Here is a 55519-nt window from a genome sequence, read left to right on the forward strand (position 1 = left end):
CGCGACGCCGTTCTCCTTGGCGTAGCGGATCAACTCGAACGCGCAGCCGCGGACCTGGCTGACCGTGCCGGGAGCGCCTTCGATGGTGTCGGAGTGCATGGTCTGGATCGAATCGATCACCAGCAGCGCGGGCGGCGCGCCCTGCCCCAGCGTGGTGAGAATATCGCGCACGCCGGTGGCAGCGGCGAGCTTGATTGGCGCGTCGGCCAGTCCCAGCCGCCCCGCGCGCATGCGGACCTGACCCGCTGCCTCTTCGCCGCTGACATAGACGACACTCGCGCCGCGCTTGGCTACCGCACCGGCCGACTGCAGCAGTAAGGTCGATTTGCCGATGCCGGGGTCGCCCCCCATCAGGATCGCCGAGCCGGGCACCAGCCCACCGCCGAGCGCGCGGTCGAACTCGGCCAACCCGCTCGGCAGGCGCACCAGCGGCTCCGACGGAGCATCGAGCCGCTCGAACGCGATCGCCCGCCCCCCAGCAGACAGGTCGTGCTTGAGCGAGAACACGCTCGCAGGCGCATCCTCGACCAGCGTATTCCATTCGGCGCAGTCGGCGCATTGCCCCTGCCAGCGGTGGCTTAACGAGCCACAGGCCTGGCACACGTAACGGCGTTTGGTCTTGACCATCGCCGGGGAACTAACTGGAACATTGAGAGAACGCAATTGCCAAGCGCTGCGGGGCGCGGCAAGCGTGCGGCATGCGCCAGAAGGAACTCCGCATCGCGCTCGTGTGCTACGGCGGGGTCAGCCTGGCGGTGTACATGCACGGGGTGACCAAGGAGCTATGGCACCTCGCCCGTGCGAGCCGCGATTTCCACGGCCATAGCGCGTCGAACAGCGGCGTCAGCGGTATCTATCGCGAATTGCTGGAGATGATCCAGGCACGCCACGATCTGCGGCTGCGCGTCTTGCCCGATATCGTCACCGGCGCCAGCGCGGGCGGGATCAACGCGGTGTTCCTCGCACAGGCGATCCACTCGGGCCACAGCCTCGAGCCGCTGACCGAGATGTGGCTCGACAACGCCGACGTCGACCGCCTGCTCGATCCCGAAGCACGGCCGTGGTCGCGCATGGCCAAGCTGTGGGCGATGCCGCTGGTCTGGTGGCTGCTGCGCCGTCCCGGCAACGCAGTGAGCGAAAGCGTCGCGCCCGAGACGCGCGCGGAGGTGCGGCGGAAGGTCTCGCACCTCGTGCGCGGACGGTGGTTCGAGCCGCCGTTCTCGGGCTACGGCTTCGCCTCGCTGATCTACGAGGCGATGGCGGCGATGGGGAGGACCGAGCCGCAGGCGCCACTGCTGCCGGCGGGACATCCGCTCGACCTGATGGTCACCGCGACCGACTTTCGCGGGTTTCTCTCCTTGCTGCGGCTGCACAGCCCGCCGAGCGTCGAGGAGAGCGAGCATCGCATGCCGATCGCGTTCCGCAGCAAGACCCCGCCTCAAGGCGGTGCCAGCCTTGCCGAACCACTCGAGCTGACCATGGCCGCGCGGGCGACCGCGAGCTTTCCGGGCGCCTTTCCGCCACTGCGATTGGCGGAGATCGATCGGCTCGCCGACCAGCACGGCCGGCCGTGGCACGGGCGCGACGCCTTCGTCGGGCGGATCATGCCGGTCCACGTGCGGCAGGGAAACGAAGCGCACGTTTCGCTGATCGATGGATCGGTGCTGATCAACGCGCCCTTCGGCGCGGCGCGTGCGGCGTTGGCATCCCGGCCTGCCCAGCGCGAGGTCGATCGACGGTTCGTCTACATCGATCCGCGGCCTGACCGGTTCGGCGCGATCGAGCAATCGGTCGACCAGCCGGTCGGCTTCTTCGGGGCGATCTTCGGTTCGCTGTCGACCATTCCGCGCGAGCAGCCGATCCGCGACAATCTGGAGGCACTGGAGAAGCAATCGCGCGAGGCAGTACGGCTCGCGCGGATCGTCACCGCGCTGCGGCCCGAGGTCGAGGGCGCGGTGGAAAAGCTGTTCGGCCTGACGCTGTTCCTCGACAAGCCGACCCCCAAGCGGCTCTCGGCGTGGCGCAACAAGGCGCAGCAGGCAGCCGCCGAACGCGCGGGATACGCTTTCCAGGCTTATGCGCAGGCCAAGGTCGCCGGGATTGTCGAGACTTTGGCGGAGATCATCCTCGCTGCTGCGCCGGAGCTGCTGCTGCCGGACACCGAGGCGATTGTCGCCCGGCTGCGGCGCGAGCTCGACGAGCGCGGCCTGTTCTCGCTGTCCGATCCCGGCGGCGGCATGAGCGAGGGCGCAATCGGCTTCCTGCGCGCGCACGACCTCGCCTTCCGCATTCGCCGGCTGCGCCTCATCGCGCGGCGGCTGTCGATCGACTGGGAAGCCGACGACAGCACCCCGGCGGAAGCGCTCGATGCGGCACGCGAGGCGATCTACGGCATCCTCGCGCTCTATTTCGCGCAGGAAGGCGGCGCGAATCTGGGCGACGGCTTTGCGGTGGTCGCGGGCAAGGTGATGGAGGACCCGGGTGCGGTGCTGAACGCGCTGGCGGCGGAGCGACTGTTGCCCGCGGTCGATGCCGAGGCGGAAAGCAGACTGGCGACCGCACTGGAAGCGATGCCCAAGGAACTGCGGCGGCGGGTGTTGCTGACCTATCTCGGCTTCCCGTTCTACGATGCGGCGACGCTGCCGCTGCTCCAGAACGAAGGACTGACCGAGTTCGACGCGGTCAAGGTCGACCGCATCAGTCCGGAGGACGCGCGCTCGATCCGTTCGGGTGGAACCCGCGCGACCTTGCGCGGGACCGAGTTCTACAACTTCGGCGCCTTCTTCAGCCGGGCCTACCGTGAGAACGATTACCTGTGGGGCCGCCTCCACGGCGCGGAGCGGATGATCGACCTCGTCGCCTCAACCGTCGAAGGATTCGCCGAGGGCGAGATGGCGGCCTTCAAGCGACGGGCATTCCTGGCGATTTTGGACGAAGAGAAAAACCGCTGCACCGCCGATCCCGGCCTGGTCGAGGGAATCCGGCGCGAGGTCGAGCGACCCGCTTAACCCCCGAACGCGCTCTTCAATTTCTCAAAGAACCCGCGGCTTTCCGGGCATTCGTCGCCGGTCTCGGTTTCGCGGAACTGCTGGAGAATCTCGCGCTGCGCCTTGGTGAGCTTGGTCGGCGTCTCGACCACGATCTCGACCACCATGTCGCCCCGCCCGCGCCCTTGCAGCACCGGCATGCCGCCGCCGCGCACGCGGAGTTGCTTGCCCGACTGAATGCCCGCCGGGATGCTGACCTGGTGGCTCTCGCCGCCGAGATCGGGGATTTCGATCGTGTCGCCGAGCGCGGCGGTGGTGAAGCTGATCGGCACGCGGGTGATCAGCGTCGTGCCCTCGCGCTGGAACACCGGGTGCGGGCGCACGTGGACGAAGATGTAGAGATCGCCCGGAGGCGCGCCGCGCGGGCCGGCCTCGCCCTTGCCGGACAGCCGGATGCGGGTGCCGGTATCGACGCCCGGCGGAATCTCAACCTCGAGTTTCTGGGGACGATCGACCCGCCCTTCCCCGCCACACGAGCGGCACGGGTTCTCGATCACCTGGCCGGCGCCGTGGCAGTTGGGGCACGGCCGCTCGACCACGAAGAAGCCCTGCTTGGCGCGGACCTTGCCGTGGCCCGAGCACAGGTTGCAGCGCCGCGCTTCAGTCCCGGGCGTCGCGCCGGAGCCGTGGCAAGTGTCGCACGCCTGGCTGACCTCGATCTCGATCTCACGCGTCTGCCCGTCGTAGGCCTCGTCGAGCGACACCTCCATGTCGTAGCGCAAGTCCGCCCCGCGCCGCGCCTGCTGCCGGCCGCCGCCGCCGAACGCGCTGCCGAAGATCGTTTCGAAGATATCGCCGATGTCGCCGAAGTCGGCGCCGGGATGACCGCCCCCGCCACCGCCGTTCTGGAACGCAGCGTGGCCGTAGCGGTCGTACGCGGCGCGCTTCTGCGGATCCTTGAGGCAGTCATAGGCGACCGAGATCGCCTTGAACTTGGCCTCGTTGTCCTTGCACCCGCCGTTGCGGTCGGGGTGATACTCCATCGCGAGCTTGCGGTAGGCGCTCTTGATCGTCCGGTCGTCCGCCGTCCGCTCGACCCCGAGCACCTCGTAGAAATCCATTTCGGTCGACATCATATGGCCCCGCCCGGATACCTAACCGCCACCGGCGCGCGGTGCACCGGTGGCGGCCTCAGTATCCATCACATGATCAACCTTTGGCGTCTTCGTCGACTTCGGAGAATTCGGCGTCGACCACCTCTTCCTCCGATCCGCCTTCGGAGCCGCCGGCAGCGGCGTCGCGCTCGGGCTGAGCGGACGCCTGTTCCTGGCTGTAGATCGCCTGGCCCATCTTCATCGCAACTTCGGTCAGCGCCTGCGCCTTGGCGGTGATCGCTTCGACATCGTCGCCTTCCAGCGCGGTCTTGGTCTCGGCGATCGCTGCCTCGACTTCGCCCTTGAGGCCCGCGTCGATCTTCTCGCCGTGCTCCTTGAGCTGCTGCTCGGTTGCGTGCACCAGGCTATCGGCCTGGTTGCGCGCTTCGGCCGAGGCGCGGCGCTTCTTGTCCTCTTCGGCGAACTTCTCGGCGTCCTGCACCATCTGGTCGATGTCGGCGTCCGACAGACCACCCGAGGCCTGGATGCGGATCTGCTGCTCCTTGCCGGTGCCCTTGTCCTTGGCCGACACGTTGACGATGCCGTTGGCGTCGATGTCGAAGGTGACCTCGATCTGCGGCACGCCGCGCGGCGCCGGGGGGATGCCGACGAGGTCGAACTGGCCGAGCAGCTTGTTGTCCTGCGCCATCTCGCGCTCGCCCTGGAAGACGCGGATGGTCACCGCGTTCTGATTGTCCTCGGCGGTCGAGTAGGTCTGGCTCTTCTTGGTCGGGATCGTGGTGTTGCGGTCGATCATGCGGGTCATGATGCCGCCCAGCGTCTCGATGCCGAGCGACAGCGGAGTCACGTCGAGCAGCAGCACGTCCTTGACGTCGCCCTGCAGCACGCCCGCCTGGATCGCCGCGCCCATGGCGACGACCTCGTCCGGGTTCACGCCGGTGTGCGGTTCCTTGCCGAAGAACTCCTTCACGAACTCGCGCACGCGCGGCATGCGGGTCATGCCGCCGACCAGCACGACATCGTCGATGTCGCTGGCCTTGAGGCCGGCGTCGGCGAGCGCCTTCTTCATCGGCTCCTTGGTCCGCTCGATCAGCGGCGCGACCAGCTTCTCGAGGTCGGCGCGGGTGATCGTCTCCACGAGGTGCAGCGGGGTGGTGCTGCCGCCTTCCATGCGCGCGGTGATGAAGGGGAGGTTGATCTCGGTGGTCTGCGCGCTCGACAGCTCGATCTTGGCCTTCTCGGCGGCTTCCTTCAGCCGCTGGAGGGCGAGCTTGTCGGTGCGGAGATCCATGTTCTCCTTCTTCTTGAACTGGTCCGCGAGGTACTCGACGATCGCGGTGTCGAAGTCTTCACCGCCCAGGAACGTGTCGCCGTTGGTGCTCTTCACCTCGAACACGCCGTCGCCGATCTCGAGGATCGAAACGTCGAAGGTGCCGCCGCCAAGGTCGTAGACCGCGATGGTCTTGCCGTCGTTCTTCTCAAGGCCATAGGCGAGCGCGGCCGCGGTTGGCTCGTTGATGATGCGCAGCACTTCGAGGCCCGCGATCTGGCCGGCGTCCTTGGTCGCCTGGCGCTGCGCGTCGTTGAAGTACGCGGGGACGGTGATCACCGCCTGCGTGACCTTCTCGCCGAGATAGCTCTCGGCGGTTTCCTTCATCTTTTGGAGCGTGAAGGCGGAAATCTGGCTGGGCGAATAGTCCTGACCACCGGCCTGGACCCAGGCATCGCCGTTCTTGCCCTTGACGATGTGATAGGGGACGAGCTCGGTGTCCTTCTTAGTCACCGGATCGTCGAAGCGGCGGCCGATCAGGCGCTTCACCGCGAAGATCGTGTTGTCGCCGTTGGTTACCGCCTGGCGCTTCGCCGGCTGGCCGATCAGCCGCTCACCGTCCTTGGTGAAGGCGACGATCGACGGCGTGGTGCGCGCGCCTTCCGAATTCTCGATCACCTTGGGCTTGCCGCCGTCCATCACGGCGACGCAGGAGTTGGTGGTGCCGAGGTCGATACCGATAACTTTGGCCATGGTTTCCCTATTCATTCTCTAGCGTTGGACACCGCCTTTTCGGCCTCCCGCATTCGCGGCAAGGCCATTCGGCAGCTCGAATAATGCGGGCGATATAGGAGCGCTTTCGCTTGGCACAAGATATCGGCCGCGCTACCCACATTGCCGTTATCCGGGGGAGGAAATACCGATGAAAGCCAAGCTGTTCGCCGCTGCAATCCTGGGCGCCACGCTCGCCCTTTCCGCCTGCGGTGAAAGCCCCGAACAACCGGCAGCGCAGCAGACCACCGGCATTCCGGGAATGAAGATCTCCAACGCGCGGATGGTGCTGGCGCCGGTGCCCGGCAATCCGGCCGCGATCTACTTCGACCTAGCCTATGACGGCGACCAGGCACTCGCCCTCAACCGGGCCGAGGTGAAGGGCGCGAAGAGCGCGATGTTCCACGACTACGGCGAATACGACTTCAAGGTGCAGATGATGGAGATGCTGCCCGTCCCGCTCAAGAAGGGCGACAAGCTGGAGTTCAAGCCGGGCGGCAAGCACCTGATGGCAATGGACGTGTCACCCGATCTCAAGCCCGGCGGCACGACCGAGGCGACGGTCATCGTTTCGGGCGGCGCCCGGCAGACCTTCCCGGTGGAAATCCGTGCTGCCGGGGACGAGCGCTGAGTCAAAAGACCGACGAACTCGGCCTGGAAACCCACTCGGCGCTGGCCTGCCCGGCCGGCGGCGAGCGGCGCCTGACCGAAGGCGAGATCGCGCTGGCTAAGGCCGTGTTCGGCACCGCGATCGACTACGCCAAGGTCACTATCCGGCGGCGCAAGTTCTTCCCCTTCCAGCCGCGCCAGACCACGATGGCGCCGCGCGGGCACCTGCACTTCCACCCCGGCGGCACCAGCTATTGCGACGATTTCGCCGCCGCGAGCCGCATCGCGCAGGGCCTTTTCATCCACGAAATGACCCACGTGTGGCAGACCCAGACCCTCGGCGACTGGTACCTGCTGCTGCACCGCCACCCGTTCTGCCGCTACGATTACAGCCTCAAGCCCGGCTGGAGCCTCGAACGCTACGGCATCGAGCAGCAGGCGCAGATCGTGAAGCACGCCTTCTGGCTCCGGAACGGCGTCGCGGTGGCGGGCGTATCGGACGTCGGCGCCTACGACCTGCTCGTCAGGTTTCCGGGGACGACGTAGCGTCAGGCGCTTGAGCCAACCGGTTTCGCTTGATACTTGTTGGCCATCGATCCGGGCGGCCCAACCCGCGCCCGGCATACGGTGCAACCCATGGAGCTTAAAGACTACGGCATGTCGCGCGAGCGCGGCTTCCTTTCGCATTACGAAATTGACGAGATCGCCCTTCCCTCGCTGTTCGACGAGGTGAAGGAGGCCGCCGGCAACCTCTCCGGCCTGCTTTCGACCGGCCGCGTCCGCCACTGGCTGGACCAGCTTGCCGATCCGGGACTCGAGGACTGGGCGCGCGAGGCCGCGGAGGAAGAAGTCCGCACCGCGATGGTCCACTACAGCTTCCTGGTGCAGGCCTACGTCTGGGGCGAGCCGCTGCCGCCTGCTCACCTGCCCGCCAACCTTGCCCGGCCGATGGTGGCGGTTGCCGACCGGCTCGGCCAGGCGCCTCTCCTGCCCTACTCCGCCTACGTGCTCGACAACTGGGCGCGGCTCGACAAGTCGGGGCCCATCACTCTCGAGAACATGTACATGGTCCAGAACTTCCTCGGCGGCGCCGACGAGAACTGGTTCGTGATGATCCATGTCGCGATCGAAGCGGAAGCCGGCGTGCTGCTCGATAACGCGGCGAAACTGGTCACCGTCGCGCAGCAGGGCGACGCGGCCGAGGCCGAGCGCCTACTGGTCGAGATGGATGCCGCGTGGGAGCGGATCTACGGCCACTTCGGCCGCATGACCGAACAGTGCGATCCCTACATCTACTTCCACCGCGTGCGTCCCTACATCCACGGCTGGGCCAACAACCCGGCGCTCGGCGACGGGCTGATCTACGACGGGGTCGACCGCTTCGAGCGCAAGCCGCAGGCCTATCGTGGGCAGACCGGTTCGCAGTCGAGCATCGTCCCGTCGATGGACGCACTGTTCCAGGTCGGCCACTCGGACGATCCGCTGCGCCAGTTCCTCGACGAGCTGCACCACTACCGCCCCGTACCGCACCGCCGCTTCATCGAGGATCTCGCCGCCCAATCGACCCTGCGCGGGTTCGTGTCCGGCTCCGGCTCGCAGTCGCTGAAGGACGCGTTCAACGCCTGCCTCGAGCAGACCGCCCGCTTCCGCACCCGCCACCTCGAATACGCGGCGAGCTACATCAACAAGCAGGCCGGCAGCATCGCGGGCAACGACCCCGACGTCGGCACCGGCGGCACGCCGTTCATGAAGTACTTGAAAAAGCACCGCGACGAGAACCGCGCGCAGTTGGTGACCTGACGCGGCCGGGACCCCCGATGCGCGTTCGCGCATTGGGGGCCCATGGCATCGGGCAGCAAGCTGGTCCTCTACGCGGCGCTCGCCGGCAACCTGGCGATCGCGGCGACCAAGTTCGCGGCGGCGGCGATCGCGGGCAGCTCGGCGATGCTGACCGAGGGCATCCACTCGCTGGTCGACACCTGCAATCAGGGTCTGCTGCTCTACGGACGCCATCGCGCCGACCTGCCGCCGGACGAGCGGCATCCACTCGGGCATGGCCGCGAGCTGTATTTCTGGGCCTTTGTGGTCGCGCTGCTGATCTTCACCACCGGCGCGGGGGCGTCGGTGTACGAGGGCATCGTCCACATCCGGCATCCCGAGACGATCGAGAAGCCGTGGATCAACTTCCTCGTGCTCGGCCTCGCGTTCGTGTTCGAGGGCGCCTCGCTCATGGTCGCCATCCGCGAGTTTCGCCACACCAAGGACCCCGCTGTCGGCTGGTGGCGAGCGCTACGCGACAGCAAGGACCCGGCCGTGTTCGTGGTGCTGATGGAAGACAGCGCGGCGCTAGCCGGGCTCGTCATCGCGGCGATCTTCATCGGCCTCGCGGTCGCGACCGGCAATCCGCTGTGGGATGGCCTCGGTTCGATCGTGATCGGAGCACTGCTGATCGGCGTCGCGATCCTACTCGCGGTCGAATCCAAGAAGCTGCTGATCGGCGAACGCGCCCGGCCCGAACTGCAGCGCTATCTGTCAGAGGTCGCCAAATCGACGCCGGGCGTCTGCCTCGTCAACGAGGTCATCACGGTGCACATGGCGCCCGAGGACGTGATCGCTACGCTAAGCCTCGACTTCGAGGACGACCTGCCGCTGAGCGAAGTCGAGAAGGCAGCCGACGCGATCGAGAGCGCCGTCAAGGCGCGCTATCCCGAGGTCCGCCGACTATTCATTCGACCGCAGTCGCGCGTCGCGGCGAGTGCGGAGCGCGATGCGCTCCACCTCGTCGGCGCGACCGCGGATTATTAGGGCTTCTTTGAGACCGCCACCATCGCCGGGCGCAACAGTCGGTCCTTGATCATCCACCCGCTCTGCATTTCCTGCACGACCGTGCCAGCCTCATGTTCGTCGCTAGGCACCTCGAGCATCGCCTGGTGCTGGTTCGGATCGAGCGGCAGGCCGGTCGAGGCGACGCGGGTGATGCCGTGCTGGGCGAAGACCTTCTCGACCTCGCGTTGGGTCGCCTCGACCCCGGTGACGAGCGCCTTCATCCGCGGATCGTCGTGGAGGTCGGCCGGGATCGCGTCGATCGCGCGGACGAGGTTGTCATAAACCGACAGGATGTCGCGCGCGAAGCCGGTCGCGGCATAGGCGCGTGCGTCGGCAACGTCCTTTTCCATCCGCCGGCGGACGTTCTGCGTCTCGGCCTTGGCGTAGAGCGTTTCCTGCTTCGCCTGTTCCAGGTCGCTCCGCAGCGAATCGAGCGCTTCATTGACTTCCGTTTGCTGTTCGCGGGCGTCCTCGGCCTCGTCGATCATGTCGGCGGGCACGCCATCCAATTCCTTGGCAACGGCTTCGTCTTGGGTGCGCGAATCTTGGTCGTCGATCATTGTTTTTGCGTCGCTATCCGATGAGTTTGCCCAACGAGCGGGCCGTGAAATCAACCATGGGGACAACCCGCGCGTAATTCAACCGCGTGGGCCCGATCACCCCGACCACGCCGACCACCCTGCCCTCCCGATCGCGATAGGGCGAAGCGATCACCGACGAGCCGGAGAGCGCGAACAGCCGGTTCTCGCTGCCGATGAAGATGCGTGTGGCCTCGGCCTCGCGCGCGGCGTCGAGCAGGCCGGCGACCTCCTGCTTGTTCTCCAGATCGTCGAGCAGCTGGCGCACCCGTTCGATATCGCCGAGCGCGGTCTCGTCGAGCAGGTTCGCCGCACCGCGCACGATCAACACCGGGCGGCGTGCGGCATCTTCGCTCCACACGGCGAGCCCGCGCTCGACAAGGTCGCGGCTGGCGGCGTCGAGCTGGCTGCGACCGGTCGCGAGTTCGGCCCGCATTGCCGTGGCGGCTTCGCCTAAGGTCCGTCCCGCGAGGCGCGCGGTGATAAAATTCCCCGCCTGTTCGAGCGCCGAAGCGCTGGCGGGCGCGCCGAGTTCGATCACCCGGTTCTCGATCCCGCCGTCCTCTCCAACCAGCACCGCGAGCGCGCGAGTTACACTGAGTGGAACGAGAGTGAGTTGCGCGAGGCGCGGTTCCTTCCGCGGCACCATGACCATGCCGGCCGCGCCTGAGATGTCGGACAACAAGGCGCTGGTCGCCTCCAGCGCTGCCTCGATCGGACCCGGCGCGGCGAGACGTTTTTCGATCGCCTGCCGCTCCTGGGCGGTCGGTTCGGCGACTTGCATCATGCCGTCGACGAACAGCCGCAGGCCGCTCTCGGTCGGCAGGCGGCCGGCGCTGGTGTGCGGCGCGGCGAGGAGGCCGAGCCCCTCCAACTCAGCGAGTACCGAGCGGATCGAGGCGGGCGACAAATTGAGCGCTCGGTCGCCCGCCAACGTCTTCGACCCCACCGGCTGTCCGCTCGCGATGTATCCCTCCACTACCAGGCGGAAGATATCGCGCGCGCGGGTGCTGAGTTCGGTGACGGGCGGCGTCGGCATGCCGGCCTATCTAGAGCCTGTCCTTGCAGCCTCAAGGGCGAAGCGCCTAACGCGCCTGCGACGACTCACCCAAAGGACAGATCATGCGACCATCCGGCCGCGCGCCCGACGAGATGCGCGCCATCACCATCGACACCGGGTTCACCGTGCACGCCGAGGGTAGCTGCCTGGTCAGCTTCGGCGACACTAAAGTCATTTGCACCGCCAGCGTGGAGGAGCGCGTGCCGCCGTTCCTGCGCGGCAAGGGTCAGGGATGGGTCACCGCCGAATACTCGATGCTCCCACGCGCCACGCATACCCGCGGCCAGCGCGAAGCGGCCAAGGGTAAGCAGAGCGGTCGCACGCAGGAAATCCAGCGCCTGATCGGACGCTCGCTGCGCTCGGTGGTCAACATGAACAAGCTGGGCGAGCGGCAGATCGTGCTCGATTGCGACGTGATCCAGGCCGACGGCGGCACCCGCACAGCGTCGATCAGCGGCGCGTGGGTCGCGCTGCGCTTAGCGGTCGATGGCCTGATCAAGAAGGGCCTGCTGACCGAGGACCCGATCGAGGCTAAGGTCGCCGCGATCAGCTGCGGCATTCACCAGGGCACCCCGGTGCTCGACCTCGACTACCTCGAGGATAGCGCGGCCGATGCCGACGCCAACTTCGTGCTGATCGAAGGCGGCAAGATCGCCGAAGTCCAGGCGACCGCCGAGGGTGCGACCTACGATGAGGAAGGCCTGCTGCGCCTGCTCCGCCTCGCCCAGATCGGCTGCGCGCAGATCTTCCGCGCGCAGGAGAGCGCCACGCGATGACCCGCCGGATCGGCTCCGGCACACTGGTCATCGCGACGCACAACGCGGGCAAGCTGAAAGAGATCGGCGCGCTGCTCGAGCCTTACGGGGTCAAGTGCATCTCGGCCGGGTCGCTCGGGCTGCCCGAGCCGGCCGAGACCGGCACGACCTTCGTCCAGAACGCGCTGATCAAGGCGCGCGCGGCGGCCGAGGCATCGGGCCTCGCGGCGCTCGCCGACGACAGCGGGCTGTCAGTTGCTGCGCTCGACGGGCGGCCGGGCGTTTACACCGCCGACTGGGCGGAACGGCAGTGGTTCGAGGGCGATCCGGGCCGCGATTGGTACATGGCAATGGGCAAGGTCGAAGGTCTGCTGCAGGCCAAGGGCCCCGAGACGCCGCGCGATGCGTGGTTCAGCTGCGTCCTCGCCCTTGCCTGGCCGGACGGCGACACCGAGGTTTACGAAGGCCGCGCCGACGGTACCCTCACCTGGCCGCCGCGCGGGACGATGGGTTTCGGCTACGATCCGGTGTTCGTGCCCCAGGGCCTCGAAATGACCTTCGCCGAGCTCGATCCGGAGGAAAAGCACCGCATCAGCCACCGCGCCGATGCGTTCGCCAAGCTCGTCGCCGAGCAGTTCGGCCGCTAGCCGATCTTCTCGCCGTAGATATTGCCCGCCGGGGCGTAGCGGCACACGAGCACGTCGTTGCCCTGCCCCTTTGCCACCGCGCAGCCGACCTCCTGGGTCGTCGGCCAGATAAGCTGGGTGTAGTGGCCGACATCGGCCCATTTCCCGGTGCGGCTCACTTGCGGGAACGTACCCGCGCGAAACTTGTCGCGCTCCGACACAAAGCCCCCGATCATGTCCTCGGCGCTGAAGTATCCAGCCGAGCCCATCCACAGGTTCTCGCCCATCCCGCGGCGCACATCGGCGCTGGCATGTTCGAGACGACCCTTCCGGGCGAGCGCTTCGGCCCAGGTATCGGCGTCCTTGGCGAGCGCGCTCGACCACCGCAGCGGCGCGGCGCCCGTGCGCTCTCGCTCCGCATTGTGCGCAGCGAGCAGGCGCGCGGCAAAGCTGTTGCCGCGGTCCTGCCCCTCGGCTGACTGCGACAATCCTGCGACACCCACAATGGCAAGACCCGCGACGAGCGCGGGAACGATCCGGTCCAACCCCATGGCCAGTGTGCTATCCTGCAGCGAGTTAACCGATTCTGAAGGACGACATGGCGCGCGCGCTTTACATCCACTGGCCGTTCTGCGCGCGCAAATGCCCGTATTGCGACTTCAACAGCCATGTTCGCGCGAGCGTCGATCACGCGGCGTGGCAGCAGGCGCTGACCGCCGACATGCGGCACGAAGCCGAACGCGCCGGGGGCGAGACGCTGGAGTCTGTGTTCTTCGGCGGCGGCACCCCGAGCCTGATGCCGCCTGCGCTGGTCGAGGCCCTGCTGACTGAAGCGGAACGCCTGTGGGGCTTTGCAGCGGACATCGAGATCACGCTCGAGGCCAATCCCTCCTCGGTCGAGGCTGAGCGCTTCGCCGGCATCGCCGCGGCTGGGGTCAACCGCGTCTCGCTCGGCTTGCAGGCGCTCGACGACCAGGCGCTGAAATTTCTTGGCCGGCTGCACAACGCCGCCGAAGGCCTGGCCGCGCTCAAGACGGCGCAAGGCGTGTTCGAGCGCGTCAACGCCGACTTGATCTACGCGCGCCCGAGCCAGACTGAGGAGGACTGGCGGGCGGAGTTGTCGCGCGCGCTGGACCTCGGCACGGGCCATCTTTCGCTTTACCAGCTGACGATCGAACCCGGCACCCGCTTCGCGACCGACGTCCGGATCGGCGCCTTCGCGCCGCTGGCGGACGATCCCGCGGCGGACCTATTCGTCCTGACGCGTGAACTGACCGCCGCGGCCGGGCTGCCGGCGTACGAAATCTCCAACCACGCGCGGCCGGGCGAAGAGAGCCGGCACAATCTCGCCTATTGGCGGTACCAGGACTACGTCGGGATCGGCCCCGGAGCCCACGGCCGCCGCGGCGGCCGCGCGACCGTGCGGCACAAGAAGCCCGAAAATTGGCTCAGCGCCGTGGCTGAGCACGGTCATGGGGTAGCCGAGGAACGCGTGCTGGCGCGACCGGAGCAGGCCTCCGAAGCGCTCCTGATGGGTCTGCGTCTCGCGGAAGGAGTCGACCTTGCCGAGCTCAGGACGCGTTTCGGTATCGCGGCGAACGGGCTGATCGACCGTGAACGTCTTTGCTTTCACGCCTCGCTGAGACTCGTGCGCGAAGAAGGTTCGCGGATCGCGATCACCGATGCCGGAATGCCATTGCTCGATGCCTTGCTCGGCGAACTGGTTGCCGGCGACCTCGTGACCGCATGAGCAAGGCCGACCTGCTAGAAAAGTGGGGCGATCATCTGCGTAATGCGCGCCGCCGCTCGCCGCACACGGTGCGGGCGTATCTCGCGACAGCCGGCCGACTGATCGACGCCAATCAACTCGAAACCTGGGCTGAGGTCGCCGCGCTCGATGCGGCCGCGCTGCGGCGACAGCTCGCATTGCGGCGCGCAGACGGCCTTGCCAATACCTCGGCAGCGCGCGAACTGTCGGCGCTGAAGACCTTTATCGCCTTCGCGCGGGGGCAGACGGGCGGCGACACCACCGCGCCTCGGCTGCGCGGCCCACGCATCAAGAAGGGCCTGCCCCGCCCTGTCACACCCGACGAAGCCGTCAACCTAGCCGAACTGGTGGGTGGCAACGCCGCGGAAGACTGGATCGGCGAGCGTGATCGGGCGGTGCTGCTGCTGATGTACGGCGCGGGCTTGCGCATTGCCGAAGCGTTGTCGCTGACCGGCGGCGATCTCCCTCTCGGCGAGACGCTGACCGTGACCGGCAAAGGCGGAAAACAGCGCGTGGTTCCGCTGATCCCGCTCGTCCGTGACGGGGTCGCGGCCTATGCGCGTCGCTGTCCTTGGCCGCTCACCAAAGATGCGCCGTTGTTCCGTGGCGCGAAGGGCGGGCCCCTGGGGCAGGGGATGGTGCAAAAGGCGATGGCCAGCGCCCGGGTCGCGCTCGGCCTGCCTGCCACCGCCACGCCGCATGCCCTGCGCCACAGCTTCGCAACGCACTTGCTAAGCGCCGGGGCCGATCTTCGCTCGCTGCAGGAGTTGCTTGGCCACGCGAGCCTTGGCTCGACCCAAATCTACACGCGTGTGGACGCGGCGACGATGCTCGACACCTATCGCAAGGCGCATCCGCGCGGACGCTAGTCCGGCGAGACCCTCGGCTTCCAAGTCAGCACGCGCCACACGTATCCTGCGAGTGCGAGTACGACCAGGCCGAGGATTACCCAGCCCATGACGTGCTCGTATTCCTTGAGATAGCGCGCAAGGACGGTTCCGCCGAGGATAAGCAGAGCGTTCCACACTGCCGAGCCTGCAAAAGTGAAGGCGAGAAACTTCCACACGTTCATGTGGGCAAGCCCCGCGGGGAGCGAGATCAGCGTGCGCATGAATGGGCTGAAGCGGAGGGCGAATACGACCCACTGGCCGTGGCTGCGGAAGAACCGCGAGGCGGCTTCCATGTGCTCGAAGTCGATCGTCAGCCAGCGCCCCCAGCGGTCGATGAAAGGCCTCGTCCGCTCGTAGCCCCAGCGGTCGCCGATCCAGTACCAGGCGTAGTTGCCCGCGACGGTGCCCAGCGTGCCGGCAACCATCAGCGGCCAGAACGTCATGTCGCCGCGCGCGACGAGCACGCCACCTATGCCCATGATCACCTCGGACGGGATCGGGGGGAACACGTTCTCCAGCACCATCAGCACGAAGATGCCGAAGTACCCTCCCCGCGCGATCGCCTCGATGATGAGCCCGTGCATTGGCGATCAACGGGCCGGAGCCCGATTGGTTCAGCGGCCGACCCGCTCCTCTATCGCATCCCAGATGCGGGCCGCCGTGTCGGTGCCGTTGAAGCGGTCGATGGCGACGATGCCGGTGGGACTGGTGACGTTGATCTCGGTCAGCCACTTGCCGCCGATCACGTCGATGCCGACGAAGATCAGGCCAAGCTCCTTGAGGCGCGGGCCCATCGCGGCGCAGATTTCCTCCTCGCGCGGCGTGAGCGTGGTCGCCTCGGCGCTGCCGCCGACCGCGAGGTTGGAGCGGAATTCGCCCTCGCCCGGCTTGCGGTTGATCGCACCGGCCACCTCGCCGTCGACCAGCACGATGCGCTTGTCGCCATCCGCCACCTCGGGGAGGAAGGGCTGGACCATGTGCGGTTCGGGCCAGGTCTGGTTGAATACCTCGAAAAGGGCGGAAAGGTTGTCGCCGCCCTCCGGCACGCGGAAGATCGCCTTGCCGCCGTTGCCGTGGATCGGCTTGACCACGACCGACCCCTGCTGGCGCTGGAAGGCGCGAACCTCGTCGACCGAGCGCGTGACCAACGTCGGCGGCATGAACTGCCGGTAATCGAGCACCATCACCTTTTCGGGCGCATTGCGGACGCTGACCGGGTTGTTCACCACCAGCGTCTCGTCGGCGATCCGCTCGAGCAGGTGGGTCGCGGTGATGTAGCCCATGTGGAACGGCGGGTCCTGCCGCATGAGCACCACGTCGATGTCGCGGCCCAGATCGAGACGGCGAGGTTCGCCGACGCTGAAGTGATCGCCGGAGACTGGCTGTACTCGCACTGGCCGCGCGTGGGCGATCAGGCGATCGTCCGCATCAAGGGTCAGATCGCCCACGTCGTAGTGGAACAGCTCATGGCCGCGCGCCTGCGCGCTCAGCATCAGGGCGAAGCTGGAATCGCCCACGATGTTGATGCTTTCGAGCGGGTCCATCTGGACCGCGACGCGCAGGCTCATGCTTGTTCCTTCTAGGGCTGCCAGGCGTTGACGATGTGCTGCGGCAGGCGGCCGGGCGCAAGCAGGATCACGTCGATCCGCATGTCCTCACCGTCGGTCGCGTATTCATGAGCGACCGCCTCCACCGCCGCCGCAACCCGTCGCAGTCGGTATTCGTCGACCGCGAGGCCGAGTTCCTCGGCCCGCTTGCGCCACTTCACCTCGACGAACGCAATCGTGCCGCTGCGCCGGGCAATCAGATCAATCTCGCCGAGCGGAGTCTTGCGGCGGCGCGCGAGGATGAACCACCCCTTGGCGCGCAGGAACAATTCGGCGGCCAGTTCGCCCTTGCGGCCCGCCTGTTCAGCCCGCTGGCGCTTCATGCGCGCATTTCGAGCGCGCGGGCGTAGAGGTCTTTGCGGTCGAGCCCGGTCACCTTGGCGACCTGCGCCGCGGCCTGCGACGCTTTCATAGTCTGCAGCGCTTCTGCCAGCAGTTGGTCGGCGTCGGCGGCGTCGGCGACGCGCTCGGCCGGTGGCGCTACCAGCAGGACGATCTCGCCTTTGGGCGGATGCGCCTCGTAGTGCGCGATCAGTTCCGCAGGCGAGCCGGTGCGGCATTCCTCGTAGAGCTTGGTCAACTCGCGCGCGACTGCCACTTCGCGGTCCGGCAGCGCCTCTCCGATCGCCGCGAGCGCCTTGGTGAGGCGGGGCGCGGTTTCGTAGAACACGAGCGTGGCGGGCACCGGGGCGAGTTCGGTCAGAGCCTCGAGCCGCGCCTTGTCTTTCACCGGCAAGAACCCCGCGAACAGAAAGCGGTCATTGGGCAGCCCTGAGAGAGTCAGTCCCGCCACCGCCGCACACGGCCCCGGAATCGTAGTGACCGTGACGCCAGCCTCGCGCGCTTCGCGAACCAGCCGATATCCCGGATCGGATACGAGCGGCGTCCCGGCATCGCTAACCAGGGCCACCGCGCGATCATGCATCGACGCTACAAGGCGCGCGCGGTCCTTGTCACTCGCGTGGTCATCGTAGCGCCACAGCGGCTTGGACGCGCCGAGGTGCTTCATCAGCTTGCCGGTGACGCGGGTGTCCTCGCACGCGACCGCATCGCAGGCCCGCAAGACCTCAGCAGCTCTCAGCGTGATGTCGCCGAGATTGCCAATCGGCGTCGCCACGATGTAGAGGCCGGGCTTTAGAGTTGCAGGCGTTTGGTGGGACACGGCCGGCCTCATGAACCAGCGACGCGGGGAGCGGCAAGCATGAACCTTGGAAACTTCGACCGCCGCAAGCTGATCGCGGTCGGCGGCGCGATGCTGCTGGCGGGCTGTAAGCTGATCCCGGGCGGCGGCGCGGCCTCGACCGGGCCGGAGCCTACACCCACTCCTACCCCTAGCGCGGTCGAGACAGGGCTGCCGACCGACACTGCGCGCCACCGCGTCGCGTTGCTGGTGCCGATGTCGGGCGCGAACGGTGCGGTCGGCCAGTCGATCGCCAATGCGACCACCATGGCGCTGCTCGATACCAATGCCGACAACCTGCGCATCACCACCTACGACACCACCGGCGGTGCCCGCGCGGCCGCGCAGCGAGCGGTGGCGGAAGGCAACAAGCTCATCCTCGGCCCGCTGATGTCGGAAGAAGTCGGCCAGGTGCTTGCCGAGGCGCGTCCCGCCAACGTACCGCTGATTACCTTTTCCAACGACAGCGCTGTCGCCGGTCCCGACGTGTTCGTGATGGGCCAGGCACCCGAACAATCGATCCAGCGCACTGTCGATTATGCCCGTGCGCATGGCTCGACGCGGTTCGCCGCGATCGTGCCCGAAGGCGAATACGGCCAGCGCGCGGCGGCCGCTTTCCGCGCATCGGTGGTCACCGCGGGGGGCACGGTGGGCGACGTCGAGACGTATGCGCGCGGCAACACCTCGATCGTGAGCGCGGCGACGCGGCTCGCGGCCAAGGGCGGATATGACACCGTGCTTATCGCAGAGGGCTCGCGACTTGCCGCGCAGGCGGCAGCCGCGCTCAAGCCGCGCGGTGCCGGCGCGGTGCAGTTGCTGGGCACCGAGCTGTGGAGCGGCGAGAGCGACGTGACCCGCTCCGCGGGCCTGCGCGGAGCATGGTTCTCGGCGATGTCGGACGGTCGCTTCAAGCGCTTCTCCGACAGCTACAAGACGCGCTTCGGAGCGCAGCCTTACCGAGTTTCGACGCTCGGCTACGACGGGGTCCTGCTGGCCTTGCGGATCGCCCGCGACTGGAAACCCGGCAAGAGCTTCCCGGCCAGCAAGCTGCGCGACGAAGGCGGCTTCCTGGGCCTCGACGGCGCGTTTCGGTTCGGGCGCAACGGCGTGGTTCAGCGGACGATGGAAGTGCGCGAGGTGCGCAACGGGCAGGTGGTGATCGTCGACGCCGCGCCGGCCACCTTCGCCAACTGACGATAACCCGCCGCGCTGCTTGAAGCGCGGCGTGCGCTGCCTATAGCCGAGCCATGTCCGACGACGATCTGTTCGCCAATACCCCCGCCTCGAGCGGCGATTACGATGCCTCCTCGATCGAGGTGCTCGAAGGCCTTGAGCCCGTGCGCCGCCGGCCCGGCATGTACATCGGCGGCACCGACGACCGCGCGCTGCATCACCTTGCCGCCGAAGTGCTCGACAACGCGATGGACGAGGCGGTCGCCGGCCATGCGACCCGGATCGAGGTCGCGCTCGATGAAGGCAACCGGCTGACCATCGCCGACAACGGCCGCGGCATGCCGGTGGCCGAGCACCCCAAGTTCCCCGGCAAGTCGACCCTCGAGGTGATCCTCTCGATGCTGCACTCGGGCGGCAAGTTCTCAGGGAAAGCCTACGCCACCAGCGGCGGCCTCCACGGCGTGGGCGTGAGCGTGGTCAACGCCCTCTCCAGCCATACGCGGGTGGAAGTCGCGCGAGACCGCCAGCTCTATGCGCAAGAGTTTGCGCGCGGGGTGACCCTCGGCCCGCTGCAGGAGCTCGGCCCGACGCCCAACCGGCGCGGCACTACTGTCAGCTTCACGCCCGATGTCGAGATCTTCGGCGACCGCGAGTTCAGCGCCAAGCGGCTGTTCAAGCTCGCCCGATCGAAGGCCTACCTCTACGCCGGGGTCGAAATCCGCTGGAAGTGCGCGGCTTCGCTCGCGACCGACGACGTTCCGGCAGAGGCGGTGTTCAAGTTCCCCGGCGGCCTGTCCGATCACCTCGCCGAACAGATCGGCGGACGCGAATGCGTCACCGCCCAGCCCTTTGCCGGCACGCAGGACTTTTCCGACGATCAGGGCCGCGTGGAGTGGGCGATCGCCTGGCCGCTGTGGTCCGACGGATCGTACTCGTGGTATTGCAACACCGTGCCCACCCCCGACGGCGGCACGCACGAACAGGGCCTGCGCGCGGCGCTGACCAAGGGCCTGCGCGCGTTCGCCGAGCTGATTGGGCAGAAGAAGGCCAAAGACCTTTCCGCCGACGATGTGATCACCGGATCGGAGATCATGCTCAGCGTGTTCATCCGCGACCCGCAGTTCCAGAGCCAGACCAAGGACCGCCTCACTTCGCCCGAGGCTGCGCGTCTGGTCGAGAACGCGGTCCGCGACCACTTCGACCATTTCCTGACCGACAACATGGAGCGCGGCCGCGCGCTGCTCGGCTCGGTCATGGAGCGGATGGACGAGCGCCTGAAGCGCAAGGCCGAGCGCGAGATCAAGCGCAAGACCGCGACCAACGCCAAGAAGGTCCGCCTGCCGGGCAAGCTCACCGACTGCACCGGCGAGGGCGGCGGCGAGACCGAGCTGTTCATCGTCGAAGGCGACAGCGCCGGCGGCAGCGCCAAGCAGGCGCGCGACCGCAAGACGCAGGCGATCCTCCCAATCCGCGGCAAGATCCTCAATGTCGCCAGCGCCACCGCCGACAAAATCCGCGCTAACACCGAGATCGCCGACCTGACGCTGGCGATGGGCTGCGGCACCCGCAAGGACTGCAACGCCGATCAACTGCGGTACGACCGGATCGTCATCATGACCGACGCCGATGTCGACGGCGCGCACATCGCCACGCTGCTGATGACGTTTTTCTTCCAGGAAATGCCCGACGTGGTGAAGCGCGGGCACCTGTTCCTCGCCCAGCCCCCGCTCTACCGCCTGACCGCGGGCAAGGAGAGCGCTTATGCCCGCGACGACGCGCACCGCGCTGAGCTCGAAGCGACGCAGTTCAAGGGCAAGAAGGTCGAAGTCGCCCGATTCAAGGGCCTCGGCGAGATGAACCCGCAGCAGCTGCGCGAAACGACGATGAACCCGGCGAGCCGCAGCCTGATCCGCATCACCCTGCCGCCCGAGCACGAGCAGCGCTTCGCGATCCAGGAACTTGTGGACCAGCTGATGGGCCGCAACCCGGAGCACCGTTTCAACTTCATCCAGAACAACGCCGCCGAGTTCGACCGCGAGCTGATCGATGCCTGAGCGGAGGCTGGGCGCACGCGGATTGCTGCGGTTCGAGGGCAACCGCCCGGTCGTCTGGCTGCTCGCGCTCAGCGGCGGCCTGCTGGTGATCGCGATCACTGCCGCGGTGCTGGCGCTTAACTCGTTGACGCATACCAGCGAGCGGGTGGAGCACAGCCTGCGGGTGATCTCCTCGCTCAATCGCCTGATCACCTACAACGAACGGATCGAAACGGCGCGACGGGGCTATCTGATCGCGCCGCAAGCTGCATTCGTGAAGACGGTCCAGGAAGCGCAAAAGGACTTCGAGGGCGCGCTTACGGACGTGGAAAATCTGATCGATGACAATCCCGGTCAGATTTCGCGCATGGGCCAGATCAAGACCCTGGCTGCGCAACGCGACCCGGTGATCTCGGACACAATCCTGACCCCAGCGACCGTGACCGCGAGCGTGCAGGAAAACGGGTTCAGTTCAGAGCGCGGCGTGCTGATCACGCGGGCCATCCGCAGGGTCAGCAACCAGATGGTCGAGGTCGAGAACGACCTGCTGTTCCAGCGCAATCGCGCACAAACTGCCTCGCAAAGCCGGTTCTACGCGATCGGCGGCGCGGCGACGATGATGCTGTTGCTCACGCTGCTCACGGTCATCGTCCTCGTCCTGCGCTTCAATCGTGAACTCACGATCGCCCAGGCGCGGCTGAAGCGGGCGAACGAGGGGCTGGAAGACGCAGTCGAGGCGCGCACTTCCGAACTGACGCGCGCCAACCAGGAGATTCAGCGGTTCGCCTATATCGTCAGCCACGATCTGCGATCGCCGCTGGTCAATGTCCTCGGCTTCACCTCCGAACTCGATGAATCGCGCAAGACTATTCGCGCATTCCTCGAAACCCTGTTCGAGAAACATCCGGCGCTGAAGAACGAGGCGGCGTGGCTGGCAGCGGACGAAGACCTGCCCGAGGCGCTCGACTTCATCCGCAAGTCGACCGAAAAGATGGACCGGCTGATCAACTCGATCCTCGAACTGTCGCGACAGGGGCGCCGTGCCCTCAGCCCCGAGAAGCTCGACATGAACGCGCTGGCCGATGGGGTTGTCGCCTCGCTCCATCAGCGCGCAATCGATGCCGGCGCCGAGGTCATCGTGGAACCGATCCCGTCGCTCGAAAGCGACCGCATTGCGGTTGAGCAGATCCTGTCGAACCTGGTTGAGAATGCGCTGAAATATTTGAGTCCCAAACGCTCCGGGAAAGTGACCGTCAGCGGCCAGCGCGCCGGGCAAATGATCGAGATCGCCGTGCGCGACAACGGCCGCGGGATCGATCCGGCCGATCACCAACGGGTGTTCGACCTCTTCCGGCGCGCAGGGACGCAGGATCAACCCGGCGAAGGGATCGGCCTCGCCAACGTCCGCGCGCTGGCCTATCGGCTCGGCGGGACGATCTCGCTCGACTCCAAACTTGACGAAGGCGCAACATTCACGCTTTCGTTGCCCGAACGATCAATCGCAGTGGAAACAAACACATGAACGCCTCCCAGACCGTCGGCATCGTCATGATCGAGGACGACGAGGGCCACGCGCGCCTGATCGAGAAGAACATTCGCCGCGCCGGCATCCACAACGAGATCCGGCATTTCGCGGATGGCACGACTGCGCTCGATTACCTGATGAACGACCCCGCCGGCCCGACTCATGGCGGCCCGGTGCTGGTGCTGCTCGACCTCAACCTGCCGGACATGAGCGGCACCTCGATCCTCGAGAAGATCAAGGGTAACGCTCACCTTCACCGCACCCCGGTCGTGGTGCTCACCACCACCGACGACAAGGTCGAGATCCAGCGCTGCTACGACCTCGGCTGCAACGTCTACATCACCAAGCCGGTGAACTACGAAAGCTTCGCCGATGCGATCCGCCAGCTGGGCCTGTTCCTGGCGGTCATCCAGGTGCCTGAGGTCGACGCCCAATAACCGCGCCGCGGATCCTCTATGTCGACGATGACGACGCACTGCGCCGTCTGACTCAGCGCGCCCTCGGCCGGCGCGGCTTCGAGGTCGAGGTCGCTGAGAGCGCCGACACGGGCTTGGCGCGACTGCGCGACGAGCAGTTCGATCTGGTCGCCATCGATCACTACATGCCGGGCAAGAGCGGACTCGACCTGCTCGCCGAAATCGTTGCGCTCGAAGAGCATCCCCCGGTCGTGTTCGTGACCGGCAACGACGACACTGCCGTGGCGGTCAAGGCGCTCCATGCTGGTGCGCTCGATTTCGTGGTCAAAACGGTCGGCGACACCTTCTTCGATGTGCTCGACGGGCGTTTCCGGCAGGCCTTGTCACGCGACAAGCTGGAGCGCGACAAGCGCGCGGCCGAGGCGGAACTGCGGCTCGCTAACGAGCGCCTCGAGCTACTGGTGCGCGAGGTGCACCACCGGGTTTCGAACAGCTTGCAGATGGTGCTCAGCTTCGTCGCCATGCAGGCCAAGCAATCCGATGCGCCCGAAGTGCGCGCCGCGCTCGACGACATCCAGAACCGCATCAAGGCGATCAGCAAGGTTCACCAGCGGCTCTATACACGCGATGACCTGACGACGATCGACCTCGACGCCTATCTCGGCAACCTGGTCGAGGACTTGCGCGAGAGTCTGCCCGAGGCGGTGACGATCGAACTGGCATCCGAGGCGGTTATGGTTTCGCCCGATACCGCGGTGTCGGTCGGGGTGATCGTCAACGAGTTGGTCAGCAACGCCGCGAAGTATGCCTTCGGCCCGGGCCAGCGCGGCCAGATCACGGTGCGCCTCGAGTCCGAGCCGGCCGGCGGATTTGCGGTGACCGTCGAGGACAATGGCAGCGGCTTCGACACCGAAGATGCACCCGTCGGCACGGGTCTCGGCACACGCATCGTCGATGCCATTGCGCGCAGCCTGGGGACGAAAGTTCAGGTGATGGACAAAGCCGGCGGCACCGCGTTGCGCCTCAGTGTAAAGAGCGGGCGCTAGGCGCCCTCGGCTAGGTAACGCTCCGCCCACGCGGCGATCACCGACGCGGCGAAATCAGCGTCGGCCTGCTGCAACAGCAGGTGATCGGCGCCGGCCAGGCTGATGAAGCTCTTGGGATGCTTGGCCGCCTCGAACAGGCGGGCGGCGTTTTCGATTCCCACCAACTCGTCGGTCGGCGAGTGCAGGATCATCAGCGGGCGACCCAAGTCTCCGACTTCAGCGGCCAGGTCGACATCGCGCAGGTGCGCCACGAATTCCCGCGTGATCTCGAATGAGCGCCCGCCAACAGTGACCGGGCCGCGCCCGCCGCGCTCAATCGCGGCGAGGTCGCCGTGCACCTGGCGCAACACATGCTCCACGCTGGCGGGCGCGCCGATGGTCGCCACCGCGGCCACCTCGGCGATCTCGCCCGCTGCGGCGAGCACCGCCGCGCCGCCCAGGCTGTGCCCGACGAGCAGCACGCCGGGACCGAAGCGACCGATCAACCAGTGGGCCGCGGCGGTGACGTCGGCGACGTCGGCCGGAAAGCTGTCGGCGCCGAAATCACCCTCGCTCTCGCCCAAGCCGCGAAAGTCGAACCGCAGGCACGCGACGCCCCGATCCGCCAGTTCGCGACTGACCGCGACTGCCGCTTTGCTCTGGCGGGTGCAGGTGAAGCAATGCGCGAACAAAGCCGCGCCACGCCGCTCTCCAACAGGCGATTCGAGCGTGGCGGCGAGCGCGGGACCGTCAGCGCGCGTAATGCGGATCGACTCGCTGGACATCGTCCGGTGCCGTGCCACAAATCGTGCGGCCACGTGAGTGCCCGCGAGGAGACCGACCTGAATGCTGTACCGTTTCGCTATGCCGCTGGCCCTGCTCGCGGCTCCTCTGGCAGCGGAGCCCGTTGCTCCAGCCCCGACCGAGGCGCCCGCGCCGTCCCCCGCGCTTGAGAAAGCGGGCGAAGGCGTGGCAGCGGTGCTGAAGGGCACGACGCCGGCGGAGGAGGTGTTTGCGCCGCAGTTTCTCGCCGCGGTATCGCCCACACAGCTCAAGGCGCTGGTTGATCAGATCGCGGCACAGTTCGGCCCCTTCGAGGGGCTGGAGAAGGTTACGGCCGCCGCCCCGGACCGCGGGACGATTGCGCTGCGCTTTGAGAAGGCGATCTATAGCGGTCCATTCGCCGTCCAACCAGACGGAAAGGTCGGCGGGCTTCTACTCAATGATTACAAACCGCTGGGCGACGACAGCACGGCAATCGAGCGCGATCTCGCCGCGCTGCCGGGCAAGGTCAGTGTCCTTTATGCGCCGCTCGACGGCGGCACGCCGCGCATCGCGGTCAACGCAGATCAGCAGTTCGCGATCGGCTCGACGTTCAAGCTCTACGTGCTGGCCATGCTCGCCCGACAGGTCGAAGCGGGCATGCGCCGTTGGGAGGACGTCGTGCGCATCGATGACGTGCGTTCGCTCCCCAGCGGACAGATGCAGGACTGGCCGAAGAACGCGCCAGTCACGCTGCAGACGCTCGCGACGATGATGATCTCGATCAGCGACAACACCGCGACCGACCAGCTCATCCACCTGCTCGGCCGCGAGACCCTTGCCGAGGAAGTGCGTGACAGCGGCCACTCCGCACCCGACCGGATGCTGCCGCTGCTGACCACCCGCGAGATGTTCGCGCTCAAGGCCGATGCCGGGCGAGGGTCTGCCTATGCTGCCGCGCCGGAAGCGCAGCAGCACGTTGCGCTCGAAGCGCTGGCGCAGGAGATCACCGCGGACCCGTCAGCGATCACCGCACCGGCGTTTACCAGCCCGACCCTGATCGACGGCGTTGAGTGGTTCGCGAGCGCCGAGGATCTGCGCAAAGTCCTGCGCCAGATCGCTCAGCTGAAGGACCCGACCGCGCGCAACATCCTCGCGGTCAGCCCGTCGATCCCCGCGGCGCGGCGCAAGGACTGGGCGTACGCAGGCTACAAGGGCGGATCGGAGCCGGGCGTGCTCAACCTCACCTGGCTGCTGCAGAAGCCCGACGGCGCCTGGTGGGTTCTGGCGATCAGCTGGAACGATCCAGCTAAGCTGGTCGACAGCGCACCGCTCGAAATCCTCGCCCAACGAATCCTGGCCTTGCCCTGACCCGGCAACCCGCTTACGCTTACGTAAAGCGCTAAAGGAAAACCGGGTATGGTCGATCGTTTCGAGGGCACCAGCAACTACATCGCGACCGAGGATTTGAAGGTCGCCGTGAACGCGGCGGTTACTTTGCGGCGGCCGTTGTTGGTTAAGGGGGAGCCGGGGACCGGCAAGACCGTGCTCGCCTACGAAATCGCCAAGGCGATCGATGCGCCGTTGATCGAGTGGAACGTGAAGTCGACCACCAAGGCGCACCAGGGCCTTTACGAATACGATGCGGTCGCGCGGCTGCGCGACGGCCAGCTGGGCGACGAGCGGGTCCACGACATTCGCAACTATATCAAGCGTGGCAAGCTGTGGGATGCATTCACCTCGGAACGGCTGCCCGTCCTGCTGATCGACGAGATCGACAAGGCGGACATCGAGTTTCCCAACGACCTGCTGCAGGAACTCGATCGCATGCGGTTCGACGTGTACGAGACGCAGGAGACGATCGCCGCGCAGGAACGCCCGATCGTGGTGATCACCTCGAACAACGAGAAGGAGCTGCCCGACGCCTTCCTGCGCCGCTGCTTCTTCCACTACATCAAGTTCCCCGACCGCGACACGATGCGCGACATCATCGAGGTGCACTACCCCGGCATCCAGAAGGTGCTCGTCACCAAGGCGATGGACGTGTTCTACGAGATCCGCGAAGTGCCGGGCCTCAAGAAAAAACCCTCGACCAGCGAGCTGCTCGACTGGCTCAAGCTGCTGCTCAACGAGGACATGCCGCTCGATGTGCTGCAGGACCGCGACCCGACCAAGGCGATCCCGCCGCTCCACGGCGCACTGCTCAAGAACGAGCAGGACGTGATGCTGTTTGAACGCCTCGCCTTCATGGCGCGGCGCCCCGGGGCCTGACGCCCGGTGCTGCGCGCTGGCTGGGGAAGCTGGCGCGCATGCCTGCTGTGGGGCATCGCGACCGCGATCGTCTCGCAGAGCTTTGCCTTCTTCATGCCCGCCGAGCTGGCGCACCCGATCCCGGGCGCCTCGATCACCAATCCGGTCCTCGCGTTCGAGTTCGCCCGCACGCCCGCGCATCTCGACGCCGTGTTCGGCCTGCCCGGTGACCCGCTGCGTGCCGGACGCATTGCTGGCATGTTCCAGGGCAACGTGTTCGATTACCTGTTCATGGTCGTCTACGGGTCGTTCGTGCTCGCGTTTTTCGGCGCGAGCGCGAAGGCAACAGGCGATCCGCGCTGGTGGTGGGCCGGATGGCTCGGCCCGCTGGCTGCGGTATCGGATGCGATCGAGAATGCGCTGCTGCTGTCGATCAACGCGGACATGGCCTCGCCGGAACCGGAGCTCGCGGCCCTGCCCTACTTCGTCTGGATCAAGTTCATCGCACTGGCGATCGCCTGCGGATTCGCGGCGTGGGCGATGGTGCGCCAGCGCGCTTGGCTGCCGGCGATCCTGGTGTTTCCGCCCGCGGTGGCGATCTGGGTGGGAGCAGCCGCGCCCTATCGCTACGGAGAGGCGGCGATTTTTACGATCTTCATCGCCTGGGTGGTGATGCTTGCGTTCGCCGCTTGGCAGGCCTGGCGCGAGCGACGCCTAGCATAGGTGGATGTGCCGCTACGAAAACCGTGCTAGCTGTCCTCGGTAGAGGGTCACTAAGGCCCCGGTCGCAGGGAGAAATTGCCGATGGGGGACGGGCGCAAGGACAGCCGCCAGCCGATCGAGGTGTGGGGACACTACCGCACTTCGTCGGGCGGCAAGCGTGACGTGCCTATCAAGGACCTGTCGGAGACGGGCTGCCGGTTTTACGACAAGTTCTCCAGCCTGATGCCGGGTGCCGAGATCACGCTCAGGATCGAAACGCTAGGGCCCTTCCCCGCCACCGTGCGGTGGCAGGACGGCGGCTATGTCGGGGTCGAGTTCCAGCATCGCCTGTACGGCCCGATGTTCGACCACATCGTCCAGCGCCTCAGCGGCGCCTCGCGCCTCTAGTTTACAGGACGTAGGCGAGTTCGAAGTCGCCCCAGCGGCGGCCGTCGATGACCAGCGGAACGTAGACGTTGCGCACGATCTCGTAGGTCCGCCCGTCGCCCTCCTGGCGATAGACCGCCATCATGTAGGGATCGCTGCTGGCCTTGGCCTTGCGGTCGATCGCGTCGAGCAAGATGCGGCCGTTGCGGCAGTACTTGGTATCGTGCGCGAGGTCGCCGGTCGGGGCGCGCGAGCGATCGGTGATGTGGGTCGGCAGGAAGCCCTGCATGTCGGCTTGCGAGCACATCTTGACCGCCCCGCCCTCGGCCACGACGCGGTCGTTGACCGGGCGCCAGTTGCCGTCCGCCCAGTCGCTGAGCGACGTGCGGAAGCGCTTGGGGTTGCTGCCCGGCACTTCGCGGTAGGCAGTGTCGAACAGCGCTGATGGCGTCAGCTTGCCTTCGCGGAGCGCGCTCTCGGCGCGCTCGACGATCTCGCGGGCGAAGCCTTGCGCCTTGTCGACCATCGCGCTGTCAGCGGGCGAGAGGCCGGCCTTGACGATCTCGTCGAACATCGCGCTGGCGGTGAGTTCGAGCTGCTCGATCCGGCTGTGCGCCGCCGACAGCTTGCTCTCGTTCTCGATCGCAGCACGGTCGAACGAATCGAGCACCGTCTGCACCGCGTGGACATGGTTGCTGATGGTGGCGGTCGCGCGCGTGATCTGGTCGTTCTGGCCGTCGACCTCGACGATCAGCTCGTTGACCGTGCGCATGGTGTGATGGATCTGCCCGACCGAGGCCTTGGCCGCGCCGCTCTCGCGCGCGCCGCGCTCGATCTTGGCGATCACTTCGTCGGCTTCCTGGCCCAGCGTATCGATCGTACGCCCGATTTCCTCGGTCGCGCGGCGGGTGTCGTTGGCGAGGCTCTTCACCTCGCTCGCGACGACCGCAAAGGTGCGGCCCGCGTCCCCTGCCCGCATCGCTTCGATGGTGGCGTTGAGGGCGAGGATGTTGGTCGTCTCGGCGATCTGGTCGATCTCCTGCGCGCTGCGGCGCACCTGCGCCATCGCCGCGGCGAAGCCGGTGACGTGGCTGGTCAGCGTCTCGACGAGCTCGAGCAGGCCGGTGATCTGGTCGAGCGAGGACTGGATCAGGCTGGACCCTTCGCCGAGCCGCTCGATCGCGCGTTCGGACAGCAAGCGCGCCTCGTCGCTCGCCTGCGCGACCTTCATCTGGTCGGTCTCGAGCCCGGCGACGGTTTCCTGCAGCGCCGAGTGCTCCGCGCGCAGCTTCTCGCTCGACACCATCACCGCGTGGATGATGCCGGCAACGTCGGTGCAACCGACCGTAACCTCTCCGCACGAGGCGGAGATGCGGTCGATCCCCCGACCGGCCGCGACGTCGATTGCTGCGTGTTCCATGCTTGCTGCGAGAGCCCCCGTTTATCTTGCACGCCGGAATAGGCGGCGGATGGTTAGCGAAGGTTTAAGGTCGCGGCGGTGGCTCATCTCGGCGCACAAATGATTCAACCTGCTGTGGCTACCGGCGGCCGAGAAGCCGGAGCGCGCACCTCCTGAACCGGCCGCTAGCGACCCGCTGGCGCCGCTTTCGAAATAGGAGTATGCTCCGGCCATGTTCTTCAACTTCGTCGACGAGCTCCGCAGCGCCGGCATTCCGGCCAGCTTCAAGGAACACCTCACGCTGCTTGAGGCGCTCGAAAAGGATGTCATCGAGCAGACCCCCGAGGCGTTCTACTACCTGTCCCGCGCGACCTTCGTGAAGGACGAAGGGTTGATCGACCGGTTCGACCAGGTGTTCCAGAAGGTGTTCAAGGGAATCCTGACCGACTACGGCCAGCAGAAGGTCGATATCCCGGAAGATTGGTTGAAGGCGGTCGCCGAGAAGTTCCTCACGCCCGAGGAGATGGAGGCGATCAAGTCCCTCGGATCGTGGGACGAGATCATGGAGACGCTCAAGAAGCGCCTCGAGGAGCAGGAAAAGCGCCATCAGGGCGGCAACAAGTGGATCGGCACCGGCGGCACCAGCCCCTTCGGCAACGGCGGCTACAACCCCGAAGGCGTGCGCATCGGCGGCGAGAGCAAGCACAAGCGCGCGCTCAAGGTCTGGGAAAAGCGCGAGTTCAAGAACCTCGACAACACCCGCGAGCTCGGCACCCGCAACATCAAGATGGCGCTGCGCCGCCTGCGCCGCTTCGCCCGCGAGGGCGCGCAGGACGAGCTCGACATCGACGCGACGATCGAGGGCACCGCCAAGCAGGGCTGGCTCGACATCCACATGCGCGCCGAGCGGCACAATGCGGTGAAACTGCTCCTGTTCCTCGACGTCGGCGGCTCGATGGACCCGTTCATCAAGCTGGTCGAGGAGCTGTTCAGCGCCGCCACTGCGGAGTTCAAGAACCTCGAGTTCTTCTACTTCCACAACTGCCTCTACGAAGGCGTTTGGAAGGACAACCGCCGCCGCTGGGCCGAGCGGACCAAGACCTGGGATGTGCTCCACAAGTACGGCCACGACTACAAGATCGTGTTCGTCGGCGACGCGGCGATGAGCCCGTACGAGATCACCCATCCCGGCGGCAGCGTCGAGCACATGAACGAGGAAGCCGGCGCGACCTGGCTGCACCGCGTGACCAACACCTATCCCGCGACCGTGTGGCTGAACCCGGTGCCGGAACAGCAGTGGGGCTATTCGCAGTCGACCAAGCTGATCAAGCAGCTGGTCAACGACCGCATGTACCCGCTGACCCTCGACGGCCTCGACGACGCAATGCGCGAGTTGAGCCGCAAGCAGGGTTGAGGTAAGTTCGGCGCAGAGGAGTCGGTGCCATGCGGTTGATTATCCTGCCCCTTTGCTTCGTCGCGCTGACCGGCGCGGTGCCCGCGCCGGAGGTTTCACAAGGCAAATCGGCGATAATGCCGGCCTACACCGTGCCGCCGCAGCGCTGGACCAGCGTGGATGAGGCGCTTGCCCCGCAGAACTGCCGCGATCGAATCCAGCAGGTGCGCGATGCGTCGGGGCAGCCGGTGCTAGACAAAACGCCGGCGACTGCGGGCGAAGGCTATCTGATCAACGCAGTCGACATGCGGGTCGACGGCTGCGCGGTGATGCAGATGAAGGGCAACGTAAACGACCTGCGCCCGCTGCCGGTGACCGAGGGTCCGGCGCGGTTGCAGCCGGCGCGCTGAGCAACACTCAGACACCGTCATCCCGGGCTTGACCCGGGATCGTGCTTTTCTTGTTGCGACATCGGCAAGGCAGCCTGACCCCGGCTCAAGGCCGGGGTGACGTTGAGTTGTGGAGAGCGGGGAGCGCAGCCTCGGGCATGCGCTGGTACACAAGTGGCGGAATACGGATCGCGTCGACTTACCCATAGCGCCACACGCCCGGCGGTCCTAAAGGCGCTCCCGCGATGGACACCCAGCTAGCAATCATCTGCATCCTGACGTTCGGGATCAATCTGATCGGCACGCTCGCCTACGCGGCGCGTATCGCTGGGGTGCGTACGCGGCGGATCGCGATGAGCTTTGCGCTGTTCAACGTGCTGGTGCTGGTCAGCCGCACCGCCAACGGCTTCCTGGGGCCGTTCCTTGCCAAGCGGATCGAGAGCCGGCTCATCACCGGCGGCGGCCACCAACTGGCGGACGATTTCCGCATGGTGCTGGGCAGCGCGTCGCTCGCAGTGTTCATCGGCATCCTGCTGGTGCCGACCGGCCAGCGGCTGTTCGCGCGGGCGATTGGACATTTCCAGCGCCACCGTTCGACCGGCAAGCTGATCCTGCGCTCGGCCACCCCGTCGGGCCTGCGCACCGTGCGAGAGGAAGTCTCGCTGCCGGCGCGCGGTCACCTGAAGGCGCTGAGGAAGCCGCTCGGCGTGTCGTGGACCGTGCTCGCCGGCAACGCGATGGCGCAGGCGCTGCTGACCGTCGGCGTGGTCGCCTCACTCTACGCCGGCTATCTCGCGCCCGAGTTCCGGGTGACCGCGAGCCAGCTTTCGGCGGTCATCAACGGCTTTGCCACCATCCTGCTGTTTGCGCTGATCGACCCGCAGCTATCGGTGATGACCGATGACGTGGTCGAAGGCCGCATCGACGAGCCGCTGTTCCGCCGCACGATCGTGTGGATCAGCTTCAGCCGCCTGGTGGGCACGTTGATCGCGCAGGCCTTCTTCGTCCCCGCCGCCGCGCTGGTCGCGTGGATCGCGGTGCACGCTTAGGTTTTCTGCCCCTAAGTCTTCTGGTCCAGCTCTTCGTTTAGCCGCAGGCTGCAGCGCCAGAAAAAGAACGCCGGGATGAGGCTCATCAGGCTGGCGGCATAGAGCACGTAGCGCACGCTGTCCTCGCCGAAGCTGGGCTTGATCGCGTCCGACAGCATGCCGAACGCGAGCGGCCCGAGGCCGAGGCCGATCAGGTTCTGGAAGAACAGCAGCACCGCCGACGCCATCGCGCGCGATTGTGGCGAAGTGAGCCCCTGCACGCTCGAATAAGTCGGGCCGTAATAAAGCGAGCCCAGGAACGTCGGCACGAACAGCAGGAACAGCGCGGCGCGCCAGTCGGCCATCGAGTAGCCGAGGATCGCAGTCGGCGCGACCAGCAGCATGCCCCACGCGGCGGCGGTCAGCACGTGCTTGCGGTTGGTGTGCCCGAAGCGGTCGGCGATCTTGCCGCTCATCCACGTGCCCAGAATGCCGCCCGCGCCGTTGACGATGCCGAAGTAGAGCCCGACCTCACCCGGCGACAGGCCGTAGGTCCGCTGGAAGAAGATCGTCGCCCAGGTAGCCTTGCCATAACTGAGGAACGCCGCGAACGAAGCGGCCGCGAGCAGCAGCACCATCGCCCTGCTGCTGAAGATCGCCTGCAGCGCCGCGCCGGTGTCGACCCGTGCCACGGGCGCTGCCGCCTCGATACGGTGCCGCGGATCCTTGAGAACCAACATGACAACCACCGCCATCGCCAGCCCCGGCAGGCCGACGATCATGAACGCGTGCCGCCAGCCCAATGCGTCGACCAGCAGCCCCCCGATGATCATGCCGAGCACCGTCCCGATCGGAATCCCAAGCGCGTAGAACCCCAGGGCCGACGCGCGCTTCTCCTTGGGCACGAGGTCGCTGATCAGCGAGTGCGCCGCGGGAGTGCAGCCCGCCTCGCCGACGCCAACGCCGATGCGGGCGAGCAGCAGGTGGGTGAAGTTCTGCGCCAGCCCGCACAGCGCGGTCATTCCGCTCCAGATCGCCAGCGCGGCGGCGATCAGCCGTGGCCGGTTGGTGCTGGGCTTGTCCGCATATCGTGCGATCGGCAGGCCCAGCACGGTGTAGAACAGCGCGAACGCGATGCCCGTCATCAGCCCGATCTGCGTATCGCTGAGGTGCAGATCCTTCGCGATCGGCTCGGCAAGGATATTGACGATCTGCCGATCGATGAAGTTGAAGATGTAGACGATCAGCAGGATCCACAGCGTCGCTGAGACCCCGCGCCGCCCGGCTTCGGCTGCCGGCGCGCTTGCCATTCCTGTATATCCTCTCGACCGCGACGCTTGAGCGCCGTCTGCCCCGTAGCGTCGGGGAGCAGGCCGGTCAGGTCAAGCGCTTAGTACAGCAGGAGGTCGGCGATTTCCTCGCGCCAGCGCGCTTCGTCGGAGCCCGCGCGGGTGTCGAGATCGAGCGGCTCGGCGCATTCGTCGTCGACCCATTCGCGCAAGGCGGGCCCGCCGTTGATCACGTCGATCGCGAGGCGGTTGAACTCGTACTCGTAAGCGAAGTCGCGCCACAAGTCGTAGTCGGGCCGTAGCCGCCGGATCGCCTTGAACGCCAGCGCCTGCAGCCGCCACGGCTGGAACGCCTCGTGGTCGTAGAAGCCCTTCTCGGCGTGGATCATCAGGCCGGCGTTGAGCTGCTTGGCGTGCTTGTGGAAGGTCGGCTCGAAAAAGCACGGCCGAAGCGCGCAGCCCTGCATCCAGGTCGGCGCGACGCGGCGCATCTCGGCCAGCACTTCGGCAGCGTCGAGGTCAGGCGCGCCGAACAACACCTCGAGCGGCCGCGTAGTGCCGCGCGCTTCGCTGAGGTTCGTGCCCTCCAGCATCACTGTCCCGGCATAGGCGCGCGCCATGTTGAGGCTCGCCGCGTTAGGGCTCGGGTTGATCCACACGCGGTCCTCCGGCCAACCGAAACCGGGCCCAGCCTCAGGGAGCCAATGGTGCATGTCGATCACCCGGTAATCGACGTCGAGCTTGAAGTGGCGGATGAACCAGTGGCCCATCTCGCCCATGGTCAGCCCGTGCCGCATCGGCATCGGCGCCGCGCCGACGAAGCTCTCCTCGCCCGGGACCAGCAGCGTCCCCTCGATCGGACGCCCGGCGGGGTTTGGCCGGTCGAGCACCCACACGCTTTTGCCGGTCTTGCTCGCCGCCTGCAGCAGATAGAGCAGCGTGGTGACGAAGGTGTAGATCCGGCAGCCCAGGTCCTGCAGGTCGAACAGGAACACGTCGGCGGTGCTCATCATCTGCCCGCTCGGGCGGCGGACCTCGCCGTAGAGGCTGAACACCGGAATGCCGTAGGCGGGATCGGTCTCGTCCGCCGTTTCGACCATGTTGTCCTGCTTGTCGCCTTTCAGCCCATGCTGCGGACCAAACGCGCTGGTCACGTTGACCCCTGCGGCGATCAGCGCGTCGAGGCTGTGCGTGAGGTCCGCCGTGACCGACGCCGGGTGCGCGACCAGCGCGACGCGGCGGCCCTTGAGCTGACCCAGAAGCTCCGGCTCGCTGAGCAGCCGGTCGATGCCGAATTTCATGTGCCCGCCGGTGGCTCAAGCTCGGCCGTGAAGCAAGCCTGGTCGTGGAAGTCGGGCTTGGCGACGGGCTGCGCGAGCGCCCAGAAGCTTTTCACTCCGCCCGCCTCTTCGATCACCGCGGTGAAGTTCGCCGCGGCGGGCAGGCCCGGCAACACGTCGCGCGGGATCGCCGCGTCGAAGATCGCGAAGGTGCTGCCCTGGCGCATCGTGCAGTCGGGTTCGCGCGAGGCTGGGCGTTCGGCCATGCCGTCGCGATAACTGCTGAAATCGTATGCCGCCCAGCGCTCGGACGGCGAGAGGTTGAGTTCGACGTACGCCTCGCCGCCTTCCGGCCGCAGGAACAGCTCGAAGCAGGTGGTTTGCCACAACTCGTCGGCGCGCCCGCGCCCGGCGAAGGGCGGGATGACGAGGTCCTGCGCCCCGTCGATCCGCCAGCGAACGCGCAGCCAGTCGGCATCGAAGCCGATCACCTTGGCCTCCACGCCGGTTACCCGCGCCGGCGGATGCGCCGGGTGCGCGACCAGTTGATGCGTTTGCATGTGACCGCCCCCGTGCTAACCGCCCGCCCGCCATGAGCGAGACCAAATCCGATCTGCTGCGCCTGCTCCAAGAGAGGGGCTATGTCCACCAAATGACCGACGCCGCGGGGCTGGACGCCCTCGCCGCGCGCCAGATCGTGCCCGGCTATATCGGCTTCGACGCCACCGCGCCGAGCTTGCACATCGGCAGCCTGGTGCAGATCATGATGCTGCGGCGCTTGCAGCAGACGGGCCACAAGCCGATCGTGGTGATGGGCGGCGGCACCACCCGCATCGGCGATCCCACCGGACGCGACGAAAGCCGCAAGATGCTGACCGACCAGGCGATCGCGGACAACATCGCCGGCATCTTCACCGTGTTCGACAAGCTGCTCACGTTCGGCAACGGGCCGACCGACGCGGTGATGGTCGACAACCAGGATTGGCTCGGCCAGCTCGGCTACATCGAGCTGCTGCAGGAAGTCGGCACGCACTTCACCGTCAACCGCATGTTGACGTTCGATTCGGTGCGCCTGCGCCTTGAGCGCGAGCAGCCGATGACCTTCCTCGAATTCAACTACATGATCCTGCAGGGTTACGACTTCCGCCACCTGTCGAAGGAGATGGGCGTGCGGCTGCAGATGGGCGGCAGCGATCAGTGGGGCAACATCGTCAACGGGGTCGAACTCGGCCGGCGGATGGACGGGGCGGAGCTGTTCGGCCTCACCACCCCGCTGCTGACCACCGCCGACGGCGCGAAGATGGGCAAGACCGCCGCGGGTGCGGTGTGGCTGAACGAAGCGCAGCTGCCGAGCTATGATTTCTGGCAGTACTGGCGCAACGTCGACGACCGCGACGTGGGCCGCTTCCTGAAGCTGTTCACCGACCTGCCGCTCGACGAGATAGCGCGGCTCGAAAAGCTCGGCGGCGCGGAGATCAACGCGGCCAAGGTGGTGCTCGCCAACGAGGTGACGAGCCTGGTGCGCGGGGACGAAGCGGCACGCACGGCCGAGGCCACCGCCTCGACCACATTCGCGGGCGGTGCTGGCGAGGATCTGCCGACGGTGACGCTGGAACCGGGCATGACCTTCGCCGCGGCGCTCACCGCGCTCGGCTTCACGGCATCCAATGGCGAGGCAAAGCGCAAGGTCGCCGAGGGCGCGGTGAAGCTCGACGGAGAGACGGTGGCCGATGCCGCGGCACCGGCGCGTCCTGGCCGCATCAGCCTCGGCAAGAAGCGGCACGGCATCCTCGCTTAACCTAAAATCAGCGATTAGCCGCTAGCCCGGGCTTTCCACGCAATACGGGAGGTCTGTGGAACCGTGACTGTCGGAGCTCAGCTGTCGGTTACCGATCTGCGTCGTGCGGCGCGGCATCCGGTCGATTTCCCTGTGATCGCCGAGCATCATCAGCGCGGCGACCTGAAGCTGCACATCGCCAATATCTCCGCCCACGGCTTCATGGTCGACGGCGCAGAGGGGATCGAGCGCGGCGACCGGGTGATCATCCGCCTGCCTGAAATCGGCCGGATCGAGGCTTACGTCATCTGGACCCGCGACGACCGTGCCGGCTTCCAGTTCGAGCGGATCATCCGGCTCGACGACTTCATGCGCATCATCGAGGCGCTGCAGCCCAATCCGCGCCTGCGCCGCGCGCGCTAAGCGCCAAGAATTGCTGACACGCTGAATCGCAGCGCTTGCTTGGCAAGCGCGCGGGCGGCTGTCATGGGCCGGGCGTGAGCGACACCCCGCACCCCCTCACCCTCCCCAATTTCCGCGCCTATTTCGTATCCCGCCTGTTCGCGACCATCGCGATCAGCGCGCAGGCGATGGTCATCGGCTGGCAGGTCTACGGCCTCGCGCGCGAGACGATGGGGATCAAGGATTCGGCGTTCCTGCTCGGCATGATCGGGCTGGTGCAGTTCGTGCCGCTGTTCCTGCTGACCCCGGTCGTAGGACTGGTGGCGGATACCTACGACCGGCGCTGGATCGTGCGCGGCACGAACGCGTTGTTGACGGTCAATGCCGCGGTGCTCGGCTACCTGACCTGGAGCGGCCAGCTCAGCCTGCCGTTCCTGTTCGGCGCAGCGGTGTTCATCGGCATCGCGCGGGCCTTCTCCGGTCCGGCGTTCTCTGCGCTCGCGCCCAACCTTGTCCCGCGCGAGAGCCTGCCGACCGCGATCGCGGTCAGCGCCACCGCCTGGCAGCTCGGCACGATCGCGGGGCCGAGCCTCGGCGGGGTGCTCTACGCGATCCATCCGGATTTCGCGTATGCCACGATCGCGGGGCTGCTCGTGATCGCCACGATCTCGGTCTTTCTCGTCAGCAAGGTGCCGCAGCCCCCAGTGCAAAAGGACAGGCGCCCGATCCACCGCGTGATCGACGGGTTCAACTACGTCCGCAACAATCGGTTGGTGATGGCCGCGATCACCCTCGACCTGTTTGTGGTGCTGCTGGCAGGCGCGACCGCGCTGCTACCCGTATTCGCGCGCGACATCCTGCACGTGGGTGCGGACGGTTTCGGCGTACTCGCTGCCGGCATGGGCATCGGCGCGACCGCCGGTTCGCTGTGGTTCTCGTTCCGGCCGATGAAGACCAATGTCGGCACCAAGATGCTCGGCTCGGTCCTCGTGTTCGCGCTCGCCATTCTGACCTTCGGCTTGTCGCAGTCGTTCTGGCTCAGCCTGACCGCGCTGATCGTCGCCGGCGCGGCCGACATGGTCTCGGTCTATGTGCGCCAGTCGCTCATCCAGCTGCACACGCCCGACGAGATGCGAGGGCGCGTGGGGGCGGTCTCCGCGCTCACGATTTCCGCCTCCAACGAGCTGGGCGAAGCAGAGAGCGGCTTGATGGCATCACTGCTCGGCCCCGTCGGCGCAGTGGTGTTCGGCGGGGTCGCGGCGATCGCGATTACCCTTGCATGGTCGCGCCTCTATCCCGAACTCAGGCTTGCCAAGACCTTCGACCCGCCTTCACAATAACAGTCCCCCAGCAGGAGAGTACGATCATGATAGCCGACAGCGTCCTCGCCACGATCGGCAACACGCCGCACATCCGCCTCTCGCGCATGTTCCCCGAGCGCGAAGTGTGGGTGAAAAGCGAGCGGTCGAACCCCGGCGGATCGATCAAGGACCGCATTGCGCTCGCCATGATCGAGGATGCCGAGAAGTCGGGCGCGCTCACCCCCGGCGGCACGATCATCGAGCCGACCAGCGGCAACACCGGCATCGGCCTGGCGATGGTCGCCGCGGTCAAGGGTTACAAGCTGATCCTCGTCATGCCCGAGAGCATGAGCGTCGAGAGGCGGCGCCTGATGCTCGCCTATGGCGCGCAGTTCGACCTCACGCCGAAGGAAGGCGGGATGAAGGCCGCGATCGCGCGCTCGCAGGAGCTGCTGTCGCAAACCCCGGGCGGCTGGATTCCGCAGCAGTTCGACAACCCCGCCAACGTCGCGGTCCACGCGCGCACGACCGCGCAGGAGATTCTCAACGACTTCGCCGACAAGCCGATCGACGCGCTGATTACCGGCGTCGGCACCGGCGGCCACCTGACCGCCTGCGCCGAAGTGCTCAAGCGTAGCTGGCCGAACCTGAAGGCCTACGCGGTCGAGCCGGCGCTGTCGCCCGTCATCAGCGGCGGCCAGCCGGGCCCGCATCCGATCCAGGGGCTCGGCGCCGGCTTCATTCCGGGCAACCTCCATACCCAGGCGATCGACGGGGCGATCCAGGTCGATGCCGCCGACGCCAAGGAAATGGCCCGCCGCTGCGCGCGCGAGGAAGGGCTGCTGGTCGGCATCTCGAGCGGCGCCGCGCTCGCCGCGATTGCGCAGAAGCTGCCCGATCTCGATCCCGGCGCGCGGGTGCTCGGGTTCAATTACGATACGGGCGAGCGTTACCTCTCGGTTCCGGACTTCCTGCCCGAAGCGTAGGCGTGGAGAAGGTTGCTTACCAGGACGGCGACACCGACCTGACCGCGCTCGTGGTGCGTCCATCGGAATCACCACGTGCAGCGGTCGCGGTATTCCCGACGATCTTCAACCCCACGCCGGGGGTGATGGCGAAGGCAAATGCGCTCGCAGCAGCTGGGTACCTTGCGGTGGTGTGCGACTTCTACGGCACCGCGCCCAGCGATATGGCGGATGCCTTCGCCAAGGCGGGTGAACTGCGCGTCGATACAGCGGTCTATCGTGCACGGCTGCGCGCTGGGCTGACGACTGTCGCTGGTCTCGCCGGCGATCTGCCGCTGCTGGCGATCGGCTTCTGCATGGGCGGCCAAGCAGTTTTGGAGCTGGCGCGCGGCGGCGCAGACCTCGCGGCGGTGGCAAGCTTCCACGGACTGCTCGACACCGCCCAACCCGCCTCGCAGCCGATCACCCCGCGCATCCTGGTCTGCCACGGCGACGCGGACACGCTCGTCCCGCGCACGCAGGTGCTCGCATTCTGGGAAGAAATGGACGCTGTCGGCGCCGACTGGCACTTCCACAGCTACTCGGGCGTGGCGCACGGTTTCACCAACCCGACGATGCTCGATGGCGCGGCCAATCCAGCGTACAACGCCAGCGCCGACCGCCAGAGCTGGGCGGCGATGCACTCGCTGTTCGACGAAATACTCGGCTAGGTCGGCCTACGGCGCGTAGTACTCGAGAAACCCGCACGAGCTGCAGCGCATCGCGGTGATCGCGCGCTTGGCGTGCTTGTCGATCTTGAGGCCCCACCATTTCCGCACCGGCTTGCCCGGATGCCAATGGCCGACCGTCGGCATGCTCGAATCGCCGGTATCCACCGCGAAGCCTTCCTCCATCCGCCGGCCGCACTTTGGACAGGTGGAATTCAAGCGGCGTCCTCGCTGACCAGGCGGTAATCGCGGAACAGGTCGCGCAGGTCCTTCTTGCTGATCTTGCCGGTGCCGGTATGTGGCAGTTCGTCGACGAACTCGACCGCATCGGGCAGCCACCACTTGGCAACCTTGTCCCTGAGATGCGCGATCACGTCGTCACCGGTCACATTGCAGCCCTGCTTGGCGACGCACACGAGGATCGGCCGCTCATCCCACTTGGGGTGGTAGATCCCGATCGCGGCCGCCTCGGCAATCGAGGGATGGCCGACCGCTGCGTTCTCCAGCTCGACCGAGCTGATCCATTCGCCGCCCGACTTGATCACGTCTTTCGTGCGGTCGGTCAATTGCAGCGTGCCGTCGGGATAGATCAACGCGACGTCGCCGGTGTCGAACCACTGCCCTTCGACCGTCGCGTCCTCGTCCGCCTTGAAGTAGCGCTTGATGACCCACGGCCCGCGGATCTGCAGCGCGCCGGCGGTCTGCCCGTCGCGCGGCAGCTCCTTGCTCGGATCGTCGAGATCGACGCAGCGCAGTTCCACCCCGAACGCCGAACGGCCTTGCTTGGAGACGAGCTCGATCTTGTCCTCGAAGCTCATGTCGTCCCAGTTCCACGGGTAGGCGCCCGCCGTTCCAATCGGCGAGGTCTCGGTCATCCCCCAAAGGTGCGCAACGCGCACGCCGTTCTTCATCAGCCGCTCGATCATGAAGCGCGGACAGGCCGAACCGCCGATCACCGCGGTGCCCAGCTTGCCGATGTCGCGCACGTCCTTGCCGATCGAATCGAGGTGCTGGAACATGCCCAGCCACACGGTCGGCACGCCCGCCGAGTGGGTGACGCCCTCCTGCTCGAACAGCTCGCACAGGACGGCCGGATCGTTTACCGCCGAATAGACGAACTTGACCCCCGGGATCGTCCCCGCCCACGGCAGGCCCCAGCTCGCCGCGTGGAACATCGGCACGATCGGCAGCATGACCGAGCGGCTGTCGAAGTCGAACAGGTTGGGCTGCACGCCCGCCATCGCGTGGAGCACGGTCGAGCGGTGCTCGTACAACACGCCCTTGGGATTGCCGGTGGTGCCGCTGGTGTAACACAGCATGCACGGGTCGCGCTCGTCGACCTCGGTCCACTCGGTGTCGCCGTCGTGGGCGCCGATCCATTCCTCGAAGCCGAGCACGTCGGAGCCGGCGGGCGGATCGAAGCAGACGTAAGTCGTGACGGTCGGCCAGCGATCGCGCAGGCGGTCGATGATCGGCTGGAACTGCGCATCGTACAGCAGCACGCGGTCTTCGGCGTGATTGACGATGTAATCGAGCTGCTCGTCGAACAAACGCGGGTTGATCGTGTGAAGCACCCCGCCGACGCCCACCGCGCCGTACCAGCTGACAAGGTGGCGCGCGTGGTTCATCGCCAGCGTCGCGACCCGGTCGCCCTTCCCGACGCCCGCCGCGCGCAGCGCCTGGGTCATCTTGAGCGCATCGCGCTTCACCTGGCCCCAGGTGGTGCGGGTGCGGCTGCCGTCAGCCCAATGGGTGACATGCTCGCGCGCGGCATATTCACGGGCGGCGTGGTCGAGCAGATGGGTGACCACCAGGTCCCAATCCTGCATCGCTCCCAGCATCATTGTTCTCCCAAGCTCCCGCAGGGGAGGAGCGGGCTGCTGATTCCTCTCCCCTTTCAGGCGAGGATAGCGGAGCTTGCTTGCGGGGCAAGCTAGCGAAGCTTGGAAAGGGTTTAGGCCACCAACCGCAAGTTCGGTGCGCGCTGGGTGCTGAGTTGCACGTTGGCGAGGCCCTCGATCCCGGTCAGCCGCTCGGCAAGGTCGCCGTCGAGCTGGTAGCTGCGGCCGAGGATCATCTCAGGCTCGCTCTCGCCGCCGGTGCGCAAACGGACGCGCACCTGGCCGTGGCCCGCCGGTCCCGGCTGAAGCGTGTCTCGCAGCACGGCAATACCGTCGGGCGAGGTCACATCGAGCGTCAGCACCATCCGCGCTCCCGCCTTCACGTCGCTCAACGGCCGCGCGCCGCGCACCGTGATCCGCGGCGGCTCGTCGGGGCTCGGGCTGTCGAGCTCGACGTTGAGCAGGATCGAAGTCCCGTCCTCGGCCCACTTCATGAAGTTCGAGACCAGCGTCTCCTCGAAGCACGCGGCGGAGAACTGCCCGCTACTGTCGGAGAAATCGGCGCGCACGAAGTCCTTGCCGCGCTTGGTGCGCCCGCGGCTGACCTTTTCGACCATCGCCGCCATGACGGCATTGGCGCGGCCTCCCGCGGGCGCGCCGCCGCTCATCAGCGACGCATAGCTGCGCGCGCCGTTGGCCGACGCGACCGCGCGGTACTGCTCGACCGGATGGGCGGAGAAGTAGAACCCGAAATTGTCGCGCTCCTTGGCCATGCGCTCGGCGCGCGGCCATTCCTCGGCCTCCTTCAGCCGCAGCGTGCTGTCGGGCTGCGCCTCGCCGCCGAACAGTCCGCCCTGCCCGCTCTCGCGTTCGCGGTTGGCGGCTTCGGTCACCGCCAGCAGCAGGTCGATGTTGGCGTAGAGCTTGCCCCGGTTGGGCTCGAGCGTGTCGAGCGCCCCGGCGGCGATCAGCCCTTCGAGCTGGCGCGAATTCATCGATCCCTTGGGCAGGCGCGCGAATAAATCCTCGACCGATTCGAACCAGCCGTTCGTCTCGCGCTCCGCTACGAGCGCTTCCATCGCCTTCTCGCCGACGTTGCGGATGCCCGCGAGTGCGTAGCGGACCGCGTAGCCGTCATCAGTCCGCTCGACGGTGAACTCGGCCTCGGACCGGTTCACATCGGGCGGCGCGATGACGATGCCTGAGCGCCGAGCGTCGTCCACAAACACCGCCAGCTTTTCCGACTGGTGCATGTCGAAGCACATCGACGCGGCGTAGAATTCTTCCGGGTAGTGCGCCTTGAGCCACGCGGTCTGGTATGACAGCAGCGCGTAGGCGGCGGCGTGGCTCTTGTTGAAGCCGTAGCCCGCGAACTTGTCGATCAAATCGAACAGTTCGTTGGCCTTGCGCGGATCGATGCCCGAGGTCGTCCCGCAGCCTTCGACGAAACGCTGGCGCTGCGCATCCATCTCGGCCTGGACCTTCTTGCCCATCGCGCGCCGCAGCAGGTCCGCGTCGCCGAGCGAATAGCCGGCAAGGATCTGCGCGGCCTGCATCACCTGTTCCTGGTAGACGATGATGCCGTAGGTCTCGGCGAGGATCGCCTCGAGCTTCGGATGCGGGTACTCGATCGTCTCGAGCCCGTTCTTCCGCCGCCCGAACAGCGGGATGTTGTCCATCGGGCCCGGACGGTAGAGCGCGCCGATGGCGATGATGTCGCCGAAGTTGCTCGGCTTCACCGCCGACAGCGCACGGCGCATGCCCTCCGATTCCAGCTGGAACACGCCGACCGTGTCGCCCTTCTGGAGCAGTGCATAGACGGCCGGATCGTCCCACTCGAGCGCGCCGAGGTCGATCTCGATTCCGCGCTTTGCCAGCAACTCGATCGCCTTCTGCAGCACCGACAGGGTCTTGAGGCCAAGGAAGTCGAACTTGACCAGCCCCGCGCTCTCGACGTGCTTCATGTCGAACTGCGTGACCGGCATGTCCGAGCGCGGATCGCGGTAGAGCGGCACCAGTTGCGCCAGCGGCCGGTCGCCGATCACCACGCCCGCGGCGTGAGTCGAGCTGTTGCGCGGCAGGCCTTCGAGCTGCATCGCGAGGTCGAGCAGGCGCCGCACCTCGTCGTTGGTGTCGTACTCGCGCTTGAACTCGCCCACCCCGTTGAGCGCGCGCGGCAGAGTCCACGGATCGGTCGGGTGGTTGGGCACCATCTTGCAGAGGCGATCGACGTGGCCGTAGCTCATCTGCAGGATGCGCCCGCAATCGCGCAGCACCGCGCGGGCCTTGAGCTTGCCGAAGGTGATGATCTGCGCGACGTGGTCGGAGCTGTACTTCGCCTGGACGTAGCGGATCACCTCACCGCGCCGGGTTTCGCAGAAGTCGATGTCGAAGTCCGGCATCGACACGCGCTCCGGGTTGAGGAAGCGTTCGAACAGCAGGCCGAGGCGGATCGGATCGAGGTCGGTGATCGTCAGTGACCAGGCGACGAGGCTGCCCGCGCCCGAGCCGCGGCCGGGGCCCACCGGGATGCCCTGCTCCTTCGCCCACTTGATGAAATCGGCCACAATCAGGAAGTAGCCGGGGAACCCCATCTGGTTGATGACCTGGATCTCGAATTCGAGCCGGTCGAGATAGACCTTGAGTTCCTCGTCCGAGAGCTCGCCGTACTTCTCCAGCCGTGCGGCGAGGCCAAGGCGCGAATCCTCGGCCAGCAGGCGCTTCTCGCCTTCGATGTCACCCGCCAGGCTCGGTAGAATCGGGTTGCGCTTGGGCGGCGCGTAGGCACACCGCTGCGCGATCACGAGCGTGTTGGCGAGCGCTTCGGGCAGGTCGCCGAACAGCTCCTCCATCATCGGCGCCGACTTGATGAAGGCTTCCGGGCTTGAGCGCGGGCGCTCGGCGGCGTCGATGTGCGTGCCGCCGGCGATGCACAGCATCGCGTCGTGCGCGGCGTGGAAGTGCGGGTCGCCGAATTGCGCGGGATTGGTCGCGACCAGCGGCAGGTAGCGCGCGTAAGCGAGCTCGATCAGTGCATCTTCCGCGTCGTCACACACCGGATGGCTGCGCCGCGCGAGTTCGACGTACAGGCGATCGGGGAACAGCGTTTGCAGGCGATCGCACAAGGCATTCGCGTCGTCCTGACGGCGATCGGCGAGGAGGCGGGTCAGCGCACCCTCGGCAGCCCCGGTGAGCGCGATCAGGCCGTCCGTGCGGCCCTGCAGGTCATCGAGGTGGACGTGCGCGGGTAGCTCGACCGGCCGCTCCAGGTGCGCGCGGCTGACGAGGTGGCACAGGTTCTCGTATCCCGCCTCGTCCTGCGCGAAGAGCGGCAGATAATCGATGGTCTCGCTGCCTGGTTCGCGCGACACGCCGAGCAGCGCGCCGACAATCGGCTGAATGCCCTTTTCGAAGCACGCCGCCGCGAACGGCACCGCGCCATAGAGACCGTTACGGTCGCAGATCGCGGTCGCTGGAAAGCCGCGCTCCTTGGCGATCCGGGCGATCGCCTTGGGATCGACCGCGCCTTCGAGCAATGAGTAGCTCGACATGACGCGCAAGGGGACGAAAGGAGCGAAAGCCATGCCTGCTAGATGCGCAGCTACGCCCGCATAGGCAATGCTCGCCGCGCGGTTTTTGGACAGCTAGGGCGCGGTCAGCGTCGCCTGAGCGTACGGTGCGACCACTTGCCAACCGATCGTCTCGTAGAGCGCCCGTCCGGCGACCGTTGCGACCAGAACTTCGGGCACGTCCTGCTCGCCCAGCAAGTCTCCCAGGGCCAGCATGAGGACTCGCCCCAAGCCCTTGCGGCGATGCGCCGCATCAGTGGCGATTTGATCGTAAGCGATTGCCTGCGATCCGCGTCCCGCATGGCCGCTGGCGGCGAGGTGACCGTCGGCGTCGAGCACGAACGCATGCGCGACAGCCCCATCGCGCCGGGATTCGAGCCGATAACCTGGCGCCAGCGGTTGGGTGACAGCGTTACGGTCGCTGCGGTGCATGACAAAGGTCTGCTCGGGCACGGTCCAGCGGGGGCCGAGCGCCGCCGCCAATGCTTCGGGTTTCACGGCAGCGCGGATGATCATCCGCGGATCGTCGATGGCATCACCCAGCGCCCGCAGCTCCGGCGTAATTTGCGGAAAGATCCAGCGGCGGATCTCGGTGGCGCTGCCGGTCTCGATCCGCCAGCCGCCGCGGTCGGCGATCGGCGCCGGAAAGCCGCGCGCGATCGAACGTGCTTCCAGCCAGGCCCGCAGCCAGGCGAGGTCGACGCGGCCCGGATCGAAGCCCATCGCGCTACAGCAGCTTCGCGATGTCCTTCTCGATGCTCGCGGGCGCATCGGTCGGGCCGTAGCGGCGCACCACCTTGCCCTCGCGATCGATCAGGAACTTGGTGAAGTTCCACTTGATCGATTTCGAGCCCATCAGCCCGGGCGCCTGGCCCTTCATCCAGTCGTAGAGCGGGCTCGCGCCGGCACCGTTGACCTCGACTTTCTTGAGCACCGGGAAGGTGACGTCGTAGGTCAGCTTGCAGAAGCTCGCGATCTCCTCCGCGTTGCCCGGTTCCTGTGCACCGAACTGGTTGCAGGGGAAGCCGAGCACCTCGAAATCCTTATCGGCGAACTTGCGCTGCAGCGCTTCGAGCCCTTCATATTGCGGGGTGAAGCCGCACTTACTGGCGACGTTGACCACCAGCAGGACCTTGCCGAGCTTGTCCGACAGGTCGAGCGGCGTCCCGTCGGGCTTCTCGACGGTGAAATCGGCGATCGTGGTCATTGGGCGCCTCCCTGGTGCGGGCGATAGGTGAAATCGAAGGTGGTGACCCATGACGCGCCGCCATCGGCGGAAAACTCGCCGTGCTGGCGCACCGCGCCTTGTGGCAGGGGCGAGTAGGTCATGCGGGTGAGGCCGTCCTCGCCCTTGGGGCCGGAGCCTGGCCACGAGCCCGTCAGCACCATCGCGCCATCGGCGGGCCCGCCGTCGAACTGAACGACGCCCGGCGCCGAGCCGATCCAGGTCTGGTGCCAGTGCTTGGTGCGCGGATCGTAGCCCGACAAGCTGCCACCGTTCACGCCCTTGGCCGGCATCCAGTTCTCGCGGATCGCGCAGCCGTTGTAGAGCTTCTCGATCCGGCTGCGCGCGACTTGCGTGTCGCTGCCGGCGGGGAATACGTCCCATTCGCCGACCCAGAAATCGAGCGCGGCGTATTCGGGCGTGTCGCACTTGGGCGGCGATGGCGGGCGCGCGCTCGCTCCGGCGGCTTGGGCGATGAGCAACGCGGCGGCGAAAACGGGCATATGTCGTTCCCCTCGCCGCGCAGTGAACCGCAAGCCGCGGGGGAACGCAAGCGTCCTACTCGAGCACTCCCTCGTGCAAGCGTACCACACGGTCCATCTTGCCCGCCAGCCGTTCGTTATGCGTGGCGACGAGCGCGGCGCTGCCCTCGCCCCGGACAAGTTCGAGGAACTCGGCGAACACCTTGTCGGCGGTGGTCTCGTCGAGGTTGCCGGTAGGCTCGTCGGCCAGCACCAGGTTGGGACGATTGGCGAGTGCGCGGGCGACGGCGACGCGCTGCTGTTCACCACCCGAAAGCTGGCTCGGTCGGTGGGTCAAGCGGTGGCCCAGGCCGAGCGAGGTCAGCACCTGCTTAGCTCGCTCCTCCGCCGCCAGCTTGTCGGTGCCCGCGACGAGCTGCGGCATGACCACGTTCTCGATCGCGTTGAAATCGGGCAGCAGGTGGTGAAATTGATACACGAAGCCGAGATGCTCGCGGCGCAGCTTGGTGCGACCGTCGGTCGGCAGCGCGCTCGCGTCGGTGCCGGCGATCTCGATCTTGCCGCCGAAGCCGCCTTCGAGCAGGCCGACCGCCTGCAACATGGTCGACTTGCCCGAGCCCGACGGGCCGAGCAGCGCGACGATCTCGCCCGGGCCGATCGACAGGTTGACTCCGCGCAGCACGTCGATGCGCACCCCGCCCTGCTCGAACGAGCGGGTCAGGTTGGTTAGGCGGACGACCGGGCTACTCATAACGCAACACCTGCACCGGATCGGTGCTCGACGCCTTGAACGACGGATAGAGGGTGGCGAGGAAGCTGAGGATCAGCGCTAGCGCCGCGATGCCGACGATCTCGAACGGATCGGCCCGCGCCGGCAGCGTCGAGAGGAAGCGGACCGAGGGGTCCCACAGGTTCTGCCCGGTCAGCTTCTGGATGACCTCGACGATCCCCTGGCGGAAGTAGAGGATCAGGAAGCCCAGCAGCAGGCCCGCGGCAGTGCCGACCGCGCCGATGGTGAAGCCGGTGGTCACGAAAATCTTGAGCAGCGAACGCCGCGTAGCGCCCATCGTGCGCATGATCGCGATGTCGCGCGTCTTGGCGCGCACCAGCATGACGAGGCTGGAGAGAATGTTGAACGCCGCCACCAGCACGATCATCGACAGCGCGAAGAACATCGCCACCCGCTCGACCTCGAGCGCCTCGAAAAGCGAGGCATTGATCTGCTTCCAGTTGGACACCACCGCTCGACCGGCCAGCCTCTTGGTGAGGGGCGCGAGATACTCGTCCACCTTGTCGGCGTCGTCGGTCTTGACCTCGATCATGCCGATCGTGTCGCCGGTCAGCAGCAGCGTCTGCGCATCCGCGATCGGCATGACGACGAACTTCTCGTCGTAATCGTACACCCCGATCTCAAAGATCGCTGCCACGCGATAGCCAACTTGACGCGGCACGGTGCCGAAGGGGGTCGAGCGGCCAGCAGGATTGATCACCGTGATGGTGTCGCCCACCTGCGCGCCGATGTTCTCCGCGAGTCGCACGCCGATCGCGACCTCGCCGGCGTCCGGCTTCAGCGCGTCGAGATTGCCCTGCACGACGTTGGGCCTGATCCGCTGAATATCGTCCTGCGTGTTGCCGCGCACCAGCACGCCCTCGACCCGGCCGTTGAAGGTGACCAACAGCGGCTGCTCGATCAGGGGGCTCGCACGGACCACTCCCGGCGTCTTCCGCACGTCCTGCAGGATGTTCTGCCAGTTATCGAGCCGCCCGCCGTAGGCCTGGATGATCGCGTGGCCATTGAGACCGACGATCTTGTCGAGCAGCTCGCCGCGAAAGCCGTTCATCACGCTCATCACCACGACGAGCAGCGCGACCGACAGCATCACCACGCCGACGCTGATTCCGGCGACGAGCGCGATGAAACCCTCGCCCTTGCCAGGCAGCATGTAGCGCTTGGCCACGGTCCATTCGAAAGGGGAGAGGATCAAGGGGTGCGGGTGCCGTTCAGCGGAAGTTTCGGCTGGCCGTGTAGGGGCCGGTCGCGCGCCGCGCAACGGGTGATGCCGTGAGCTGCGCACTTGTCATACCGCCGCGCAATCGCCATTGAGCGCCGCGAGCAGCGAAGGCCCGCCCAGCCGATGATCTTGACCAACCCGTTTCACGCCGCGGATAGCGACAAGCTCCGCGAAGAATGCGGCGTATTCGGCGCGATCGGCGCGCAGGATGCCTCTGCAGTTACCGCGTTGGGCCTCCACGCTCTCCAGCACCGCGGACAGGAAGCCGCCGGCATTACCAGCTTCGACGGGCAGGAATTCTACTCCCGCCGCGGGCTCGGCCACGTGGCGGAGAATTTCTCCACCTCGCACGCGATCGCCGAGTTGCCGGGGATGATGGCGGCGGGTCATGTGCGCTATTCGACCACCGGTGGCTCTGGTCTTCGTAACGTCCAGCCGCTCTATGCCGATCTCGCCGCGGGTGGCTTCGCGGTGGCGCACAACGGCAACATCTCCAACGCGCGCACCTTGCGCGAGGAGCTGGTGCGCAAGGGTGCGATCTTCCAGTCGACCTCCGACACCGAGGTGATCATCCATCTCGTCGCCACCAGCCGCTATCCGACCACCATCGACCGGCTGATCGACGCGCTGCGGCTGGTCGAGGGCGCCTATTCGCTGATCGTGATGACGCCCGAAGGCATGATCGCCTGCCGCGATCCGCTCGGCATCCGTCCACTCGTCATGGGCAAGCTGGGTGACGCGACGGTGTTCGCCAGCGAGACGGTCGCGTTCGACGTCATCGGCGCGGACTTCGAACGCCAGATCGAGCCGGGCGAGATCGTCCGCGTCGATCTCGATGGCAAGGTCACGTCGATGCGCCCGTTCGGCCAGGTCCGGCCGCGCCCGTGCATCTTCGAGCACGTCTATTTCAGCCGCCCCGATTCGATCTTCGACGGCCGCAGCGTGTACGAAGCGAGGAAGTCGATCGGCCGTGAGCTGGCGATCGAGGCGCCGGTCGAGGCCGACCTGGTGGTGCCGGTGCCCGACAGCGGCGTGCCCGCTGCGATCGGCTACGCCCAGCAGTCGGGCATCCCGTTCGAGCTCGGCATCATCCGGTCGCACTACGTCGGGCGGACCTTCATCCAGCCGGGCGACAGCGCGCGCCATTCGAGCGTCAAGCGCAAGCACAACGCCAACCGCGGCCTCGTCGAGGGCAAGCGCATCGTGCTGATCGACGATTCGATCGTGCGCGGCACCACCTCGATGAAGATCGTCGAGATGATGCGCGATGCCGGGGCGACCGAAGTACACTTCCGCGTCGCCAGCCCCCCGACCGCGCATTCGTGCTTCTATGGCGTCGATACGCCGGAACGCTCGAAGCTGCTCGCCGCGCGGATGGACGTGGAGCCGATGCGCGACTTCATCAAGGCCGACAGCCTCGCGTTCGTCTCGATAGATGGGCTCTACCGCGCGGTCGGCGAGCAGGTGCGCGACAATGCGCGCCCGCAATATTGCGACGCCTGTTTCACCGGCGACTACCCCACCGCCCTGACCGATCTCGGCCAGCGCGAAGCGCGCGACGCGCAGCTCTCGTTTCCTGTCAACAAGGTCGCCTAAGTGACTCTCGAAAAGCCGCTTTCCGGGCGCGTTGCGCTCGTGACCGGTGCCAGCAAGGGCATCGGCGCCGCCACCGCGACGGCCCTTGCCGCAGCAGGGGCGCATGTGGTGCTCACCGCACGCGACGTGAAGTCGCTCGAGGCGGTCGAAGACGCGATCCACGCCGCCGTCGGCACCGCGACGATCGCGCCGCTCGACTTGCAAGAGCCCGACGGCGTGTCCCGGCTCGCCGCCGCATTGTCACAGCGGTGGGACAAGCTGGACATCCTGGTGATCAACGCCGCGTATCTTCCCTCGCTGACGCCGGTGACCCAGATGGAGCCCAAGCAGTTCGGGCAGGCACTGACGGTCAACGTCCTCGCCACCCAGGCGCTGCTCGCCGCGTTCGATCCGCTGATGAAACGCGCCGGTAGCGCGCGGGTGATTGGGATCACGAGCTGGGTCGGCGCAAACCCGCGCCCGTTCTGGGCGGCCTACGGCGCCAGCAAGGCTGCTTTCGAGGTGCTGCTCGATTGCTATGCATCGGAGGTCGAGAAGCTCGGCGGCACCCGTGTCGCTATCGTCGATCCGGGCGCCACGCGCACCGCGATGCGCGCAAAGGCCTATCCCGGCGAGGACCCGGCGAGCGTCAAGCCGCCCGAGGATGTCGCGGCGCGGATCGTGGCGCTGGTGCAGGAGGACTGGCCGACCCGTCATCGTGAGCGGATCGGCCAATCGCGTTAACCATTTCCGCAAGCAAAGCGGAAAGCAGCCTGAGGCACAGCTTGCAAAGCCTCGCCGGAAAGTTTGCGGCAAGGCGTACGAGCACGCGAACGCACAGGTAGTCCGGCATGATCCATACGCACGATCGCTATTCGCTGGCAGCGCAGGAAGACCGCTGCGCCCCGCGCACCAAGCTGACCATCCCGGCGCAACTGCGCGCCTCGGGCGGACGGCCGTTCCGCACGGTGGTGCACGACCTGTCGATCTCCGGCTTCTCGGCCGCGGCGATCAATCGCATGCACCTTGGCCAGCTGTGCTGGCTGACCCTCCCCGGCCTCGAATCGCTGCAGGCCGAAGTGGTCTGGTGGGACAACTGCATCGCCGGCTGCGCCTTCGCCGAACTGTTGAGCCCGATCGTGCACGACAACATCCTCGCCCGCTATTCGAGCGGCGGAGTGTTTCGCCCGGTCGCCTAACGCCCGCTGGCGGCGATCACCGTATCGAGCAACGTGCGCCGGGCGGCCGAGAGCGGCTTGCCCGTCGCGGCCGGCCAGCTGGAAACGACCGCGATCACCAGCCGCTTGTCGGGCACGATGGTGATCGACTGACCAAAGATTCCCTGCGCGCCGTAGCTGGCGCCGGGGTAGGTCCACCACTGGTAGCCGTAACCGTAGCCGTTGCCGAAATCGACTTGCGGTGCGCCGGCGCTGGCGAACCAGCCCGCCGGGACCGACGGCTGCCCGCCTTCGAGCGCGAACTGGCCCATGCGGGCATAGTCGGACAGGCGGATCGAAAGGCAGCAGCCGCCGATGTTACCGCCGGTGAGGTCGGTCATCCAGAACAGCGGTCCGGCGAAACCGGCGGGATCGACGATCTTGGTCTTGGCGTAGGCGGCGAGCGAACGCCCGGTCGCCGCTGCAACCAGATCGCCGAGCAGGTTGGTTTCGAGCGTCTTGTATACCCACTTCTGCCCAGCGGGCGCCTCACGAGTCAGCTTGCGCGCGTAGGTGATCGCCTGCGATTCGCCCGCGACCGGCGCGATCTGCAGCATCTTGGCGACGTCGCTGTCGGGGTCGGTGTAGTCCTCGTTCCACTTCACGCCCGAGGTCATCGTCGCGAGCTGTTCGACACTCACGCCGTCGTATGCGGTGCCCGCCAGCTTCGGCAGATACTTGGTGATCGGATCGTCCATGCTGGCGATGAAGCCGTCCTTCACCGCCGCGCCGAGCAGCGTCGAGGTGAAGCTCTTGGCGACCGAAAAGCTGGTCCACCGCCCCCCCGGCCCGAAGCCGAGGCCGTACTTCTCGTACCGGACGCGCCCGTCCTGCAGGATCATGATCCCGGCCGCGTTCGAGCTGGCGAGGTAGGCATCGAGCGCTGCGACCGTCGCCGCGTCGTACGCGGTGCCGGCGGGAAGCTTCCGGACGACCGGTGCCGCCGCCACCTCGTGCCCGGCGAAGAAATCCTCCATCTTGCGGAACCGGTCCGCGCGCGTCGCGTCGGCCCAGAACAACACGCTCTGGTCCTGCAGCGAAATCTGCGTCTTGGGCTGCGAAACGCGCACCGGCTCGACGGTCGGCACGGTGGCGCAAGCACCCAGCGCGAGCCCGGCCAGCAGGGAGATTAAACGGCGCATCGTCATTCCTTCACTAGCGTGACCTGGTGGACGTCGATCCCGCCGCCGCGGAACCCGCCCTCGCAGTACATCAGGTAGTATCGCCACAGCCGCACGAAGCGCGCATCGAAACCCTCCGGCAGGCGGTTCTCGGCGACCGCGGCATCGAAGTTCTCGCGCCACAGACGCAGCGTCTCGGCGTAATCCTGTCCGAAATCGGCCTGGTCGGTCCATTCGAGGCCGCGCTCTTCGGCGAGGCGGCGGAACTCGGACGTGCGGATCAACAGGCCGCCGGGGAAGATGTAGGCCTGGATGAAGTCCGCGCTCGCCGCATAGGCATCGAACAGCGAATCCTTCATCGAGATGAACTGGATCGCGGCGCGGCCACCCGAGTTAAGGTTGCGCGCGATGCAGTCCATGAACGTCGGCCAGTATTCGCGGCCCAGCGCCTCGACCATTTCGACGCTGACGATCGCGTCATAGGCCCCGCGCGTGTCGCGATAATCCTGCTTCAGGAAATTGGGTTTCGGCTGGCCCGGTGTGTTCTTGGCGCGGCAATACGCGAGCTGTGCATCAGACAGGCTGATCGCATCGACCTGAGCGCCCGTTCCCGCCGCCGCGTGGGCGAGCATGCCCCACCCGCAGCCGATCTCGAGCAGCGAATTCGCTTCGTGCGCGTGCACCCTGTTGAGCATCGCGGTGACCTTGGTCAGCTGCGCATAGTCGAGCGTGTTCAGGTGCTGTTCGGCGCGCGAAGGGCCCTGTTCGGCGCCGAACAAAGCGCTTGAATAACACATCGATTGGCCGAGCCAGGCGGCGTAGAAATCGTTGCCGAGGTCATAATGCGCGTGGATATTGCGCTGCGCGCCCGCCGGCGTGTTGCGGTTGAGCCAGTGCGCGAACTTCGCCGCCAACCGGAAGGGACCATGCGCCCGCCCGGTATCGCCCAGCGCATCGCCGTTGGCCATGAACAGGGCGAACAGTGGAACGGGATCGGGACTCGTCCACTCCCCCGCTTCCCACGCCTGGTACCAACCGATTGAGCCGTTGGTGGCGAGCCGCACCAGCGCACGCCAGTCGCGCAGATTCACTTCGGCCTCGAAGCCCGGAGCGCGGCCACCGAGCAACCGCGTGCTGCCGTCGGGCAGTCGGCCACGGATCGAGCCCGTCACCAGCCCCGTATCGATCCGGTCGAGCACCTTGTGGAAGCCCGGCGCGATCGCGCGCGCGAGCCAGCCGGGGCTGCGCTCGAACCGCGCGCCCGACGTGATTAGGGAGCTTCCCCTGCCCAGCCCCTCTGCTCGCATGGCCAATTCTATGAACCGGTTACCGGCGCGGAGCAAGCGACCGGGCGCACCGGAACCGGATGGTTTGCACGGCTGTTCATCAGCCCATGACACCCCGCGAAACCGTCGATCCCGAAGAGCCGCCGATCGCGCCGGAGACGGTGCGCCTGCCGCAGCGCGGATTCACCATCGACCGAGGCAAGGCGCTGCTCGCCGCGGCGGTGCTGTGGGCCGGATTCGCGCTGACGGTGTGGCTGGTGACGAGCGGCCGCAGCGGCGGGTTCGACCGCTGGGGGCTGCTGGTCGGACGCACTGCCGACACGATGGGGCTGCGCGGGCCGAGCCTTCTGACCGAGACGGTACGCGACGTGACCTCGCTCGGCGGGGTGTTCCTGCGCAACCTGTTCGCGATCGGCGCGGTGGTGGCGCTGCTGTTCCTGCGGCTGCGGCGCGAGGCGGTGCTGTTCGCGGCCACAGTGGCCTTGGGCTGGCTGGTAAACAGCGGCATCAAGGCGCTGGTCGGCCGCCCGCGCCCGACAATCGTGCCGCGCTTGACCGAGGCTGGCGGGGCGAGCTTTCCGAGCGGGCACAGCTTCAACTCGGCGGTGGTCTATGTCGCGATGGCGCTCGCCTTCGCTTCGATGAGCGCGCGGCATTCGGTGCGTTATACCATCGTCGGCAGTGCCATGCTGCTGTCGGCGATGATCGCGTGGAGCCGGGTGATGCTCGGCGTGCACTTCCCGAGCGACGTGACCGCGGGCTGGCTCGGCGGGGCCGGTTGGGCGTTCCTCGCGGCGGCGCTGCTGTACCGGCCCGCCAGGGCGGCGGCCGACAGCGAAGTTGCGAAGGAGCTTGATCCGGCCAACTCCTAACCGACGCTTCCGACACCGCCGGTCGGCATGAACACCGTGCGGCTGAGGCTGTTCGCGCTGAATCCGCGAAAGCG

At 66.8% G+C, this 55519-nt stretch carries 56 protein-coding genes (2 of these 56 cut by a window edge); 30 read left to right on the plus strand and 26 right to left on the minus strand.

Annotated elements, in window-relative coordinates; all coding sequences use genetic code 11:
• On the minus strand, positions 1 to 627 hold the beginning of the coding sequence (gene radA, locus ELY12_RS02090) for a DNA repair protein RadA (RefSeq protein WP_126175039.1). It extends 741 nt beyond the left edge of the window; only the first 627 of its 1368 coding nucleotides appear in the window; it begins with the start codon at positions 625 to 627; its stop codon lies beyond the left edge, outside the window.
• Positions 628 to 698: 71 nt separating this feature from the next.
• Between radA and ELY12_RS02095 the strand changes: the two genes are divergently transcribed.
• Positions 699 to 3008 carry a patatin-like protein gene (locus ELY12_RS02095; RefSeq protein ID WP_126175040.1) on the plus strand — a complete coding sequence of 770 codons (2310 nt, stop codon included), beginning with the start codon at positions 699 to 701 and terminating at the stop codon, positions 3006 to 3008.
• Here ELY12_RS02095 and dnaJ read toward each other — a convergent pair.
• A complete protein-coding gene (gene dnaJ, locus ELY12_RS02100; protein WP_126175041.1) occupies positions 3005 to 4123 on the minus strand; it encodes a molecular chaperone DnaJ in 1119 nt (372 codons plus the stop codon). The two genes, ELY12_RS02095 and dnaJ, sit on opposite strands and share 4 nt — an antisense overlap.
• A gap of 73 nt (positions 4124 to 4196) precedes the next feature.
• Positions 4197 to 6125: a molecular chaperone DnaK gene (gene dnaK / locus ELY12_RS02105; protein ID WP_126175042.1), complete on the minus strand. Its 1929-nt coding sequence runs from the start codon at positions 6123 to 6125 to the stop codon at positions 4197 to 4199.
• Between the two features lie 169 nt (positions 6126 to 6294).
• Here dnaK and ELY12_RS02110 point away from each other — a divergent pair, with 169 nt between their 5' ends.
• From ELY12_RS02110 to ELY12_RS02125, 4 genes are all read left to right on the plus strand, one after another.
• Positions 6295 to 6774 (plus strand): copper chaperone PCu(A)C, encoded by a 480-nt coding sequence (locus ELY12_RS02110; protein ID WP_126175043.1) that lies wholly within the window; start codon positions 6295 to 6297, stop codon positions 6772 to 6774.
• 104 nt (positions 6775 to 6878) lie between these two features.
• Complete coding sequence (locus ELY12_RS02115) at positions 6879 to 7298, plus strand: vgr related protein (protein WP_241229684.1); 420 nt, start codon at positions 6879 to 6881, stop codon at positions 7296 to 7298.
• Positions 7299 to 7388: 90 nt separating this feature from the next.
• Positions 7389 to 8552 carry a PrnB family protein gene (locus tag ELY12_RS02120; RefSeq protein WP_126175045.1) on the plus strand — a complete coding sequence of 388 codons (1164 nt, stop codon included), beginning with the start codon at positions 7389 to 7391 and terminating at the stop codon, positions 8550 to 8552.
• A 42-nt stretch (positions 8553 to 8594) separates the two neighbouring features.
• The gene (locus ELY12_RS02125; RefSeq protein WP_126175046.1) at positions 8595 to 9557 is read left to right on the plus strand and encodes a cation diffusion facilitator family transporter; all 963 of its coding nucleotides are present in this window, start codon (positions 8595 to 8597) and stop codon (positions 9555 to 9557) included.
• Here ELY12_RS02125 and ELY12_RS02130 read toward each other — a convergent pair.
• Positions 9554 to 10138, minus strand: coding sequence for a nucleotide exchange factor GrpE (locus ELY12_RS02130; protein ID WP_126175047.1), 585 nt, complete (start codon positions 10136 to 10138; stop codon positions 9554 to 9556). The genes ELY12_RS02125 and ELY12_RS02130 overlap by 4 nt on opposite strands.
• A 13-nt stretch (positions 10139 to 10151) precedes the next feature.
• Positions 10152 to 11195: a heat-inducible transcriptional repressor HrcA gene (gene hrcA / locus ELY12_RS02135; protein WP_126175048.1), complete on the minus strand. Its 1044-nt coding sequence runs from the start codon at positions 11193 to 11195 to the stop codon at positions 10152 to 10154.
• Positions 11196 to 11278: 83 nt separating this feature from the next.
• On the opposite strand from hrcA, the gene rph reads away from it, so the two are divergent.
• The gene (gene rph / locus ELY12_RS02140) at positions 11279 to 11992 is read left to right on the plus strand and encodes a ribonuclease PH (protein WP_126175049.1); all 714 of its coding nucleotides are present in this window, start codon (positions 11279 to 11281) and stop codon (positions 11990 to 11992) included.
• On the plus strand, positions 11989 to 12618 hold the full coding sequence (rdgB, locus tag ELY12_RS02145; RefSeq protein WP_126175050.1) for an RdgB/HAM1 family non-canonical purine NTP pyrophosphatase: 630 nt from the start codon (positions 11989 to 11991) through the stop codon (positions 12616 to 12618). Before rph ends, rdgB begins: the two co-directional genes overlap by 4 nt.
• On the opposite strand, the gene ELY12_RS02150 is transcribed toward rdgB, so the two are convergent.
• Complete coding sequence (locus ELY12_RS02150; protein WP_126175051.1) at positions 12615 to 13148, minus strand: CAP domain-containing protein; 534 nt, start codon at positions 13146 to 13148, stop codon at positions 12615 to 12617. The two genes, rdgB and ELY12_RS02150, sit on opposite strands and share 4 nt — an antisense overlap.
• Positions 13149 to 13195: 47 nt before the next feature.
• Between ELY12_RS02150 and hemW the strand changes: the two genes are divergently transcribed.
• Both hemW and ELY12_RS02160 read left to right on the plus strand, forming a co-directional pair.
• Positions 13196 to 14347, plus strand: coding sequence for a radical SAM family heme chaperone HemW (hemW, locus tag ELY12_RS02155; protein WP_126175052.1), 1152 nt, complete (start codon positions 13196 to 13198; stop codon positions 14345 to 14347).
• Positions 14344 to 15234, plus strand: coding sequence for a tyrosine recombinase XerC (locus ELY12_RS02160; protein WP_126175053.1), 891 nt, complete (start codon positions 14344 to 14346; stop codon positions 15232 to 15234). The genes hemW and ELY12_RS02160 overlap by 4 nt, the downstream gene beginning before the upstream one ends.
• On the opposite strand, the gene ELY12_RS02165 is transcribed toward ELY12_RS02160, so the two are convergent.
• The 4 genes from ELY12_RS02165 to rsmI are packed head-to-tail and all read right to left on the minus strand — an operon-like array spanning position 15231 to position 18024.
• Complete coding sequence (locus tag ELY12_RS02165; protein WP_126175054.1) at positions 15231 to 15839, minus strand: DedA family protein; 609 nt, start codon at positions 15837 to 15839, stop codon at positions 15231 to 15233. The genes ELY12_RS02160 and ELY12_RS02165 overlap by 4 nt on opposite strands.
• 30 nt (positions 15840 to 15869) lie before the next feature.
• Positions 15870 to 16823: a glutathione synthase gene (gshB, locus tag ELY12_RS02170; RefSeq protein ID WP_126175055.1), complete on the minus strand. Its 954-nt coding sequence runs from the start codon at positions 16821 to 16823 to the stop codon at positions 15870 to 15872.
• A gap of 11 nt (positions 16824 to 16834) precedes the next feature.
• Positions 16835 to 17185 carry a YraN family protein gene (locus tag ELY12_RS02175; protein WP_126175056.1) on the minus strand — a complete coding sequence of 117 codons (351 nt, stop codon included), beginning with the start codon at positions 17183 to 17185 and terminating at the stop codon, positions 16835 to 16837.
• Positions 17182 to 18024, minus strand: coding sequence for a 16S rRNA (cytidine(1402)-2'-O)-methyltransferase (rsmI, locus tag ELY12_RS02180; protein WP_241229685.1), 843 nt, complete (start codon positions 18022 to 18024; stop codon positions 17182 to 17184). Before rsmI ends, ELY12_RS02175 begins: the two co-directional genes overlap by 4 nt.
• A 39-nt stretch (positions 18025 to 18063) precedes the next feature.
• Between rsmI and ELY12_RS02185 the strand changes: the two genes are divergently transcribed.
• The 5 genes from ELY12_RS02185 to ELY12_RS02205 are packed head-to-tail and all read left to right on the plus strand — an operon-like array spanning position 18064 to position 24235.
• Complete coding sequence (locus ELY12_RS02185; RefSeq protein WP_206435748.1) at positions 18064 to 19236, plus strand: penicillin-binding protein activator; 1173 nt, start codon at positions 18064 to 18066, stop codon at positions 19234 to 19236.
• Between the two features lie 53 nt (positions 19237 to 19289).
• On the plus strand, positions 19290 to 21269 hold the full coding sequence (gene parE, locus ELY12_RS02190; protein ID WP_126175058.1) for a DNA topoisomerase IV subunit B: 1980 nt from the start codon (positions 19290 to 19292) through the stop codon (positions 21267 to 21269).
• The gene (locus ELY12_RS02195; protein ID WP_126175059.1) at positions 21262 to 22770 is read left to right on the plus strand and encodes a sensor histidine kinase; all 1509 of its coding nucleotides are present in this window, start codon (positions 21262 to 21264) and stop codon (positions 22768 to 22770) included. The genes parE and ELY12_RS02195 overlap by 8 nt, the downstream gene beginning before the upstream one ends.
• A complete protein-coding gene (locus ELY12_RS02200; protein WP_126175060.1) occupies positions 22767 to 23210 on the plus strand; it encodes a response regulator in 444 nt (147 codons plus the stop codon). Before ELY12_RS02195 ends, ELY12_RS02200 begins: the two co-directional genes overlap by 4 nt.
• Before the next feature lie 11 nt (positions 23211 to 23221).
• Positions 23222 to 24235, plus strand: coding sequence for a sensor histidine kinase (locus tag ELY12_RS02205; protein WP_277600234.1), 1014 nt, complete (start codon positions 23222 to 23224; stop codon positions 24233 to 24235).
• Here ELY12_RS02205 and ELY12_RS02210 read toward each other — a convergent pair.
• On the minus strand, positions 24232 to 24999 hold the full coding sequence (locus ELY12_RS02210; protein WP_126175062.1) for an alpha/beta hydrolase family protein: 768 nt from the start codon (positions 24997 to 24999) through the stop codon (positions 24232 to 24234). The genes ELY12_RS02205 and ELY12_RS02210 overlap by 4 nt on opposite strands.
• A 61-nt stretch (positions 25000 to 25060) precedes the next feature.
• On the opposite strand from ELY12_RS02210, the gene ELY12_RS02215 reads away from it, so the two are divergent.
• The 4 genes from ELY12_RS02215 (at position 25061) to ELY12_RS02230 (ending at position 28336) form a co-directional block, all read left to right on the plus strand.
• Positions 25061 to 26347, plus strand: coding sequence for a serine hydrolase (locus tag ELY12_RS02215; RefSeq protein ID WP_126175063.1), 1287 nt, complete (start codon positions 25061 to 25063; stop codon positions 26345 to 26347).
• Between the two features lie 48 nt (positions 26348 to 26395).
• Positions 26396 to 27247, plus strand: coding sequence for an AAA family ATPase (locus tag ELY12_RS02220; protein WP_126175064.1), 852 nt, complete (start codon positions 26396 to 26398; stop codon positions 27245 to 27247).
• A 6-nt stretch (positions 27248 to 27253) separates the two neighbouring features.
• Positions 27254 to 27949, plus strand: a complete 696-nt coding sequence (locus ELY12_RS02225) for a hypothetical protein (RefSeq protein WP_126175065.1) — start codon at positions 27254 to 27256, stop codon at positions 27947 to 27949.
• 81 nt (positions 27950 to 28030) lie between these two features.
• The gene (locus ELY12_RS02230; RefSeq protein ID WP_126175066.1) at positions 28031 to 28336 is read left to right on the plus strand and encodes a PilZ domain-containing protein; all 306 of its coding nucleotides are present in this window, start codon (positions 28031 to 28033) and stop codon (positions 28334 to 28336) included.
• A 1-nt stretch (position 28337) separates the two neighbouring features.
• On the opposite strand, the gene ELY12_RS02235 is transcribed toward ELY12_RS02230, so the two are convergent.
• Entirely contained in the window at positions 28338 to 29735 is a 1398-nt protein-coding gene (locus tag ELY12_RS02235) for a methyl-accepting chemotaxis protein (protein ID WP_126175067.1), read from the minus strand.
• Between the two features lie 211 nt (positions 29736 to 29946).
• Between ELY12_RS02235 and ELY12_RS02240 the strand changes: the two genes are divergently transcribed.
• From ELY12_RS02240 to ELY12_RS02250, 3 genes are all read left to right on the plus strand, one after another.
• Positions 29947 to 31128 carry a vWA domain-containing protein gene (locus ELY12_RS02240; protein ID WP_126175068.1) on the plus strand — a complete coding sequence of 394 codons (1182 nt, stop codon included), beginning with the start codon at positions 29947 to 29949 and terminating at the stop codon, positions 31126 to 31128.
• A gap of 29 nt (positions 31129 to 31157) precedes the next feature.
• The gene (locus tag ELY12_RS02245; RefSeq protein WP_126175069.1) at positions 31158 to 31517 is read left to right on the plus strand and encodes a hypothetical protein; all 360 of its coding nucleotides are present in this window, start codon (positions 31158 to 31160) and stop codon (positions 31515 to 31517) included.
• A gap of 224 nt (positions 31518 to 31741) precedes the next feature.
• Positions 31742 to 32545: a lipid II flippase Amj family protein gene (locus ELY12_RS02250; protein WP_126175070.1), complete on the plus strand. Its 804-nt coding sequence runs from the start codon at positions 31742 to 31744 to the stop codon at positions 32543 to 32545.
• An 11-nt stretch (positions 32546 to 32556) separates the two neighbouring features.
• Here the strand turns inward: ELY12_RS02250 and ELY12_RS02255 are convergent, their stop codons facing one another.
• The 3 genes from ELY12_RS02255 to ELY12_RS02265 form a co-directional block, all read right to left on the minus strand.
• Positions 32557 to 33834, minus strand: coding sequence for a spinster family MFS transporter (locus ELY12_RS02255; protein WP_126175071.1), 1278 nt, complete (start codon positions 33832 to 33834; stop codon positions 32557 to 32559).
• Between the two features lie 80 nt (positions 33835 to 33914).
• Complete coding sequence (locus ELY12_RS02260) at positions 33915 to 35114, minus strand: exo-beta-N-acetylmuramidase NamZ family protein (RefSeq protein WP_126175072.1); 1200 nt, start codon at positions 35112 to 35114, stop codon at positions 33915 to 33917.
• Positions 35111 to 35653 carry a DOMON-like domain-containing protein gene (locus tag ELY12_RS02265; protein WP_126175073.1) on the minus strand — a complete coding sequence of 181 codons (543 nt, stop codon included), beginning with the start codon at positions 35651 to 35653 and terminating at the stop codon, positions 35111 to 35113. The genes ELY12_RS02260 and ELY12_RS02265 overlap by 4 nt, the downstream gene beginning before the upstream one ends.
• A gap of 32 nt (positions 35654 to 35685) precedes the next feature.
• Between ELY12_RS02265 and tyrS the strand changes: the two genes are divergently transcribed.
• The 5 genes from tyrS (at position 35686) to ELY12_RS02290 (ending at position 40248) form a co-directional block, all read left to right on the plus strand.
• A complete protein-coding gene (tyrS, locus tag ELY12_RS02270; protein ID WP_126175074.1) occupies positions 35686 to 36891 on the plus strand; it encodes a tyrosine--tRNA ligase in 1206 nt (401 codons plus the stop codon).
• A 63-nt stretch (positions 36892 to 36954) separates the two neighbouring features.
• On the plus strand, positions 36955 to 37293 hold the full coding sequence (locus ELY12_RS02275; RefSeq protein WP_126175075.1) for a PilZ domain-containing protein: 339 nt from the start codon (positions 36955 to 36957) through the stop codon (positions 37291 to 37293).
• 74 nt (positions 37294 to 37367) lie between these two features.
• Positions 37368 to 38612: an MFS transporter gene (locus tag ELY12_RS02280; RefSeq protein WP_126175076.1), complete on the plus strand. Its 1245-nt coding sequence runs from the start codon at positions 37368 to 37370 to the stop codon at positions 38610 to 38612.
• A gap of 26 nt (positions 38613 to 38638) precedes the next feature.
• On the plus strand, positions 38639 to 39559 hold the full coding sequence (gene cysK / locus ELY12_RS02285; protein ID WP_126175077.1) for a cysteine synthase A: 921 nt from the start codon (positions 38639 to 38641) through the stop codon (positions 39557 to 39559).
• Between the two features lie 2 nt (positions 39560 to 39561).
• Positions 39562 to 40248, plus strand: a complete 687-nt coding sequence (locus ELY12_RS02290; RefSeq protein ID WP_126175078.1) for a dienelactone hydrolase family protein — start codon at positions 39562 to 39564, stop codon at positions 40246 to 40248.
• 6 nt (positions 40249 to 40254) lie between these two features.
• On the opposite strand, the gene ELY12_RS14220 is transcribed toward ELY12_RS02290, so the two are convergent.
• The 8 genes from ELY12_RS14220 to ELY12_RS02325 all read right to left on the minus strand — a co-directional run bounded on the left by ELY12_RS14220 (position 40255) and on the right by ELY12_RS02325 (position 49347).
• On the minus strand, positions 40255 to 40431 hold the full coding sequence (locus ELY12_RS14220; protein ID WP_164549379.1) for a hypothetical protein: 177 nt from the start codon (positions 40429 to 40431) through the stop codon (positions 40255 to 40257).
• Between the two features lie 29 nt (positions 40432 to 40460).
• Positions 40461 to 42086, minus strand: a complete 1626-nt coding sequence (locus tag ELY12_RS02295) for a long-chain fatty acid--CoA ligase (RefSeq protein WP_126175079.1) — start codon at positions 42084 to 42086, stop codon at positions 40461 to 40463.
• 113 nt (positions 42087 to 42199) lie between these two features.
• Positions 42200 to 45670, minus strand: coding sequence for a DNA polymerase III subunit alpha (gene dnaE, locus ELY12_RS02300; protein ID WP_126175080.1), 3471 nt, complete (start codon positions 45668 to 45670; stop codon positions 42200 to 42202).
• Between the two features lie 60 nt (positions 45671 to 45730).
• A complete protein-coding gene (locus ELY12_RS02305) occupies positions 45731 to 46378 on the minus strand; it encodes a GNAT family N-acetyltransferase (RefSeq protein ID WP_164549380.1) in 648 nt (215 codons plus the stop codon).
• A 4-nt stretch (positions 46379 to 46382) separates the two neighbouring features.
• Positions 46383 to 46862: a glutathione peroxidase gene (locus ELY12_RS02310; protein WP_126175082.1), complete on the minus strand. Its 480-nt coding sequence runs from the start codon at positions 46860 to 46862 to the stop codon at positions 46383 to 46385.
• On the minus strand, positions 46859 to 47383 hold the full coding sequence (locus ELY12_RS02315; RefSeq protein WP_126175083.1) for a DUF1579 family protein: 525 nt from the start codon (positions 47381 to 47383) through the stop codon (positions 46859 to 46861). The genes ELY12_RS02310 and ELY12_RS02315 overlap by 4 nt, the downstream gene beginning before the upstream one ends.
• Before the next feature lie 55 nt (positions 47384 to 47438).
• Positions 47439 to 48113, minus strand: coding sequence for an ABC transporter ATP-binding protein (locus ELY12_RS02320; protein WP_126175084.1), 675 nt, complete (start codon positions 48111 to 48113; stop codon positions 47439 to 47441).
• Complete coding sequence (locus tag ELY12_RS02325) at positions 48106 to 49347, minus strand: lipoprotein-releasing ABC transporter permease subunit (protein WP_126175085.1); 1242 nt, start codon at positions 49345 to 49347, stop codon at positions 48106 to 48108. The genes ELY12_RS02320 and ELY12_RS02325 overlap by 8 nt, the downstream gene beginning before the upstream one ends.
• Before the next feature lie 150 nt (positions 49348 to 49497).
• Between ELY12_RS02325 and purF the strand changes: the two genes are divergently transcribed.
• The 3 genes from purF (at position 49498) to ELY12_RS02340 (ending at position 52148) form a co-directional block, all read left to right on the plus strand.
• Positions 49498 to 50970, plus strand: coding sequence for an amidophosphoribosyltransferase (gene purF, locus ELY12_RS02330; RefSeq protein ID WP_126175086.1), 1473 nt, complete (start codon positions 49498 to 49500; stop codon positions 50968 to 50970).
• Entirely contained in the window at positions 50971 to 51693 is a 723-nt protein-coding gene (locus ELY12_RS02335; RefSeq protein ID WP_126175087.1) for an SDR family NAD(P)-dependent oxidoreductase, read from the plus strand.
• A 107-nt stretch (positions 51694 to 51800) separates the two neighbouring features.
• Positions 51801 to 52148 carry a PilZ domain-containing protein gene (locus tag ELY12_RS02340; RefSeq protein ID WP_126175088.1) on the plus strand — a complete coding sequence of 116 codons (348 nt, stop codon included), beginning with the start codon at positions 51801 to 51803 and terminating at the stop codon, positions 52146 to 52148.
• Here the strand turns inward: ELY12_RS02340 and ELY12_RS02345 are convergent.
• Both ELY12_RS02345 and ELY12_RS02350 read right to left on the minus strand, forming a co-directional pair.
• On the minus strand, positions 52145 to 53308 hold the full coding sequence (locus ELY12_RS02345; RefSeq protein WP_126175089.1) for a serine hydrolase domain-containing protein: 1164 nt from the start codon (positions 53306 to 53308) through the stop codon (positions 52145 to 52147). The genes ELY12_RS02340 and ELY12_RS02345 overlap by 4 nt on opposite strands.
• A gap of 2 nt (positions 53309 to 53310) precedes the next feature.
• On the minus strand, positions 53311 to 54594 hold the full coding sequence (locus ELY12_RS02350) for an SAM-dependent methyltransferase (RefSeq protein WP_126175090.1): 1284 nt from the start codon (positions 54592 to 54594) through the stop codon (positions 53311 to 53313).
• A gap of 86 nt (positions 54595 to 54680) precedes the next feature.
• Between ELY12_RS02350 and ELY12_RS02355 the strand changes: the two genes are divergently transcribed.
• Positions 54681 to 55445 carry a phosphatase PAP2 family protein gene (locus ELY12_RS02355; RefSeq protein WP_126175091.1) on the plus strand — a complete coding sequence of 255 codons (765 nt, stop codon included), beginning with the start codon at positions 54681 to 54683 and terminating at the stop codon, positions 55443 to 55445.
• Here the strand turns inward: ELY12_RS02355 and ELY12_RS02360 are convergent.
• Positions 55442 to 55519, minus strand: the 3' end of a protein-coding gene (locus ELY12_RS02360) for a metal-dependent hydrolase (RefSeq protein WP_126175092.1). 891 nt of this gene lie beyond the right edge of the window; the window shows 78 of its 969 coding nt (coding positions 892-969); its start codon lies off the right edge, out of view; it ends in the stop codon at positions 55442 to 55444. The genes ELY12_RS02355 and ELY12_RS02360 overlap by 4 nt on opposite strands.

The sequence above is a fragment of the Tsuneonella rigui genome, from assembly GCF_003958625.1.
In the GTDB taxonomy this organism is placed as follows: domain Bacteria; phylum Pseudomonadota; class Alphaproteobacteria; order Sphingomonadales; family Sphingomonadaceae; genus Tsuneonella; species Tsuneonella rigui.

Coding starts and splice junctions, on each gene's coding strand:
- ELY12_RS02265 (WP_126175073.1), bottom strand. CDS start 35,653: ATGCAAACGCATCAACTGGTCGCGCACCCGGCGCATCCGCCGGCGCGG.
- ELY12_RS02200 (WP_126175060.1), top strand. CDS start 22,767: ATGAACGCCTCCCAGACCGTCGGCATCGTCATGATCGAGGACGACGAG.
- ELY12_RS02125 (WP_126175046.1), top strand. CDS start 8,595: ATGGCATCGGGCAGCAAGCTGGTCCTCTACGCGGCGCTCGCCGGCAAC.
- ELY12_RS02195 (WP_126175059.1), top strand. CDS start 21,262: ATGCCTGAGCGGAGGCTGGGCGCACGCGGATTGCTGCGGTTCGAGGGC.
- ELY12_RS02165 (WP_126175054.1), bottom strand. CDS start 15,839: ATGCACGGGCTCATCATCGAGGCGATCGCGCGGGGAGGGTACTTCGGC.
- ELY12_RS02340 (WP_126175088.1), top strand. CDS start 51,801: ATGATCCATACGCACGATCGCTATTCGCTGGCAGCGCAGGAAGACCGC.
- ELY12_RS02215 (WP_126175063.1), top strand. CDS start 25,061: ATGCTGTACCGTTTCGCTATGCCGCTGGCCCTGCTCGCGGCTCCTCTG.
- dnaE (WP_126175080.1), bottom strand. CDS start 45,670: ATGGCTTTCGCTCCTTTCGTCCCCTTGCGCGTCATGTCGAGCTACTCA.
- ELY12_RS02355 (WP_126175091.1), top strand. CDS start 54,681: ATGACACCCCGCGAAACCGTCGATCCCGAAGAGCCGCCGATCGCGCCG.
- ELY12_RS02245 (WP_126175069.1), top strand. CDS start 31,158: ATGCGGTTGATTATCCTGCCCCTTTGCTTCGTCGCGCTGACCGGCGCG.
- cysK (WP_126175077.1), top strand. CDS start 38,639: ATGATAGCCGACAGCGTCCTCGCCACGATCGGCAACACGCCGCACATC.
- ELY12_RS02345 (WP_126175089.1), bottom strand. CDS start 53,308: ATGCGCCGTTTAATCTCCCTGCTGGCCGGGCTCGCGCTGGGTGCTTGC.
- ELY12_RS02120 (WP_126175045.1), top strand. CDS start 7,389: ATGGAGCTTAAAGACTACGGCATGTCGCGCGAGCGCGGCTTCCTTTCG.
- ELY12_RS02230 (WP_126175066.1), top strand. CDS start 28,031: ATGGGGGACGGGCGCAAGGACAGCCGCCAGCCGATCGAGGTGTGGGGA.
- ELY12_RS02295 (WP_126175079.1), bottom strand. CDS start 42,086: ATGCTGGGAGCGATGCAGGATTGGGACCTGGTGGTCACCCATCTGCTC.
- ELY12_RS02250 (WP_126175070.1), top strand. CDS start 31,742: ATGGACACCCAGCTAGCAATCATCTGCATCCTGACGTTCGGGATCAAT.
- ELY12_RS02240 (WP_126175068.1), top strand. CDS start 29,947: ATGTTCTTCAACTTCGTCGACGAGCTCCGCAGCGCCGGCATTCCGGCC.
- dnaK (WP_126175042.1), bottom strand. CDS start 6,125: ATGGCCAAAGTTATCGGTATCGACCTCGGCACCACCAACTCCTGCGTC.
- ELY12_RS02150 (WP_126175051.1), bottom strand. CDS start 13,148: ATGGGGTTGGACCGGATCGTTCCCGCGCTCGTCGCGGGTCTTGCCATT.
- ELY12_RS02110 (WP_126175043.1), top strand. CDS start 6,295: ATGAAAGCCAAGCTGTTCGCCGCTGCAATCCTGGGCGCCACGCTCGCC.
- ELY12_RS02210 (WP_126175062.1), bottom strand. CDS start 24,999: ATGTCCAGCGAGTCGATCCGCATTACGCGCGCTGACGGTCCCGCGCTC.
- ELY12_RS02260 (WP_126175072.1), bottom strand. CDS start 35,114: ATGAAATTCGGCATCGACCGGCTGCTCAGCGAGCCGGAGCTTCTGGGT.
- hrcA (WP_126175048.1), bottom strand. CDS start 11,195: ATGCCGACGCCGCCCGTCACCGAACTCAGCACCCGCGCGCGCGATATC.
- ELY12_RS02095 (WP_126175040.1), top strand. CDS start 699: ATGCGCCAGAAGGAACTCCGCATCGCGCTCGTGTGCTACGGCGGGGTC.
- purF (WP_126175086.1), top strand. CDS start 49,498: ATGATCTTGACCAACCCGTTTCACGCCGCGGATAGCGACAAGCTCCGC.
- dnaJ (WP_126175041.1), bottom strand. CDS start 4,123: ATGATGTCGACCGAAATGGATTTCTACGAGGTGCTCGGGGTCGAGCGG.
- parE (WP_126175058.1), top strand. CDS start 19,290: ATGTCCGACGACGATCTGTTCGCCAATACCCCCGCCTCGAGCGGCGAT.
- ELY12_RS02160 (WP_126175053.1), top strand. CDS start 14,344: ATGAGCAAGGCCGACCTGCTAGAAAAGTGGGGCGATCATCTGCGTAAT.
- ELY12_RS02255 (WP_126175071.1), bottom strand. CDS start 33,834: ATGGCAAGCGCGCCGGCAGCCGAAGCCGGGCGGCGCGGGGTCTCAGCG.
- ELY12_RS02315 (WP_126175083.1), bottom strand. CDS start 47,383: ATGCCCGTTTTCGCCGCCGCGTTGCTCATCGCCCAAGCCGCCGGAGCG.
- ELY12_RS02220 (WP_126175064.1), top strand. CDS start 26,396: ATGGTCGATCGTTTCGAGGGCACCAGCAACTACATCGCGACCGAGGAT.
- ELY12_RS02235 (WP_126175067.1), bottom strand. CDS start 29,735: ATGGAACACGCAGCAATCGACGTCGCGGCCGGTCGGGGGATCGACCGC.
- ELY12_RS02320 (WP_126175084.1), bottom strand. CDS start 48,113: ATGAGTAGCCCGGTCGTCCGCCTAACCAACCTGACCCGCTCGTTCGAG.
- gshB (WP_126175055.1), bottom strand. CDS start 16,823: ATGAGCCTGCGCGTCGCGGTCCAGATGGACCCGCTCGAAAGCATCAAC.
- rph (WP_126175049.1), top strand. CDS start 11,279: ATGCGACCATCCGGCCGCGCGCCCGACGAGATGCGCGCCATCACCATC.
- ELY12_RS02310 (WP_126175082.1), bottom strand. CDS start 46,862: ATGACCACGATCGCCGATTTCACCGTCGAGAAGCCCGACGGGACGCCG.
- tyrS (WP_126175074.1), top strand. CDS start 35,686: ATGAGCGAGACCAAATCCGATCTGCTGCGCCTGCTCCAAGAGAGGGGC.
- ELY12_RS02130 (WP_126175047.1), bottom strand. CDS start 10,138: ATGATCGACGACCAAGATTCGCGCACCCAAGACGAAGCCGTTGCCAAG.
- ELY12_RS14220 (WP_164549379.1), bottom strand. CDS start 40,431: ATGGAGGAAGGCTTCGCGGTGGATACCGGCGATTCGAGCATGCCGACG.
- ELY12_RS02185 (WP_206435748.1), top strand. CDS start 18,064: ATGAACCTTGGAAACTTCGACCGCCGCAAGCTGATCGCGGTCGGCGGC.
- ELY12_RS02350 (WP_126175090.1), bottom strand. CDS start 54,594: ATGCGAGCAGAGGGGCTGGGCAGGGGAAGCTCCCTAATCACGTCGGGC.
- ELY12_RS02175 (WP_126175056.1), bottom strand. CDS start 17,185: ATGAAGCGCCAGCGGGCTGAACAGGCGGGCCGCAAGGGCGAACTGGCC.
- rdgB (WP_126175050.1), top strand. CDS start 11,989: ATGACCCGCCGGATCGGCTCCGGCACACTGGTCATCGCGACGCACAAC.
- hemW (WP_126175052.1), top strand. CDS start 13,196: ATGGCGCGCGCGCTTTACATCCACTGGCCGTTCTGCGCGCGCAAATGC.
- ELY12_RS02305 (WP_164549380.1), bottom strand. CDS start 46,378: ATGGGCTTCGATCCGGGCCGCGTCGACCTCGCCTGGCTGCGGGCCTGG.